Consider the following 57,671-nt stretch of genomic DNA (forward strand, 5'->3'; position numbering starts at 1 on the left):
GCGCTTGCACGAGAGCAGATCGGCGCCCGCATGCCCATGTCCCGGCTGGAGCCGCACGGCACCGCCACACGCGTGCTCCGGGCATTGGAAGAAGGGAAACGCGACCGAGCCATCCGGCCCCCGAGCCCAGTCCTCATTCTTTCCAGGGGCCCCGGGACGAAACGACCGGGGCACATCCTGGTTCTGCATGCCAAGAGTGAGCGTGGGCATGCCCTCCACCTCCGCCAATGCCGCCAGGTACCCCGCGAGCCGCTGAGCCTGGTTCGCTGCCAGACGGATGCGCGGGTACACGAGGACAGCCCGCGTGCCCGATACTCCGCGCATCTGGTCCACCGCGGCGCCCACCATGAGCGGCAGGACACCGGCCTCGGTCTTGCCCGTGCCCGTCTCTGCGGTGATGACGAAGGAGTCATCCTTCGAGAGCCCCAGCCATGCGGGTAGAATGGCCGCCAAGGCGCGCTCCTGGAAGCCGGACAGCCCCGGGTCCTCCGTCTTCCAGCGCTTGCGGAGCATCATGCCCATGCCCGCGAGGGCCCGCTCCGCCTCGGGGATGCCGCGCAGCCGCTCGAACAGCCCTGTTTCGATCTTGGACAGGAGGCGGTTGCGCTCCGGCTTCTCGCGATCCTTGACCTCCAGCTTCATGGCACGCACGAGGAATGGTCGTTTCGAGGCGTCGCCCTTCTGGAAGCGCTGCTTCACGTACCGTACCTGCCGCGCCAACTCCGCAGCACGGCTGCGGATCCGCCCGGACTCGCTGATCAACACCCAGCCGTTCTCCGCGAGCCGCAGCAACGACGCGCTGATGCGCGCCGCATCCCATCCCATGACCTGCATGAGTTCGCGCGGGGTGGTCCACTGCTCGAACACGCCGAAGTTGATCCTCCGGGTCTCCCGGCTCTCCAGCTGGTTGAGCAGCTCGTAGTCGAGATCCTCGAGAGGCTCGGCGGGGGGCATCGCCTCGGGCGCAGCGGGCTGGCTGTCCACATATTCCAGGGTGCGGCCGTGGCCTGTTTCTCCCCAGCGCACCACCCCTTCCCGAGCCAAGTCGTTCACCACGGGCTCGAGCACATCCTGCCCTTCCGGCCCTACCCACTCAAAGCGCTCGCGCACCGCCGTGTAGAAGGGAGGAAGACGTCCGGAGCGCGCCCCGATGATGACCTCGTCGATGCGCTCACGCACGGTGTCCGGGTCGACGGGGAACGGCAGGCGGGCCGGGTTGAGGGGACGAGCCGCCCAGAACTGCCCAAAGCGTCCGGTAAGTTGTAGCAGGGAGATCCGCCCCAGTCGGCAAAGGGCTCGCAGTTGCTCAAGGGAAGGCTCATGACCGAGGACCTTCTTGAGTTCGAAGTTGGGGGCGGTGCCGTACTCGCTCCGGAGCGCCACGGCCTGGATGGCATTGAGCAGCTCCTCCAGGGCGGGAGACGTCGAGGGAAGAGGCGCGGGGACCGGACGTGGGCTGGGCGGTGGCTCCAGCCTGGGCAGAGGCTCGGTGGCATCGAAGCGCCTGACCCGGATGGACACGAGCCAGGACGTTCCGTCCGAGCCAGGAACCCAGACCTGTCCCCGATCCTCGCTGGAGAAGACGAAGTCGCGCAGATCCTGGGCAGCGTCGAAGACGTCCGCATCCTCGGGCAGAGTCTCCAACAACCGTCGGCTGATGACGAGCACCAGCTTGGTGCGTGCACGGGTGATGGTGACGTTGAACCGTTCGGAGCTGAAGATGAACTCGGCTTCGGTCTTGGCAAACTCCGCATCCGCGACGGTGTACGAAGCCAGGATCGCGTCGCGCTCACGACCCTGTATCCGGTCCACCGTCTCCACAACACAACCCTCCCCCAACCCCCGGGCCCGGAGGGACTCGCGCAGGGCCACGTTCTGGGCGCGGTGGGGGGTGATGATGGCCAGCCGCTCGTTCCAGAAGTCTTCTGCGGACAGGGCCTTCCCCTGATCGAGCGGCAGCATGCGCTCGCGAAATAGCGTGGCCAAGCGGGTGACCACCGCAACCTCGAACGGGTTCTGGGTTCCCGCCGAAGGGCCCTCGTGCAGCAGGATGCAGACGGGGCGCGCGGGTTCCAGCGCCTCTCGCTCCCAGTCCGCCAGCCCCGCGTCCCATCCCTCGCGGAGCTCCAGCCTCCGCTCCCCGAAGACGGCGTGGTAACGCCCCTCGTAGAAGCGCTTCGCTGGGAAGTCCGCCAGGGGCGCATTGAGCCGGAACGTCTCTTCTAGGGGAAACTCCTGCACCCCCGCATCGGCGAGGAAGTCGTAGAGCGAGCCACCGATCCGGCGCTCGTCCACTGCGTGTTCATGGACCGTATGGACGGGTGGCAACTGGCGGTTGTCTCCCGCCACCAGCACGCGCCCGTCTTCTTTGAGACCCGCCAGACACATGAGGCCCTGGCTGACGACCATCTGCGAGGCCTCGTCGATGCAGACCAGATCGAACAATGCGACCGTCTCCCCGTCCGAGGAGGGCAGTTTGGACTGGGAGACCAGGCGGTACAGGCTCCACGAGGTGGAGCCCATGATGAGGTAGGGACGCTCAAGGACGGAGGCGCCCTCTTTGGCGGGCACCACCTCGATACCCTCGGGGAGTTCCTGATCGGGCTCGTTCCCCAGCCAGCAGAGGGAGAGTTCTCCCCCCTTGTGGTTCAGCGCTTGGCGGTGGATGGTCTCCAGGAGGTTCGCGATGGAGTTCCGGGTGAAGCCGGTCAGCAGAATCCGGCAGGGCAGCCCGCGATTCCTGCGCGCTTCCAGATACGCGAGGGCCATCCATGCGAGCACGAACGTCTTGCCCGTCCCGGGAGGCCCCAGCACGAGCGCCGCGCGATGCTCGGCGATCCCCCGCCATGCGCGGACCTGCGCCTCACGGAATCCACCCGAGGAGCCGGAGGAGACTCGCGGTAGCGCGATCTGCTCAAGCGCCGCCGTCCAGAGTTCGGCGGACTCGGAGGTTCGGCTCCCAGAGAAGCGGCGAGGGAAGCGGAAGAACTCGAGGATGTCCTGGCGAGGCATCAGCTCTTCACCTCCGCGAGCGAGCGCAGGAAGCGCACCACCCGCTCGGTGTTGAAATCCACGTGGATGGCATCCAGGAACCAGCCGTCTTCGGGAGTGGTGCGGCGCAGCCGCTCGAAGGTGGCAGATTCGTAGACCGGGCGGAAGACATCCACCTCCAGATGGTGGCTGCTCTCCAGATCCGATGAGATGTTGACCTTCACCTGCCCCCACATCTGGGGATTGAGGCGAAGATCCGGATCATCGTTGGTCAGAATCAGTCCGATGGTGCCTGAATAGAGTTCCGCCTGCCGGCTCTCAGGGGGCACGAAGAAGCGCATTCGCCAGGATTTTCCCACGGAGCGCGTTGCCTGGAGCTTCAGGCGGGCGAAGCATCGGAAGCGGTCCCGGCGCTCCTCCGCGGGGCGGGCCAGCTCGGTCAGCGTGGACATCAGGGCCGCGCGGTTCTCCAGGAGCTCGTGTGCCACAAGCACGTCCAGGTCAGTTGCATCCAGGGGATGGAACTGGGACTGGAAGCGGAAGGGCTTCTTGTTGAGCCGCAGGAAGGAGGGTGTGATCCGGGCATTGTCGGCCAGAATCCACCGCATGAGCCCGTCCATGGCGGCGAGCCGGGCCTCCACATCTCGGCGCGCCACTGCGGTATCCCCCTGGCCCGCGCGGAGGGCCCGCGACACATCGATGGACAGGCGGGACGAGAAGGGCCGCTTGAACTCGGGCGCGGGGACGTACGGGCGGAGAGCCGGCGGGTTCGCGGTCGCAAGTGCTCCCGTAACACCAGCCAAGTCATAGGCGACCTTCACCGGCAGGGCGTACAACTGGTCCACCACGCTCTTGAGCGCCGTGGCGGGCAGGTGGTGGATGCCTCGGTATTCGGGCTCCGCCGCGATCACTTCCTCGGGAGGAAACATCCGGATGAGGTGGAGGAGCCCGGCGCGGATCCCCGGATCCGTCAGGTGGCGGCCGAGCGCCTCCTGGAGATCGAAGGCTTCGGACGGTTCATACAGAAACACGTGTGCGAAGAGCCCTTTCGCCTCGTCGTGGCTGGCGTTCCACCGATCCACCTCGGAGAGGACCTCAACCACATGGCCCAGGATGTCTCGAAGCGCCTGCCGCTCCTCCTCGGCCCGCCGGATGATGGCCACGCTGAACTCTTCGCGGCCTCCGCGAGCCACCATGCATCCCAGCGTGACGAGGTTTCCGTCCACGGGATCGCGGTCCGCGACCAGATGGATGGCCACATCCACCCGCGGAGGCATCAACCAGGAGTGACGCTCGGGGACCCGCTGGGGCCCCCCTTTGGCCAGCGCACGGGCCCGAGCCACCACGAGTTCGCCCCGAGCCATCAAGGCCCAGGGAAGAGCGTGCCCCCGGGCCGCCAGCCCGGCTGCCTCGCTGAGATCTCTCACCGAGCGGACCCCCAGGTCTAGCAACGCGCGCTTGGACTCATGGGACAGGCCCGGCACGGCGGAGACGTCCCAGGACCGGGGGGGATTTTGATCGGAGATGCTCTTCTCGCAGTGCTTCAGGTACTTGCACTGCTCGCACTTGAAATAAATGTGGAAGAAGGTGTCATCCCGCTGGCGATTCACGTGGCGACTGATGAGCCGCTGCGCCTGACTGCGGAAGAAGTCCACCACGAAGGACTCGTAGCCGCGGAGGGGGAAAGTCTCCTCCTGCCATGCCGAGGCCTCTCCGGGCGCGGACAGGTGCCAGATAGCGCCCAGGGGCGCGATCTCGCCCGCGAGGTTCTGCTCCTTCAGGGCGCACCGTAGCATTAGTGCGTAGAGCGCCACTTGGGCTTTGTGGAAGACAGTGGCGACCTGCGTGGCCTTCACGTCGATGATGCGGAAGGCCGTTCTGCCGTCAACAGTGTCGGCCTGCAGGAGGTCCGGCTTGCCGGGCCGGATGGAGATCTCCGGTGGCAACTGGAGCAGGCGGCGCAGCGTGGGGGTCTCACGCAGGACCGTCTGGTGGGCGTATTGCTCGAGCCGTTGGCGCTTAAGGAAGGCCAGACTCATCACCTCGGAGAGCTGGTCCGAGCCCGGGGCTGGCGCGAGGAGCTGATCAGGGGATGTGCGGCGGAGTTCCTCCACCACCCGGTGCTCGAATTCGTTGCCGAACTCGGCCCAGGGCGAAGCCACCACAGCCTCCTCGATGGGCACGGTGCGTCGCTCATCGAGCGGCATCGAGTCGTACACGAGCTTGCGCTCACAGCGATACTGGAACCAGGACTTGACGGCTGTTGCAGTGATCTCAAGCTTCATCTGGTCACGGAAGGAACCCGATTCTCCGGGGTCCAAAAGGTGAAAACCCTGGGCCCTGCTGCGAACGCAGCAAGTGGATCTTCCGGCTTTACCAGAATTTATAATTTTCCTACAGTCGCTCGGGTTTCTTTGCTTGAGGCAGTCGGCTTGCCCTGAGTGTTGCCCAAGTCAGACGTGGAGATCTTTGCGAGTTCCTCGTGGTCGCAGGGGAACACGCGAGCGGGACAACAAGAGCGGCCACACGGACCACTCCCTGTCTACGTGCGTATTCCGGCCGGATCGATCACCCATTCCGGAGCTGCCCGATCACTCCTGGCCAATTCTCCTCCCTCACATTCCCTCGCCCCGCCGAGGTCCTGGGAAGGCCGCTCCCACCAGTCGTGGAGCGGATCGTGATCACCCGGTTCGCATCGTCGGAGTCCACTAACATCCAAACCAGGTCTTTCCGGCCATTGACCGTAATCCTCATTTGGAAGATCTGAATACGATCGCTCGGTTGAGAGATGCGATTCCCATTCTGGAGGATCTCCTTGGCGGCTTCTTGGAGTTGGGCGCGAGTCGTACCTGATGCGAAGAGGTCACCTGCGCCGACCGGATGATTGCCTGTGATGTGCCTGGCCTACCTCCGACAGAGTGAGGCGCACCTATGAGGCCCCCAGTGCCGCCGCCTCCGAAAAGCTGGGCAGCATCGACACCCGCGAGGCCAACCAGGCGGAACCCCCGGCCATGCCGCGGCTCACCACCACCGTCACAGCAAGGACGAAGACACGGGCCACCTCCAGGCCCACCCGGTTCGCCCAGCGCTGGCTGGCGTGCTCCAACTCCGCCCAGATCGTGGCCCGGTCGCTGGCCCACTTCAACTCCCGGCTCGCGTCCCTCCCTGCCCCGTGTCGAGGCGTACCACACGCTGGGTAGCGCACGCATTGAGCAGAGCCACCAGCACGACCGCAGCGGTCAGACGACGTGCCATGAGACGCCCTCCAGAGCGAGGAGGGTTCCAGTCTACGGGAACGTCACACCCGTGACGATGACGCTCCGGGTCCCATCCGCATCCCACACCTTGAGCATGAAGCTGCCCCGGGTCTCTGCCTCTGTCGCCTCCGCCTCGATCACCACGCGACGGTCCTTCGCTTCGTCTCGGAGGGGTTCACGCTGCCAGGGGGGATTCACCCGCAGAGCACGACGGCCTGGTCCCACCAGTTCCCCTCGCACCACCCGCCAGGGTTCCATGCCGGGGGTGGGATCGAGTTCCAGCACCACAGCCACCCTGCTCGTGGAGCGGTAGCTGAAGACCCGCACCAGGCGGATGGCATTCTCGGGGTGCTCGACGACGCTCTTGTAGAGGTTCTTGGGGGAGACACCCTTCTCATCCATGAGCCCTGTCGCAAGCAGCCCTGTAAGGCCTCCAGGGCTCTCCTTCTCTGCCAGCAGCCGCGTGTTGTCTTCCTGGCACTGGCGGATCTGGGAGTCCTTCTCCTGCACCTGCTGCTGGTAAGACTCCACTGTGCGTTTCTCTCGGTACACCTCCACCAGCGGCTCCACCTGCCCGGCGTACACCACCAACCAGAAAGCAGCGCTCGCCGGAGCTGCTCTATCCCTGAAGCGCACCGTCAGCCGGAGTCGCTCTCCTGGCACCACACGCTCCGAGGGCACTAGCCGGAGCACGGTGTTGCCCACCTCCACCAGCGTGAAGTGCTCCCGCCCGTCCACGGTTACGCCGCCGGGAAGGAGTTCCGCACCGTAGAGGAGGAGGGTGGTGGACAGCCCCGGGCTGATACACAGCTCGGGCACCTCATCGGAGGGCTCCGTCTTCAGCTCGATGCGCCGAGTTCCTGCTTCGCAGGGGATGGCTCGGGGCTGCGCGGTGGCAGTGGCACCCACGAGGAGCGCCAGGACCAGAAGAACGGCCGGGGACGAGGCGAGCACGGAATAGACCTCCTGAGTAGGGTGCAACGTATGCGCCCTGTGGTGTCGCCTCTATCACGCCTTCCGGTTCAAGAGTGCCAGTGCTCCCCAGGCTCGCGCGTCTGGCCGGTGCTTACTGGAAGCGGTCCACCGCCTTCACAACCACGGAGTTGAAGACCTCCGCGACCTCAGCCGTGGAGCCGGGCTCCAGGTCCAGGCCGCGCTCTTCCGAGGCATTGAGCAACTCCATGCAGATGGGCCACGTGCGGGAGCCCTCGGCTTCTTGTGCCTCGGTGAAGCGGCCATACACACGCTCCCCCCCAAAGAGGAGCCGCCCCTTCAGGATGGTTCCGTGGGGCAACCCCTCGAAGCGGCCTGAGAGCCGCGCACGTGTCCATCCCTCCCTCACGGAGATGTACCCTCTCAGCGGGCCAGAGAGAAAAACTGCCACGTTGCTCTCGCCAATGTCGATCCCCAGCTCGGCCATGGCCTGGATCGCGCCGGAAGGGCACGGCTCAGCGGGAGGCTCGGGGCGCACCTGCGGTCCGGTGCAGGCCACCCCGAAGCAGGCGACACCCGCAGTGATCACCTTGCCCAAGGAACTGAGGACGGGAACCTTCTGCTGCTTCTGCTGCGGACTATTCACGGAAGTCTCTCCCTGCTCGCGCAACCCGGAGGGAGCCCAGGGGACTGTCTCCCCCTCGGCGGCGAAGAAGTAGTGGCGGTCAGCTTCCGGTGGCTTCCACGGGGACGCTACTTTCCAGCCGACCTTCCAGGTAGTCCCCTGGGCTATCTCTGGGAGAACCACGAAGAGCCCAGCAGGCGCCTCCTCCTCCGCCCGGGCAGAGGCGGGAGGTGACGGGGTGAGACGAGCAGGAAGCAGGGCAACGGCCATGCCCAGGACCATCACGAAGCCCAGCACCAGCGCGGCCCACGGCAAGATGCGAGGGGCAACGCTCCAGGTTGGATGTGCCACGCCCCTCTCCGAGGCGAGGACAGGCCCCCTGGCCACGAGCTCGAGTGCTCCTGGTGGCCCGCTCTGGAGCTCGGATGCTGGAGACTCGCCCGGAGGAGATGCTCCGGCCGGCGGCGCAGGAGTTGGTGGAGCGGGCACAACCGCGAGCACAGGTGGCAGCGGCGGCTTCTCTTCCGGAGCAGCGGGAGCGGGACGCCTGCCCCTCCTGGGCCTCTCATGCGCGTGCCGTGCCTCCCGGAGCCAATGGTCCACACCGTCATCGCCATCCGCACGCGCCAGGTCGCCCACGGTGGTCACGTTGTCCGAGGCATGGGCGTCGCACAGGGGCACGCTCCAGGCCGCATCCACCCTCGCCAGCTCCGCCTCCAAGGCCAGCCCCAAGGCCCCCGCATCCGGGTGGCGGTTCTCGGGGTGCTTCTCCAGCAGCTTCATGCAGATGGCGCTGAGCGCCTCCGGCACCCGACGGTTGACGGCGTGAGGCGGCTCGGGGACCTGGTGGATGGTGACCTCAGCCTGCTCCACCTCGGTCAGCCCGACACACGGATACCTGCCCGTCAAAAGCCAGTAGAGGACCACGCCCAGGGCGTACAGATCATCAGCGGAGCCTGGCTGGTAGCGGGTGCCGAGCTGCCGGGCATTGTTACGGAGGAAGCGCCACGCCTCGGGAGAGCGGTACTCCAGCGTGCAGGGCGGGAGCACATCGCGCGTGGCCTGGACCGTGTTCGTGCCGCCCGCCACGCCGAAGTCCACCAGCACCGCCTCCCCATCCGAGGCGCGCACGATGATGTTGGCCTCCTTCAGGTCCCGGTGGATGACTCCGACCCGGTGGATCTCCGTCAGCGCCCGCACCATGCCCAGCACCTTCTGAACCACCTGCCGCGCATCAGGGTTCTCCTCCTCGGCCCACACGTCCAGCCGCCGCCCCTCCACGTAGTCCATGATGACCACGAGGTACTCGCGCGTGTCGTCCGGCCAGAAGCCACACCCCTCGAAGCGCACCACGTTGCGGTGCGGAACGCGCAGGAGGATCTCCACCTCCCGCCTGGCCCAGCCTCCCGCTTCCTTGCAGCGGAGGAACTTGAGCGCGTAGAGCCGCTCGCCACGCCGGGCCCGGAACACGGTGCCGAAACCACCGGCTCCCAGCTCCTGCTCGATCACGAAGCCGCGGACCTCTGTCCCCGGAGGAATGACGAGCCGAGCGCGCTCGCTCATGGCCCAGCTCCGAGAGCCAAGCCGTCCGGGTTCACCCGCGTGGGGACGGCTCCCTCATGCATGCCTTCATCCTCCGGGAGCACGCAACGCTACCAAACCTGGGAGCTGTTCGGGCCTCCCCTCCTCCAAGCATCACGCGCCATGCATCCAGAACGACTACCCGGCGCCTGTACTTGTCAGGTATATCGGCGGCCCTTTTGCACCTTACCCCGAGGACTTCCATGAGAGACGAGCTGGCCCCCACCATCCCTGGAGCAGGTGGCCCAGAGCATCGATCTCCCCCTACTGGCGTACGCCCGGATGGAGCGCGGCAAGCTCCTGCCCACGCCCTCGACCCTGGTGGTGAAGGCGTAACCCCAAATCGAGCAACACGGGAATAGCCGTGTCAGGTACTCTTCGGGTTCTCCATGAATGACGAAGGTGCAGCCTCCGAGCCCACCAAGGACTCTCGCCGCAAGCAGGACGAGTCCTCGCCGAGCTTGCGCCGGCTGCTCACGCTGGTGCTCCGAATGGATGAGACCCAGCTCCAGGCGCTCACCGGCATGGCAGGTGCCCTCCTCCGGTAGAGAAACACCCGCGAGTTCCCTATCCAGGCGGGAGTCCTCATGTGCGGGAGGACAGCTCGTGCTCCTCGAGGCCCTCCGGGAAGATGCCGTCCTGGGGGAGCTCCATCCGGTCCCGCTCGGCGCTGGCCTCGGAGATCAACCGCGCGATCTCTTCATGGGCCTCCATCCGCCCGTAGGGCTGCGGCAGCTGCGCGTGGGCAGCCCGGAATAGGTATACGCTCGCGTGCTCTCATCCTTCCTGGCGAACATGCGTCCCAGGCAGCACACCCAACCCGCGGGCCCACCGCCACCCGCTGTGTGCCCCCCGCGTGCCGTGGCGTGGACGCTGCGTGATCCACGCTGGTAGGGTCGAAAGTCCATCACGAGAGGGACTCATGCGTCGGTTCCAAGTGGCAATGGTCGTTCTATCCGTCACGACGATGACCGGCTGCCCCTCTGAATTCGGCAAGGACGGCCGGGTAAACAAGGCAGTCCAGCAGGATACGCAGGAACAACTCCTCTTCATCGCGGGATGCTCGAGAGCCCGGTTCGAGGAGGTCTGCGGACCCGGCAAGTGGGATTCCGACGAGTGCCTTCGGTGCAGACAGGGCGGAGTCCAGTAAGTGCAGAGCGGGGGGTGGCGCAAAGTCGTGGCGCTCTGGGCGGGCGTGCTGCTGACGCTGCCGCTCGTGCTGCTGCTGTGGGGGCTGCTGAGGCCGGAGGTCCCCGCGGGTGCGCCACCAGGGGTGCGCCTCAGCCCCATGCTCGACGACGAGCAACGCATGCGGTTGATGACGTATGGACGGGACTGCGGGCCGGGTGCGGAGTGTGAACCGCCGCTGGGCTGCTTGTTCGATGTCCGGTCCTTACGGGCGTACTGCACCGACAGCCGATGCGAGGCGGATGCGCAGTGTCCGGAAGGCCAGGCTTGTCAGCACCTTGCCACCTGGGGAGGTGGGCCGCTGGTGCGCTTCTGTGTCGCCATCGGTGTGCGCCAGCAGGGGGAAGGCTGCATCGAGGTTCCGCACGATCAGGAGCACGCCTGCGCCGCCGGATTGCTGTGCGGCGGCCAGGATGGTTGGTGCGCCCGGCCCTGCCGTCCGGGCACCGAGAATGGTTGCCCAGCGGGCTTCTTCTGCGCGGACACCCTTCCCCAGTCCTTATGCCTGCCGACCTGCGAGACTCAGGGATGTCCGGCGGGTCAGCAGTGCATCCCCTTCAAGGAAGGCTCTTCGAAGTGCGCACAGGTGTATGGGCCCAACTGCCGGCAGACGCCTTGCCCTGATGGCCACCAATGCGATGTCCAGTACGAGCCGCCACACCCTGCCAAGGTGTGGATGGCATGCGTCGCACGCTGTGGCGAAGGACACCCTCCTTGCGAGGCAGGGTGGGTCTGCGACGGCTGGAACTGCGTACAAGCCTGTGATCCGCAGGGACCCGAAGTGTGCGGCGAGGGCTACTTCTGTCACCAGCTGACGAAGCGCATGCCCTATGCGTGCCAGCCGGATTTCTGGCGCGACCAGATCCCTTGAGCAGACCGCTTGCTGCCAGTCCGCGGCGGAGGGCCAAAAGGTGAAGGCCCTGGAGTCACCGGCTTTCGCCAGAAACTCCAGGGCCTTCGATGGTCGGGGCGACAGGATTTGAACCTGCGACCACTTGCACCCCAAGCAAGTGCGCTACCAGGCTGCGCTACGCCCCGGCACTACCCGTCGGAAACGGGCCGCCCTTATGCCCCCACAGAACGCCAGCGTCAAGCAAGAGCCGCAGGCGGCCGTGAGAAAACCGGCGGAAGGGGGTTCTACTTCCCGTCCGCCTCGTCTCCGTACTCGTCCTCGGAGTCGAACTCGTCATTCTCGTCCGCCTCCTCCTCCCGCGCGTCGATCTCCGCGTGGTTCTCCGGCGGGGCCTCCCCGTTCAGGGCGCTCTTGAGCACCTGGCTCGGTCGGAAGGTCAGCACCCGACGGGCCGAGATCTCGATCTCCTTGCCCGTCTGCGGATTGCGGCCCACCCGCGCCTTCTTCTGCCTCACCTGGAAGTTGCCGAACCCGGAGATCTTGATCTTGTCCCCGCGCTCCAGCGTCTCCTTCAGGGTGTCGAAGACGAGTTCGACGATCTCGGCCGACTCCTTCTTGGAGAAGCCGACCTTCTCGTAGACGCCCTCGATGATGTCCGCCTTCGTCATACGCTCCCTCGGAAACCCCTTCAGCGCGATATTCTCAACCGATGCTGACAGCCTTCCCGAAGGGCTGTCAACCCTCTGACTTCATTCAGGAATTCAGGCACGCAGCGCGCCGCCCAGCCGCTGGTTCACCTCGGCGATGATGCGCTGGTGCGCCTCGCTGACCTCCGCGTCGGTGAGCGTGCGCTCGGGCGAGCGGTAGCGGATGGCGTACGCCAGGTTCTTCTTCCCCTCGGGGATGGGCTTGCCCGTGTACACGTCGAAGATGAGGGCGTCCTCCACCAGCGCACCTCCCACCTCCAGGATCACCTTGCGCACCTCGTCGTTGCGCAGCTCAACGGGGACGACCACCGCCAGGTCCCTCAGCACCGCCGGGAAGCGCGGCAGCGAGTGGTACTCGGGCACCAGCCGGGCCGCCGAGTACAGGGGCTCGGTGTCCAGCTCGAACGCGAACACCCCCTGCGGCAGCCCCAGGGCCTTGGTGATACGGGGGTGCAGCTCGCCCACGTAGCCCAGCGCCGTCCCGTCGCCCAGCACCACCTGGGCGCAGGCGCGCGGGTGCCAGGCCGGGGCCTCGGCGGCCACGAAGCGGACGCCCTCCGCGTGCAGGCTGTGGAACACCGCCTCCACCGCGCCCTTGGCATCGTAGAAGTCCATCTGGGCGTCCTTCTGCGTCCAGGTACGTCCGGAGCGCAGGCCCCACACGAGCCCCGCCACCCGGTGCACCTCGCGCGTCGCCGGACGCCGGCCCTGGCCGCCCTCCGGATCCCGGAAGTAGGCGCGGCCCGTCTCGTAGATGGCCACCCGCTCCACCTGGTGCCGCACGCTGCGAGACAGGTTCTCCAGCAGCCCCGGCAGCAGGCTGGTGCGCATCACCGACTGCTCCACGCTGAGCGGGTTGATGAGCGCCACGGGCGCCTCCTTCCCGCCCAGCACCTCCAGGCTCCGCGGCGCCACGAACGAGTAGTTCACCACCTCGTTCAGCCCGGCCCCCGAGAGCGCCTGGCGCAGCCGCCGCTCGGCCTCGGTGGTGAGCGGCTCGGGGGCCAGCTCCGCCACCCCCCGAGGCAGCTTCGCGGGGATGTTGTCGTACCCGTACACGCGGGCGATCTCCTCCAGGAGATCCTCCTCGCGCTCCACGTCCACGCGGGCCCGAGGCACCTCGAACGTCGTCTGCCCTGCCCCGTCCTCCACCGCCTTGAAGCCCAGGGCCCCCAGGATGCGGCGGCACTCGGCCTCCGCCACCGCCGTGCCCAGGAACTTCTCCACGCGCCCGTAGCGCAGGGCCACGCGGCGGGACGGCTTCGGGCTCGGGTACACATCCACGCGGCCGGGGGCCACCGTGCCTCCGGACAGCTCCGCGATGAGCTGCGCGGCCCGGTCGATGGCCGGCACCACGGCGTCGATGTCCGCCCCACGCTCGAAGCGGTGCGAGGCCTCCGTGTGCAGGCCGTGCCGCTTGGACGTGCGGCGCACGCTGGACGGCAGGAAGTGCGCGGACTCGAGGACGATGTGCTTCGTGCCCTCCCCCACCTCGCTGTCCCCGCCACCCATCACCCCGGCGATGGCCTGGGGCCGATCCCGGTCACAGATGGCCAGGTCATCCGCGTCGAGGGTGCGCTCCTTGTCGTCGAGCGTTCGGATCTTCTCGCCCTGCCTCGCGCAGCGCACGACGATCTCCTGCCCCGCCAGCTTCTCGAGATCGAAGGCGTGCAGCGGCTGGCCGTACTCGAGGTTGACGTAGTTGGTCACGTCCACCACGTTGTTGATGGCGCGCACGCCACAGGCCTTCAGCCGATCCTGCATCCACTGGGGCGACGGCTGGATCTTCACGTTCTCCACCACGCGCGCCACGTAGCGCGGGCAGCGCGTCCCGTCCTCGATCCGCACCTTCACCCTCTCGGCCGCGGAGTTCCCCTTCTCGGCGGGCTTGGGCTCCGGCGGGCGGAACGCCGCGCCCGTCACCACGCCCACCTCGCGCGCCACGCCCAGGTGCGAGAGCGCGTCGGGCCGGTTCGGGGTGACATTCACCTCCAGCACCACGTCATCCAGCCCCAGCGCCTCGGCGATCGGCATGCCCGCCTTGGCCTCCGGCGAGAGGATGAGCAGCCCGGAGGAATCCTCGGTCAGCCCCAGCTCCTTCGCCGAGCACAGCATGCCGGAGCTGTCCACGCCCCGGAGCGCCGCCTGCTTGATCTCCGCGCCGTTGGGCAGCTTCGTGCCCACGGTGGCCAGCGGCACCTTGTCGCCGACCTTGTAGTTCTTCGCGCCGCACACCACCTGCACCAGCGAGGGGCCGCCCGCGTCCACCTTCGTCACGGACAGCTTGTCCGCGTTGGGGTGCTGCACGGACTCCTTGATCTGCGCCACCACCACGCCGCGCAGCGCCTCGCCCGGCCGCTCCAGGCCCTCGATCTCCAGCCCCGCCGCGGTCAGCTTCCGCGCCAGCTCGTCCACCGACGCCGGCAGCGTCACGTACTCGCCGAGCCACTTCACCGAAATCTTCACAGGTCAGCCCTCTCCGGACTTCATCAACCCAATTGCATGGATGCTTCGGACGATGCCTCGAGCCGTCGCTCAGAACTGCTCGAGGAAGCGCGCGTCGTTCTCGAACATCATCCGCAGGTCATCGATGCGGTAGCGCAGCATGGCGATGCGCTCCACGCCCATGCCGAACGCGTAGCCCGTCACCTCCTTCGGGTCGTACCCCGCCGAGGTGAAGACGTTAGGGTGCACCATGCCGCTGCCCAGCACCTCCAACCACCCCGTCTGCTTGCACACGCGGCAACCCTTGCCGCTGCACGAGGTACAGGAGATGTCCACCTCCGCCGACGGCTCGGTGAAGGGGAAGAAGGACGGCCGGAAGCGCGTGCGCGTGTCCGAACCGAAGAACGCCTTCACGAACGCGTCCAGCGAGCCCTTCAGCTCCGCGAAGCTCACGTCCTTGTCCACCAGCAGCCCCTCCACCTGGTGGAACATGGGCGTGTGGGTGATGTCCGAGTCCCTCCGGTACACCCGGCCCGGCATCACCGCGCGGATCGGCGGCTTCCTGGCCAGCATGTGCCGCACCTGCACCGGCGAGGTGTGCGTGCGCAGCAGCACCGGGCTGTCCGCCTTCTTCGCGTGCCCGAGCGTCGCCTCGTCCACGTAGAAGGTGTCCTGCATGTCCCGCGCGGGGTGATCCTTGGGCAGGTTCAGCGCCTCGAAGTTGAAGTAGTCCAGCTCGATCTCCGGCCCCACCTCCACCTCGAAGCCGAGCCGCGCGAACGTCCGGACGATCTCCTCCATCGTCCGCGACACCGGGTGTCGGCTGCCCGGCGCAACACCCCGCCCCGGCAGCGTCACGTCCAGCTTCGGCCCCTTCAGCTCCGCCGCGAGCGCCGCCTCCTCGGCGCGCTGCAGCGCCTCGGCGAGCAGCTTCTCGATCTCCGCCTTGACCTGGTTGGCCACCTCGCCCAGCGCCTTGCGCTCCTCGGGAGGCAGCTTGCCCATGCCCCCGAGCACGCCGGACAGCTCGCCCTTCTTGCCCAGGTAGCGAACCCTCAACGACTCCACGGCCGTCACCTCGGAGGCGACGGTGATGTCCCGCCGCGCTGCTTCCGCGAGGGCCTGAAAGCGATCCCGCATGACTGCGCTCCCCTGCCCGCGCTCCCGTGGAGCCTGGGCAAAAAAAAGGGCCGCCCCTGGCGAGGGCAGCCCGTGTACTCATTCCAGCGCGGAAGGCCCCGCTAGGAGCCTCCCGAGCGCTCTATGCTCCGGCCTCGCGGGCCGGGCGTGGGTCAGGCCGCCTTCGCGATGTTGGCGACGGCCGCGAAGCCCGCGGGATCCGCAACGGCCATGTCGGCCAGCACCTTGCGGTCCAGGGAGATCTTCGCCTTGGCCAGCCCGGCGATCAGCTTCGAGTAGGACAGGCCCACGGTGCGGGCCGCCGCGTTGATGCGGACGATCCACAGCGAGCGGAAGATCCGCTTGTTCACCGCGCGGTCACGCGCGGCGTAGTCCAGCGCGCGCTCCACGGCCTGGTTGGCCCGCTTGTAGCAGTTCTTCCGACGGCCACGGTAACCCTTGGCCAGCTTCAAAATCCGATTACGACGGCGACGGGCCTTGAATCCCTTCTTGACGCGCATGACACACTCCTCGACTTCTCAGATGGGAGCCCTGTGGCGCAGGCCTCACGCCGCTCCGCCAGGACCCGGGGGTTGTTGAAAGCTAGTTGGCCCCGTAGGGGAACATTTCCTTGATGACCTTCTTCGCATCCATGTCGCGAAGGTGACCCGTGCCGCGGTTGCGCCGCTTCTGGGCCGGGGTCTTCGCGTGGGTGAAGAGGTGCTTGCCGTAGGCCTTCCCGTGCTTCACCTTGCCACTCTTCTTCACCTGCAACCGCTTCTTCGCAGCACTACGGGTCTTCAACTTCGGCATTGTCCCAGTCCTTCCTTCTCGGTTCGCCGTCGGCTCTCCAGCCTTCGGCCTCTGTTACAGGCCGACAGCCGAAGCCGACAGCCGAATCTTCCTACTTCGTCCCGCCCGTCGCGGCCGCTCCGGCCGCCGGCTCGCTCTGCGGAGGAGCCGCGGGGAGCGCCGCTTCCCCCCCAGCCGGCCGAGCCTCCTGCCGCTCGCCATCCGGCTTGCCGTCGGGCCTGCCGCCCACCGGCTTGTTGCCCTCCACCTTGTTGCCTTCTGGCTTCTTGCCCGCCGCCTCCGCCTTCGCCGCCGCCTCCGCCTGCTGCCGGGCCTGATCCCTGGCGCGCTGCGCCACCTTCGGGTTGGGCGCGAGAATCATGAACATCTGGCGCCCTTCCATCCGGGGCACCTGCTCCACCACGGCCACGTCCTTCAGGTCCTTGTTCACGTCGTCCAGGATCGCGCTGCCCAGCTCCTTGTGGGTGATCTCGCGACCGCGGAACACGATGGTGACCTTGGCCTTGTTGCCCTCTTCCAGGAACCGCTTGATGTTGCGAACCTTGAACTCGTAGTCGTGCTCCTCCGTCTTCGGGCGGAGCTTCACCTCCTTGAGGTGGACCACGACCTGCTTCTTCTTCGCTTCCGAGGCCTTCTTCTTCTCCTCGTACTTGAACTTGCCGTAGTCCATGATCTTGCAGACCGGCGGCTTGGCCATCGGGTTGACCTCGACGAGGTCCATCCCCTCGGCCTGGGCGCGCTCCAGGGCCTGCTCGATCGAAAGCACTCCGAGCTGCTCACCAGCAGGCCCTACGACGCGGACCTCTCGAGCACGGATACGACGGTTCGTTCTTTGATCGCGGACGATGTGAAGATCCTCCAAGAACGGGGGTTTGGACGTGCCTTCTCCCCTGGAAGAGGCGCAAGATACTTTTATGCCACTGGGAGTCAAGGGAGGTCAGCGACTTCCTGACCTCGGACGACACCCCTGCGTTACGGAACCCCGGCCTCCTTGGCCATGAGGGCCTCGAAGGCCTCCAGCTTCATGCTCTTGAGGTCCTCGCCGCCGTAGCGCCGGGGGGCCACGCCACCGGCCTCCACCTCGTTGTCGCCGATCACCAGGGTGTAGGGAACCTTCTGGATCTGCGCCTCGCGGATCTTCGCGTTCAGCGTCTGCCCGCGCTCGTCCAGGTCCACCCGGTAGCCCTTGGCGCGCAGCTGGTCCCTCACCTTCCGGGCGTACTCCAGCTGCCGGTCCGCCACCGTGACGATGACCGCCTGCACCGGCGCCAGCCATGTGGGGAAAGCACCTGCAAAGTGCTCCGTGAGGATGGCGATGAAGCGCTCGAAGGAGCCGAAGATGGCGCGGTGGAGGACCACCGGCTTGTGCTCGGCGTTGTCCTCGCCGACGTAGGACAGATCGAAGCGCTGGGCGGCCAGGTAGTCCAGCTGGATGGTGCCCAGCTGCCACTTGCGGCCGATGCTGTCGGACACGTCGAAGTCGATCTTCGGGCCGTAGAAGGCGCCCTCGCCGGGCTTCACCTCGTAGGGCACCCCGAGCGTCTTGAGCACGCCCTCGAGCGCCGTCTCCGCGTGATCCCACGTGGCGTCGTCACCGAGCCGCTGCTCGGGACGCGTGGAGAACTTGGCCGAGTACTTCAGGCCCACCGCGTTGTAGACGTGATCGAGGAACTGCACGAAGTGGCGGACCTCGTCGCCGATCTGGCTCTCCATGCAGTAGATGTGCGCGTCGTCCTGGGCGAACTGGCGCACGCGGGTGAGGCCGCCGAGCGAGCCGGCCGCCTCGTTGCGGTGGAGCACGTCCTGCGTGTGAAAGCGCAGCGGCAAGTCTCTGTAGCTGTGGCGCTTGAAGCCGAAGTACAGGTGGTGCGAGGGGCAGTTCATCGGCTTGAGGGAGAAGTCGTGCTCGCCGGACTCGTTGTCGAGCACCAGGAACATGTTCTCCTTGTACTTGCCCCAGTGGCCGCTGATCTCCCACAGGCCCTTGTTGAACATCAGCGGCGTCTTGATCTCCACGTAGCCGCGCTCGGCGGTGAGGCGGCGCATCCAGGTGGAGAGCGTCTGGTAGAGCGTGGTGCCCTTGGGCGTCCAGAAGGCCGAGCCCGGCGCGAACGGGTGGAAGTGGAACAGGTCCAGCTCCTTGCCCAGCTTGCGGTGGTCGCGCTTCTTGGCCTCCTCGATGCGCGTCAGGTACTCCTGCATCGCCTTCTTGTCGAAGAAGGCCGTGCCGTAGACGCGCTGGAGCATCGGGTTGCGGTGATCGCCGCGCCAGTACGCGCCGCTCGAGGACAGGATCTTGATGACGCCGATGCGGCCCGTGGTGGGGCCGTGGGGCCCGAGGCAGAAGTCCACCCAGTCCCCGTGCTTGTAGAGCGTCAGCGTCTTGGCGCCCTTGGCCGCGATGTCCTTGACGATCTCGACCTTGAACTTCTCGCCCTTCTCCTCGAAGAGGCGCACCGCGTCGTCCATGGAGACTTCCGTGCGGACGAAGGGCAGGTTCTGGGCGATCTCCTTGTTGGCCTCGGCCTCGATCTTCTCCAGGTCCTCGGGCGTGAAGGGCTTCTCGCGGAAGAAGTCGTAGTAGAAGCCCTCCTCCGTCGCCGGGCCGATCGTCACCTGGGTGCCCGGGAAGAGGCGCTGCACGGCGCTGGCCACCACGTGCGCGGCGTCATGGCGGATGAGCTCCAGCGCCTCGGGGCTCTTGGTGGTGAACACCTGCAGCTTCGCGTCCTCGGTGAGCGGCCGGGCCAGATCCACGTCCTGGCCGTTGACCCGCGCGAAGAGGGCCGCCTTGGCCAGGCCCGCCCCGATGCCGTCCCGCACGAAGTCCGCGATGGTGGTTCCCCGACTGGTCTGCTTCTGGCTGCCATCGGGGAGCGTCACCGTAATCATGTCGGACATGTCGAAACCTCGAAAACGCCACGGGCGGCAGGCTTGCTGGAAGCCGTGCCGCCCGCTGTGAGACTTCCGTTGTGGATGGGTCGTAGTGGGATCGAACCACTGACCCCTACCGTGTCAAGGTAGTGCTCTACCGCTGAGCTAACGACCCGTGCCTGAAAAGCGCGGCGGGAATAGCAGTGGGCTCCCGCAGCTGTCAAGGAAACACCGACGACCGCTGATCCTCTTCCTGACCGGCGTGCGCTCATGGCCTCGGGGTATCCAACAATCGCCGCACCCGGGACATGACTTCATCGAACATGGCCGGGGTCAGCCGCCCCGTCTGCGTGTTCTGCTGGCTGACGTGGTAGCAGCCCACGAGGGTCCGCCCGCCTGCCAGGGGCACCTCCGCCCCGTGCCCGAACGCCGGCCGAGGCGTGGGCAGCTCCACCCCCGAGCGGGCCAGGGCCAGCAGCGCCGCGTTCCACCCGATGGCCCCCAGCGCCAGGAACACCCGGGCCGGCAGCAGCGCCAGCTCCCGGTCGAGGAACGGGGCGCAGCGGGCCAGCTCCTCCGGGAGCGGCTTGTTCTCCGGGGGGGCGCAGCGGGCCGAACAGGTGATGTAGGCGTCGCTGAGCAGGAGCCCGTCGTCCCGGTGCTCGCTCCGGGGCTGGTTGGCAAACCCCGCTCGGTGCAGCCCCGCGTAGAGGAAGTCTCCGGAGCGATCGCCCGTGAAGATGCGGCCCGTCCGGTTCGCTCCATGGGCCGCCGGGGCCAGCCCCACGATGACCAGCCGGGCCCTGGGATCCCCGAAGCCCGGCACCGGCCGGCCCCAGTAGGTCCACTCCCGGTACGCGCGGCGCTTCACCCGCGCTACTTCCTCCCGCCACTCCACCAGCCGGGGACAGGCCCGGCAGCGGGTGATCTCCGCGTGGAGTTTCTCGAGCTTCGTCACCTGCTTCGACCTCGCACCGCTGCCTCCAGCCGCTGGACCCAGGCCCGGGCTCGCTCCACCTCCCGGGGGCTGGTTCCTACCTCGAGCTCCAGCTCCGTGGGGCGCTCCTGGCCCAGCAGCGCCACCAGCGCCGCTTCCTCGGGGAACCCTTTCATGACGACCCGCTGGCCCAGCCCGCAAGTCTCGCCCCCTGTCCCCTGCTCCACCCGGAGGGAGACCGTGGAGAGGGCCGCGCGCCAGGGCAGCTCGGGGCACGGAGGACCGAGCGCTCCGGCGAGCGCCAGCAGCTTGCTCCCAGGCAGCTGGGCGAAGGCCCCCCAGGCCTCCAGGCTCACCTCCGAGGCGCCGGGCAGCCAGAGGATCCGCGAGGGGCGCAGGGCGCCCACCCTCCGGGCGAGCTCCGCGTCGAGCCCTCCTCGGATCTCCACCGCCGCCCGTCTCGACCCCAGCCAGTGCAGCCCCGGGCCCGACAGGGCCTGGGCCTCGAGCCAGGCTCCCACGCGTGGCGCGCCGCGAAGCTGCCGGACGTGGGCCTCCTTCAAGGGAGGCCGCAGCTGGACGTAGGCCTCGGGGAAGCGGGCCAGCGCCTCGATCGTGGACTCCCGGAGCGTGTTTGACTTCGTGCGCAGCCAGAGCACCGTCCCGCTGCCGGCGAGCGCGCGCAGGGCGTCCGCCTCCACGGACTCGTCCACCACCAGGTGCAGCCGGTAGCCGGGGAGGACGAGCGGATCCGAGACAGGTGCCTGCGCCAGCACCGTCACCAGCAGGACGGCCGCCACGCTCACGGCTTGGAGGCCTCGCCGGTGTACAGCGGCGTCCGCTGGTAGCGCAGCACCACCACGCGCAGCACCACCTTGAGGATCGCGCCCACGGGCACCGCGAGCAGGATGCCCACGAAGCCGAACAGCTCTCCGAAGGCCAGGATCGCGATGATGACCGTCACCGGCGTCAGCCCCACCTTCTCGCCCACGATGCGCGGGGTGATGACGAGGCCCTCGGACATCTGCGCCACCAGGAAGGTCCCTCCAATCACCGCGAGCTGCCAGGGGCCCTGCCAGGACAGCATCAGGCCCAGCATCGCCAGCACCATCCCCACCGCCGTTCCCAGGTAGGGCACCATGTTCCCGAAGCCCGCGATGACTCCGATGACGATCGCCATGTCGATCCGGGCGATGGACAGCCCCGTGGCGTAGATGACCGAGAGGATCGAGCCCACCGTGAGCTGACTGCGCACGAAGGCCGAGAGCACGTCATCCACCTCGCTGAAGCGCTGGCTCACCAGCCCCACCGCGCGCCGAGGGATGAGCTCCCGCACCAGCCGCACCAGCCGCGGGTAGTCCTTCAGGAAGAAGAACCCCAGCACCGGCACCACCGCCAACCCGAGCAGCGTCGCCACGAACCGCGCCGTGTTGCCCGCGAAGCGCGCGGCCAGCTTCGCCGCGGTGGGCCCGGCGCTCTGGAGCAGCTCGGAGGCCTTCGCTCCCAGCTCCGCGGTCCGCTGGTTCACGAACTCCGGCAGCGACAGCCCCAGCAGCCCTTCCACATGGGGGATGACCTGCGTGCTCGCCCGGCGGAAGAAGTCCGGCAGCTTGGCCGCCTCCTCCTGGAACACCGGGATCAGGTAGAGCACCGCCCCCGCCATCGCCAGCGTGCAGCCCGCGAACACGATCGTCGTGCCCCACGTCCGGTCCACCTTGTGCCGCTCGAGCAGGCTCACCACCGGGTTGAAGACGTAGGCGCCCGACAGGCCCAGCAGCACCGGCACCGCCACCCCTCCGAACACCGCGAGCAGCGCGAACACCAGGCCCAGCGCCGTCACCATCACCGCCGACCAGGTGAGGTCGATCCTCCGCGCCTCCTCCTCGGACAGCTCCGAGGACGGCTCGGAACGCACGACATGCAGCGGGGGCTCCGCGACCTCGGGAGCCACTGGAGGAGGAGCAGCTACCGCACGCTTCTCCTCGGGAACCTTCACCGCGCGGACACTGCTTTTCTTGCGACGTCCGATGACACGACTCCTCGTCGGAAAACCTACTGGTTCCTATCCACGAAACGGCCAAACGCGTCCTTCATTGCGTTCGTGTCCAGCGCCTTCGCCTCCAGCTTGTCGCCCACCTCCCACTGCTGCCGGGCCTGGAGCTCGATGAACTTCTCCTCCCACTCCTCCTGGGTGATCTCCTGGGGCCCGGGCACCTGCTTCCGCTCGCCCTTCGGCGCCCCGCTGGTCGACGGCACCTGCCCCGGCACCACCTGCCTGGGAAGCCGGGCCGCCACCACCACGCGCCCCTCCACCACTCGCACCACCATGCGCAGCTTGTTGGCCGGCATCAGCGCCTTCGCCGCACGGGTCCCGTAGTCCACCCGGAAGATCGTGCCGCGCACCCCCGCCACCGCTCGCTCCGTCTTCACCTCGAACTTCGACTCCGAGCCCGCCACCGCCTTCTTCACCCTCGCCCAGACCTTCCCCAGCCCGAGCCTCGCCACGAAGCCCTTGCGCTCCTGTCCCTCGAAGGTGGCCTCGTCGATCGTGAGCTGGCTGTCCTCCGAGAGCATCACCACGCTCTCGTCGTTCAGCGTGAGCTTCAGGTTGGAGGCCTTGCCCACCTCGATGGTGTCGTTGAGCTCGATCTCCGAGCCCACCTTCAGCGCCTCCGACTCCTCGCCGTTCGTCCGCTTCGCCGTGCCCTCCAGCACCGAGACCTTCCCGATGCTCGCCAGCGCCAGCCCTGGCACCAGCAGCGTGGCCATCAGCAGCCCCCGCGCCGCCACCGTCGATCCAAGCCATGCCTTCACGGAGTACTCCCCTCCGGCGTCTTCTCGGTCCCCATCGGCCGCAGCTGCACGTTCAGCACGGCTCGCGCCTTATGGGGCTCGATATAGGTGGTGTACGGCCAGTAGCCTTCCTTCTTCACCTCGATCTGGTGCAGCCCCTCGCCCACCCTCAGCCCCCGGGGCGCTCCCCGGAAGTCGCTGCACAGCCCCTGGGCCACTCCGTCCAGGAAGACCACCCCGTCCGGAGGATCGCACCGCAGCACCACGTCTCCGCTCGGTGACTCGGCGTTGCGCAGCAACTCCCGCGCCTGGGCCATCGTCGCCGGCTCGTCCGAGCGCCCGGCGCAGCCCAGCACCCCACACACCATCGTGGCCCAGCCCCAGCCGCGCATCACTTCGCCAGGGTGATTTCGACCGTGTTGCCCGTCACACCCGTCACGCTCACCTTCTTGCCCTTGTAGGTCTTCTTGCTCAGGGCCTCGGCGAAGTCATCCGTGGTGCCCACGAAGAACGCGTCGAAGGTGGCCTTGCCCTTGACGAAGTCCCCCTGCTTCACGTCCCTCAAGCCGGTCACCGCCTGCGCGAGCAGCTTCTTGAACTCGCCCACCGAGGCGTAGTCCGCCAGCCCCAGCACCGTCACCACCACGGCCTTGCCGTTCTGCTCCGAGCTCGAGAGATGATTCACGACCGCCTTGCGCACCTCGTCGACGATCTTCTGGCCCCGCGTCTTCGCGATGCTGTGCGCCGTCCGCTCGTAGGACACGCTCACCGACACGCCCTGGCTGTTGAAGCCGTCGCTCAGGTGCGCGATCTGCGTCCCTGAGTCCGTGGCGAACACCTTCAGCTCGAACTCACCCGTCACCGGGTAGTACCCGGAGAGCGGAAACGCGGCGTTCGGCGGCTCGTGACGCATCGTCACCGTACCCGTGATGATGTAGTCCGCGCTCCGCAGATCCTGGATGACCTTCTTCTCCGGAGTGAGCAGCGAGACTCCCGAGGACACCTCGAGCTTCCCAGCCGCGAATGCCGGGTCGATGATGCGCCACCCATCCTTCTGGAAGGTCTCCGCCAGGATCTGCGACAGGACGTTGGTCTGGGTAATCACCTTGTCGGGGCCCGCCGACTGCTCCTGCAGCACGATGAGCAGACGCCCACCCGCCAGCCGATCGATGAGCGCCCTGACCGCCTGCAGATCCCTGTCGAGCTGGGCGGTCCCCACCTGCGCGCGGACCTTGACCCTCACCACGCCCTTGTCCTCCTGCTTCTCCAGGACGTCGTACTTGCGCACGTAGCCGTCGCTCCGAGAGAGGATCCTGTCGCTGATGAGCTGGTTGTTCGCCGTCAGCGTCGTCGAGGAGACCAGCACCCCCACCACCTGCTCCACCGCCTCCCGCAGCGCCGCGTTCTTCGCGTCCTGGAAGGCCTTGTCGCGGTTGTTGTCCACGATGGCCGCCTCGCCCGTGGCCTCCTGGGTCACCAGCTCCGGCTGCTTGTCCCCCGCCAGCGCCACCGTGGCCGCCAGGTAGCAGAGTACCGTCAGCTTCAACGCGTTCATGTCCGCCCCCCTGGCGCTACTGCGTGACGATGGCCACCCGGCCCTCGGCCAGGAACGACGCGTTCGCTTCCGCCAGCTTCTTCAGCGCATCCTCGGCCAGCACCAGATCCGTACCCTGCAGCTGCGCCGCCTTCACCACCAGGGGCTTCTCGCCCACCAGCGCGCTCTTCTGCGCGTCCTCCAGGCTCTTGTACCAGGCCGCCACCGCCGCCGACTTCCGCGCCTCCGCCGAGAGGGCCTCCGCGCCGTAGATGGCCTTGCCCGCCGAGTCCAGCAGCCTCGGCGCCAGCACCGGCTTCGCGCCCAGCCCGCGCGCGTCCACCACCAGCCCCGTGTACTTCTTCGCGCCCTGCGTGTTCACCGCGATCGCCGCGTCCGGCGCCGACGGCAGCGCGGACATGAGCGCCGACAGCGGCACCTCCACGTCCAGCTCCACGCCGCTGTCCGAGTAGTAGCGCTTGTTGACCACCTTGAAGCCGCGGATGACTCCCTCGACGCGGCCCCGGATCTCCTCGCTGCCCATCGCATCACCCACCGTGCGGCCCGCGCTGATCTGCACGCCTCGGGCCTGCTCCAGCAGGTTGCGGAACGCGTCCATCTTCGCCGCGCGCTCGGCGCCCAGCCGCGCCTGGGCCGGGTTGGAGGCCTTCATGTCGGGCGCCCCCGCCCCCGTGGCCCGGAGGATCTGCCCCTCCCAGTTCACCCCTGCCTCGGGCTTCGCCGCGGCGGCCGCGGGGGCAGTGGGCTTCGCATCCTTGCCCTGGGCGACGGCCGCGAACGGCACGACCAGGGCCAGCATCCACAACGAGCACTTCACGGGGGCCTCCGTCCTCGCCAACGCGGCGAGTCGACGCGACTGAGTGGCGAGGCCATTCAATCGACCGGCTTCCAGCCAAGTCAAGGCGCGCTCCCGTGGGAACACGCCTGCTTGCCGCTGGTTGCGCCCCCTGACTCCAGCGCCACGACGCGGCGCGTCAGTTGCCGCTAGCGGACTTGCTGACGTACGCGTCGATCATCCGGCGGTGCCGCTCGGTGAGCAGCGTGAAGCGCACACCGGAGCGCTCGTGGCGAGCACGATCCAGCTCGGCCCACTCGCGCACCACCTCGCCCTCCGCGTAGATGACCTCTTCCGAGCCCGGGAGCTGGAACTGCAGGCCCACCCGCCGCGCGTTGTGCTGCGGCTCGATGAGCTGCGCGAGGCTGAGGCCCTCCTGGCTGATGTCGGAGGCGCGGGTCAGATAGGGCACTCCGCCCATGTACTTGTTCAGATAGATGTCGATGGGTGCCCGCTTCGCCTTGCGCTGCTCGCTCATCACTTCCCTCCCGTGTTGCAACAACCTGCTCTCGGTGTGAAGCAGGCTGTTGCGCAGGGTAGAGGCAATCGGAGATCTGGCAAGAAAACGGCCGGACGCCACGCGCGGTCACCTCTCGGGAGGCGGGGCGGGCAGGAGCTGGATTCCCCAGTGAAATCGCGCGCGATGGCTCATCGGGGGTCCTATAGTTTCGCGGCTCTTTTGAGGAGGAAGCATGCGAAAGACGTTGTTGTCGGCGTTGGTGATCGGCCTCATGGCCTCCACGGCGAATGCCCAGGGCAAGGCCAAGACTCCGCCCCCCGCGGCGCCGCCCCCCGCGTCGGCTCCCGTCCAGCTCCAGTCGGATGACGAGAAGACCATCTACGCGCTCGGCTACTCGTTCGGAAAGAGCCTCTCTCCCTTCAGCCTGAGCCCCGCCGAGCTGGAGATCCTCAAGAAGGGCCTCTCGGACTCCGTCGTCGGCACGGCCGCCGCCGTGGACGTCGACCAGTATTCCCAGCGCATGCAGGGGCTGGCCCGCGGACGGCAGGCCAAGGCCAACGAGGCCTACCTGGAGAAGGCGGCCCAGGAGAAAGGCGCCGAGCGGCTCCCCTCGGGCATCATCTACAAGGAGCTCAAGGCCGGCTCCGGCCCCAACCCCAAGCCCAAGGACACCGTGGGCGTCCACTACCGCGGCACCCTCATCACCGGTGAGGAGTTCGACAGCTCCTTCCGCCGCAACCAGGTCGCCGAGTTCCCCCTCAACGGCGTCATCTCCTGCTGGACCGACGGCGTCCAGAAGATGAAGGTCGGCGGCAAGGCGAAGCTCGTGTGCCCCGCCAGGACGGCCTACGGCGAGCGCCCGCCCCCGGGCTCGAAGATCCCACCCAACGCCGTGCTGGAGTTCGAGGTGGAGCTGGTGAGCATCCCCGGCGACACCTCCAAGCGGTAGCCCGGAGCGGCTCGGGGGCTTCTTCCAGCCCTGCCCTGCTGCTGCACCTCGCCGCCCCCTTCGAGAGGGCGGCGAGGCCCTGCGTCACTGCGTCGCTTCCGCCGCCGGCTACGGGCCGATGACGGTGAGGCGACCGATGCCGAAGCCGTTACGGCTCACCACATCCACGCCCGCGCGGGTGCGCAGCACGCCGTTGAACTGCGGGATGGCCGCCTCGAGGCCGTCGAAGACGGTCCCCGGCGTCGCCCCAGGCGCCAGCTCCAGCTTCAGCGTGTACAGCACGCTGCCCGCCGCGATCGTCGAGTCGATCGGCATCGAGCCCGCCCCGTCCGCCTTCTGGCTCTGGGCGGTGACCAGCACGCCCTGCATGGGCCCGCTGGCCGGCAGCACGGCCTTGGCAGCCATCGGGTTGCGCCCCGGAGGCAGCGCCGCGCCCGGCACGAACCCATCCGCCGCCAGACGCGCGCGAGTCACGTCCACCGGCAGGTTGAAGCCCACGCCGAAGCCCGTCAGCTCCCGCGCCGCCACCAGATCCAGCACCAGCTGGGTGTGGGTGGAGGCCGCGTTGCGCACCAGGCGGAGATCGCCCTGCGTGGGGTCCGTGTAGACGAACGCCGTGATGGCCGCGCCGACGTCGAAGCTGGCGCTGTCCTCCGTCACCTCGTCCAGCGTGGCGCGCAGGGTGTAGCCCGCGCCCTCCTTGCTCACCTGGAGGTCCGAGAAGGCCGCCCGACCGTTCGCCGCCGCCGCCGTGAGCGTGCCCGTCAGCTCGGCGCCGCTGGGGTTGTTGCCCAGCGCGATCGAGACGGTGCCCGAGGCCGTGGACGCCACGTTGCCGAAGGCATCGGCGATCTCGACCACCGGGCTCCGGTCCAGCTTCAGGTTCGACGGCCCGCCCAGGGGCTGGGTGACGAACGTCAGCTGCGCCGGCGCCGCGTGAACCACCGTGAAGGCGTTACCCGTCGCGTTGTCACCCCCGACGACCACGGAGCGCAGCGCGTAGTCGCCCGCCTTCTCCAGGCTCAGCTCGCTGAAGGTGGCCGTGCCGTTGGTGGTCGCCAGCTCCGTGGCGCCGCGCAGCGTCGCACCGGCGGGCGCGTTGGCCAGCTCGATGCGGACGGTGCCGGAGGCCAGGTTGCCGAACGCATCCTCCGTCACGACGGTCACCGCGGGAGACAGCGCCTCGCCCGCCACCGCGCCGGTGGGGCCGGCCGTGAGCGTCACGGTCTTCGCGGCGGCCGCGGACACATCCAGGGTGCCGCTCGTCGCGCTGGGGCCGCTGGCGCCCACCGTGGCCTGCAGGGTGTAGCTGCCCGCCTTGCGCAGGCTGAGGCCCGCGAAGGAGACCTGGCCCTCCGTGGTCGCCGCCTGGGTCGTGCCCAGGAGCACCGCCGTCGCCGGCGAGGTGGCCAGCGCGATCGTCACGGTGCCGCTGGCCGGGTTGCCGAAGGCGTCCGTCACGCGCACGCCGACCGCGGGCTCGAAGTCCTGGCCCGCCACCGCCGTGGTCGGCGCGGAGGTGAACTCCACCGAGGCGGCCGGAGCCGCCGCCACCGTGAAGGTCCCGCTCGTCGCGCTGGGGCCGCTGGCGCCCAGCGTGGCCCGCAGGGTGTAGGTGCCCACCTTCTGGACAGTCACGTCGCTGAAGGAGGCATCGCCCGCCGTGGTGCTCGCCTGCGTGGTGCCCACCAGCGTCACGCCCGTCGGCGGAGACACGAGCTCGAGGGTCACCGTGCCGTTGGTGGCGTTGCCGTACGCATCCTCCACGTGCACGGCAGGCGCCGGGGAGAAGCCCGTGCCCGCCGTGGCGCTGGAGGGCGCCGAGGTGAACGTCACCTTCGCCGCCGCGCCCGCCGCGATGTCGAACTCCTTGCTCGTCGCCGGGACGCGCTGCGCCGAGTTCGCCTCGAGGGTGTACGCGCTGCCGGCCTTCACCACCTCGAGGTCCGCGAAGGTCGCCACGCCCTTGACGAACGCCGTGCGCGCCGTGCCGGACAGGCTGGCGCCGCTGGCGTTGCCCAGCCGCAGCTGCACCTCGCCCGACGCGTCGTCGTCCAGGTTGCCGTGCAGATCGCGCGCCTCCACCTTCACCGTGCCCAGCGACTCACCCGCGGTGGCGCTGGACGGCTCGCCCGTGAAGGCCAACCACATGCCCTTGCCGGGCTTGACCTTGAAGGAGGTGCTCTCGGCCGCCGTGAGGCTGGCGCCGCTGAAGCGCAGGGTGAAGTCACCCGTCTTGTCGACCGTCAGGTTGGAGAAGCTGGCCAGGCCCTTGGACACCGTCGCGGTGCGCGTGCCGAGGATCTGCGCGCCGGTGCTCGCCGGATCCACCAGCGTGGCCGTCAGCTCGCCCGTGGCGCCCGTGGCCAGGTTGCCGCGGGCATCCACCACCCGCACCTGCACGGTCGGCGCGATGGGCTGCCCCACCGTCGCCTCGCTGGGGCCCGTGACGACCTGGAGGGCGCTGGCGGCGCCATGCACCACCGCGAAGGGGGCGCTCACCGCCTCCTTGCCCTCATGGGTGGCCTTCAGGACGTAGCCAGCGCCCGACTTCGGCACGGACACGTCCGTGAACGTCGCCTGGCCATTGGACAGCGGCTGGCGGAGCGTCCCCTCCAGCGTCGTGCCCTCGGGCCCGACGTAGAGCGACAGCTCCACCTCGCCCTTGGCGTCGGTGACGGCCTGGTTATCCCCGTTGCGCAGGGTGACCTGGATGCTGCCCAGGGCCTGGCCCGCGGTGCCATCCGCCGGCTGGGTGGTGAAGGACAGCGTCCGCTTGGACTCGTCCTCGCCGCACCCGACCAGCACCGCCAGCCCGACGAAGAGCGCGGGTAAGAGGTTCTTGAAGCGCAAGGTGGTCTGCTCCCGAATCATGGAATGGCTGTTCACGGCCGACCTCCGAAGCGCTGCAGCACCGCCGCGAGATCGGCGTCATCGATACCGTTCACCTGCCCCGTCAGGTCCTGGTTCCACTCGTAGAACGGAACCTCGGTGGTGGCGGGCGAGCTCCCCAGGCGGCTGGAGGTCGCCAGGATGTCCTGGAAGTCGATCTGGAGGTTGCGGTCCCAGTCGCCGTTGCCGTTCACGCCCTTGTCGGCCGTGGCGGACGGGTAGATCTCCCACAGGCCGCGGCCGAAGGTGGCCGCGCGGACGAAGGCGCCCGTCCGGCTGACGAACAGGTCCCTCACCCACACCATCGGCATGCCCGCGCCGAAGCGGTGCCACGTCTGGCCACCGTCCGTGGTGCGGTACACGCCGATGTAGTTACCCACGTAGATCGTCTGGTTCGTCGTGTCGCTCGGATCGTAGCGGATGACGTCCACGGGCAGGTTCGGCAGATCGCTGGTGCCGTTGCCCTTGAGCGGCTGCCACGTCTGGCCGCGGTCCTGGGTGATGAACACGTGGCCCATCGCGTCCGGAACCGGCGTGCCGGCGTTGGTGATCTCCGCCACGCTCGCCACGACGTAGACATCCCCCAGCGGCTTGCCGGTGGCGCCCGGCGGGAAGTCGATGCTGGAGGTGCTGAGGATGATCTCCTCGTTGGTGATCGAGCCGCTGTTGTCCAGGTCGACCGAGAGCAGGTTGCTGCGCGTCCAGGTGCACTCGTTGCTGGGCGTCGTCAGCGTGCAGTTGCTCGTCACGCGGAAGCGGCCGCCGCTGGTGGCCACGCCGATCAGGCCGTCCCACACGGTGGACGGGTACATGTTGCGGTGGGTGCCAGAGGAGCACGCGCCGCTGTCCAGCGGCCCCGACGGGTTGCCGAGCAGCTCCCACGAGTTGGTGGAGTAGAACGGGTCCGTCACGTAGCGCCACACGCCCTTGTCGGTGACGGTGAGGACCGCGGGACCGGTGGCCGCCGTCGCGGTGCGAATCGGCTGCACGCGCGTGTAGAACTGACCCGCCGTGCTGTCGCCCGAGCAGGGCAGCGTCGGGTAGTCGTTCGTGGGGCCGTAGACGAACCAGCTCTCGCCGCGGTTGCAGTCGTACGCGTCGGGGTCGCACACGCGGATCGACACGTTGTAGACCGAGCCCCAGTACACGCGATCGCCCGGAACCTCGGAGGCCGCGGAGCCGAAGCCGTCACCGCCGATGATCTGGTTGAACGAGGTGGGGAACTGCGGGCTGTCACGGAAGCGCGTGCCGTTGTCCTGCAGGCCGCCGTAGACCAGGAACGGGCTGCCCGTGTGCTCGTCGCCCGAGGCGATGTTGTAGAACAGGTGCGAGACGATGCCGCGGTTGGGGTAGTCCCAGCGGATGTTGCGGTCGATCACCGCCGCCGTCGTGAAGACGTTGCGCGACACGAAGAGGCCGCCGTCCGTGCCCGCGATGGCCATGTAGCTGCTGGGCGACAGGCGCACGATCTTCATCTCGTGGTAGTCGGCGTGCACGTACGGCAGGCGCCCATCCGCCGTCTGGCCGTTGTTGCCGGAGGGCAGCCAGTGCGCCACCAGCTCCCACACGGGGGTGGCCGCCGTGCCGTTCACCGTGCGGATCGCGCACAGCGAGCCGCCGATGAGGACGTTGTTGTTGTTGCCCGGATCCACGCCGACCGTCTGGTCGTACCAGGCCTGGCCGGTCTGCACGTTCTGGCTGCGGCAGTTGGTGCTGAGCGTGGGGTTGCGCAGCGTGCCCGTGACGTTCACGAACGTGGCGCCCGAGTCCGTGGAGCGCCAGATGCCCGCGCCGCTCGAGCCGTCGGCGGCGGCCACCTGGGCGTAGATGACGGTGGTGCCGTCCGCGGCGGGGGTGCCGCCGCCCATGTCGATGCGCGTCACGTTGGTGGCGGGCAGCGCGCCAGCCGCCGCGCGCGACTCCCAGGTGACGCCCGCGTCGCTGGAGGTCCAGATGTCGCCCGCGCCGGACTCACCGCTGGCCACCCAGCGGCTCACGCCGTTGATGGTGCCGGCGTGGACGATCGTCCAGACGCTCTCCTGCCCCTGGGAACCGGCGTTGGCCATGTCCACCAGCGTCCACGTCTTGCCGCCGTCCACCGAGCGGAACATGCCCCAGTCCGAGCCGGCCAGGACGATGTCGGAGTTGGCGGGATCCACCGCGATGGCCCGCACGCTCGTGGCCTTGCCCTCGCTGCCGCCGCTGGTCTCGGGGTAGACACCTTCCAGCCGCACCGGCTCCGACCAGGTGACGCCCCCGTTGGTGCTCTTGATCATGTGCCCGCTGGGCGAGTCGGTGAAGTCTCCCAGGCCGGCGTAGATCGTCTCCGGGTCGTTCGGGTCCATGGCGATGGCGCCGATGGCCAGGTTCCCGATCGTCTCGGTGATGGGGTACCAGACGGGGTTCTTCTCCTGGAAGGTGAACGTCTTCCAGATGCCGCCGCCGGACGTGGAGGTGTAGGCGATGTTCGCGTTGCCCGGGTGCACCAGGATGCCCGTGGTGCGGCCCGAGTCCACCTGCAGGTACTCGGTGCCGTTGAACTGGAAGCGCGCGTCGGTGGGGCCCAGGTTGACCCACTGCTTGCCCGGCGTCTGCAGCACGGAGAGCGGCGCGGCGTCCTTCGCCCGCGGATCGATGGCCTGGTTCTTCGGCATCAGGTCCGACCAGCGCTGCGCCTCACGCCGCGCGATGCGCGCCAGCTGATCCGCGGAGTCCGGCGACTTCTCGCCGTAATAGTTGCGGTTGGCCATCTTGCGCAGCAGCGCGTCGTCCGAGACTTCCTCCTCGGCGCCCTCGGCCTCGTTCTCCACCAGCGCCGCGGAAGCGCGAGGAGTGAGCACATAGGGGCTCTCCTTGTCGCCCGTCTGGACGAAGTCGGAGAGCTGCATGCGGTGGGTGGCGTCACGCCACCGCCGGTAGGCACTCACGCCCGTGGGAAGCAGGGCTGCGGAGATGCCAATACCAGCGATGGCTCCTACGAGGATTCGTTTATGCACGGGCAAGCCGAATCTCCTTGGGAGACCCAATGGGGGATGAGGGCTCGCAGCGTAATGAAAATGTCAGCTGGAAGGCAAAGCCAAGCCTTGCCTCCGACTTGCCCGTGAATCGCGACTACCGAGCGAGAGCAGCTTCCGTGGCGCGCAGCAGCGGGTCGGCGCTGACGGGCGAGCCGGTGGCATTCACCATCCACTGATCCGGCGTCACCGCGCCGTAGCGGGCCATGCGCTCGAACTCCGCGCCCAGCGGGCCCTTCTTCTTCATCTGCTCCTCGATCTGGAACGCGATGAGGTGCCCCAGCGGGTAGTCGGGCAGGTACATGGGGTAGGCGATCATGTGGCTGTAGATGCCCAGCAGCGGCGTGCCCTGCCCTCCCAGCACCGGCGCGTAGTAGCGATCCCACGTGTCCTTCGCGATCGCCACCGTCGCGTCCCGCAGCTGCGCGGGCGTGGCGTCCGGGTGCTCGTACAGCCAGTGCCAGACGGCAACGTCCACCAGTGCGACTCCGGCGATCTCCCACGTGGCCCAGAAGTCGTTGAGCACCCGCTCCTTCTCGGCGGCGGCGTCCGGCCTGCCCAGCCCCAGCAGCTCCTGATCGCGCGCCTGGAAGACGAAGGCGAGCGCCTCCGTGAAGGCGTTGTTGGGCACGCCCTGCAGCAGCGTGTGGTCCACGTCATAGAGCGAGAACACCTGCTCCACGTTGTGCCCCAGCTCGTGCACGGCGATGTTGTAGCCCTTGTAGTTCATCCCGCCCTTCTCCACCCGGGTGCGCAGGCGGGGGAAGTCTCCGCGCCGCGTGGCCGGCATGGCGTGGCCCGCCCCGCGCGAAGGGTCCACGCGGATGCGCTCGGACAGGTACGTGGCGCGCTCCTTGGTGAAGCCCAGCCCCTGGAGGATGCGGGGGATGTCCTTGGCGAACGCCTCCGGCGTCGGGTAGCGCTGGCGCGTCATCTTGTCGAGCTCCGCCTCCGAGCGCGAGGAGCCCGGCCGGAACCCGTTGAACCACAAGTCCTGCGGCTCCAGCTTGCGCCCCAGCCGCTGCTCGATGAGCTGCGCCACCCGGGGCACCAGCGGCGAGGTGAGCACCTGCGTCAGCAGCGCCTTCACCCGCTCCTCGGGCAGCTCGCGCTGGAACTCGAAGGTGCGGGCGATCTGCGTGGGCGCCACCGGCACGAAGGGGTCCACCTTGCGCGCGGCGTGGAAGTGGGCGAGCAGCCGGGCGTAGCGCGTGTCCGGCTCGGGCGCCGTGGCCACCTGGGCCGGGCGCGCGGGGGCATCCGCCTCCACCGTGTCCGCGGGCGCCACCGTGACGGCGTTGGTGAACGGATCCCAGTCCACCCGCGGGTTGTCGATCACGGCCGCCGGGATCGACTGCGTGACGATGCGCTCCATCACCTTGACGATCAGCCGCTGCCTGGCCTGCCCCTGCGCCTTGTCCGCGTAGTTGGCCTTCAACTCGTCTCGCAGGTTCCAGTGGCTGATGAGGCGCAGCCCCTTGGGGAACAGCCGCTTGCCGTCCTTGCCGTCCACCACGTGGTGCATCCACACGTTGTACTCGGCGATGTACAGGTCCGCCTCCGCGCCCGCGCGGGAGACCTGCTGCTGCACCTCGGCGGGCACGCGCTTGTAGAAGCGCCCGGCCAGCCGCGCCTCGGCCCACTGCCGGCGCGTGTAGTCCTTGGCGTGCGCGGTGCGCTCGGCCAGCGTGGTGAGCGGGAAGTTCAACAGCACCACGAAGCCGATCTTCGACTTGAAGAGATCCTCGGTGACGTTCGCGCTGGGATCGTACGCGGCCAGCAGCGGATCCACCGGCAGCAGCGGCCCCACGTCGATGTCCGTGGCCCAGCGCAGCTCGCGGCCCACCTCGTTGAAGTGGCCATCCAGCTGCTCGAAGATGTGCTCGAGCCGCGCGAAGGTGGCGTCCAGCTTCTTCGGATCGGCCAGGAAGTGCTCGCGGACGAAGGCCGCCATGTCCCCGTCCTCCGGGCGCCACTGCGCGGCCACCTGCTCCACGCCGCGCTCGATGCGCGCGCGCTGGGCCTCGCCGTGCTGCTTGACCAGCTCCGCCTTCAGGGCGGTGGTGTCCGGCTTCTTCGTGGGCGTGGCGGCGGACGCGCCGGAGGGAGAGGTCATGGGTGAGGCCTCCGAGGCGGCGGGGGCTGGAGCGCTCGTGGGCTCAGCGGCGCCCGAGGCGGCGCCCGGTGGAGTGGACGCACAGCCAAGCATCGTGAGCAGGGGGAGCAGGCGGGCGCAGCGGGGCAGAAACGATCGCAAGCAGGGCCTCCAGAAAACGACGAGGGCCCGACCCTCTCGGATCGGACCCTCATGCGCAACGAAGAACGAGAGCCAGAACTACGCGGCGCGCACGTTCTGGGCCTGCAGGCCCTTGGGGCCGCGGGTCACCTCGAAGGACACCTTCTGCCCCTCCTGCAGGGTGCGGAAGCCATCCATGTTGATGGCGGTGTGGTGGCAGAACACGTCCTCGCCACCCCCGTCCTGCGTGATGAAGCCAAAGCCCTTCGCATCGTTGAACCACTTCACGGTACCAGTAGCCATTGCCGTCTTCTCTTCTTCTTTCTTCACGGACGCGGAAATCGCCGTCCGGTCCCTACGAGCAAATCCCGATAGAGCAAGGAGAATGTAAGCTGGCCTTCCACTCGTGTCTACACGGGAAAGCTACCAACCACACGTCTGTCCCTTGTTCTGCTCCTGCAGCCACTGGCGGAGCGGGGCGAAATACTCGATGAGCGGGGTGGCATCCATCTGGCGCTGGCCCGTCATGGCGGCCATGGCGTCCTGCCAGGGCTTGCTGGCCCCCATCTCCAGCATGGCCTGGAGCCGCTTGCCCGCCTCCTTGTTCCCATACACGGAGCACTCGTGGAGCGGGCCCTTGAAGCCGGCCGCCTCGCACATGGACTTGTGGAACTGGAACTGGAGGACGCGCGCCAGGAAGTAGCGCGTGTACGGGACGTTGGCCGGCACGTGGTACTTGGCGCCCGCGTCGAAGCTCTCCTCGGTGCGGCTCACCGGCGCGGTGATGCCCTGGTACTTCTCGCGCAGCGCCCACCAGGACTTGTTGTAGTCGGCCGGCGACGTCTTGCCCGCGAAGATGTCCCAGCGCCACTGATCGATGACCAGGCCGAAGGGCAGGAAGGCCACCTTCTCCAGCGCGTCCTTCAGCTGGAGGTTGATGAGGTTCTTCTCGTTCTTCGGCACGTCCTTCAGCAGGCCGATCTGCTTGAGATAGCCCGGGGTGATGGACAGGGTGATGGCGTCGCCGATGGCCTCGTGGAAGCCGTCATTGGCGCCCGACTGAAAGAGCACCGGGAGCGTGTAGTAGTAGGTGAAGTAGTAGTTGTGCCCCAGCTCGTGGTGGATGGTGACGAGATCCTCCTCGGTGGGCTTGATGCACATCTTGATGCGCAGATCGTTGTTGAACGTCACGTCCCACGCGCTGGCGTGGCAGACCACGTCCCGGTCGCGCGGCTTGGTGAACATGGAGTTCTTCCAGAAGCTCTCCGGCAGCGGCTTGAGCCCCAGCGAGGTGAAGAAGCCCTCGCCCGTCTTCACCAGCTTGATGGGATCGTAGGCCTGCTTCTTGATGGAGGCCGTCACGTCCAGGCTGGCCTGGCCGGGGTACGGCTCCACGAGCGGATAGATGTTGTTCCACTCCTGGGCCCACATGTTGCCCAGCAGGTGCGCCGGGATGGGCTTGCCGGCAGGCACCTTGTCCGCGCCGTACTTCTTGGAGAGCCGGCCGCGCACGTAGCAGTGGAGATCGTCGTACAGCGGCTTGACCTGGCCCCACAGCCGCTGGACTTCCTTCTCGAAGGCGTCGGGCGGCATGTCATAGGCAGACTTCCAGAGGTCACCCGAGTTGGCGAAGCCGATCTCCTTGGCGCCCTCGTTGCCCAGCGCCACGAAGCGCTCGTAGAGCGGGCGCATGGGCGGGGAGATGCTGTGCCAGCCGGACCACGCGTCGAGCAGCTCGTCGTAGTTGCGGCTGGTGGACATCACGTCCTCGAGCTCGCCCAGATCGCGGCAGGACTCCTTTCCGGCCTTGTCCTTCTTGCAGTACTTGCCCTTGCCGTAGGCGCCCTCGAGCTTGGCGGCGAGGCCCGTCAGCTCGGCGCGCTTCTGCGGATCCGAGGGCGCGGCCAGCGGGGCGTTGACGCGCAGCAGGTGCAGGGTACGCGCGGTGGCCGGGTCCAGCTTCAGGCCGTCGAAGCGGCGGGAGTCCTTGATGGCCTGGTTCATGTAGCCGAGGACTTCCTCGTTGATCCACGCCGCGTTCTGCTCGGTGTCGTCGGTGATGTACGTGGACTTGATCCACTCGGCGGTGGCCTGCCTCACCAGGAGCCGCTTGAGGTCCGCGTTGACGCGCTCCGCGAACTTCCGGGCCTCCTCGGCGGTGGCCTTGCCCTGGTTGGAGGGGATCGCGGGGCCTTGCCCCTGAGCCGCCGCAGGCAGAGCGGACAGCAAGGCGGCCGCGCAGGCCGCACGCAGTGTGGACAGCAGGGAGTGGTGTCGAATCATGGCGGGCGACCCTAGAGGAACCGCCGCCTGAAGGCATCCTGAAACGTCGGGTCCAGCACGGGGTGTCGACAAGGCCTACGACTGCGGGAGTACAGGCAGGGCCCCCTCACTGGCCGTAGGTAAGCCGTTGGGGACATGGCTTTCCAACCAGGCACACGCTTCGATCGATATGAGCTCGTCTCGCGACTCGGCCACGGAGGAATGGCCGAGGCATGGAGGGCTCGCCTGCTGGGAGAAGCCGGCGTCACCAAGCCCGTGCTCATCAAGAAGGTCCTGTCCGAGTACACGACGGACGAGGCCTTCATCGCCATGTTCATCAGCGAGGCGCGCATCTCCGCCACGCTCTCCCACGGCAACATCGCGCAGGTCTACGACTTCGGACGTACGGACGGGGACTACTTCCTGGCCATGGAGTACGTGGACGGGCAGCCGCTCAACCGCATCATCAAGTGCGCGCAGCGCCTCGGGTTGTCCGCCATCCCCGTGCCGTTGGCCTGCTTCATCGTCGCGGAGATCTGCCGGGGGCTTCACTATGCCCATACGCGCAAGGATGGCAGCGGCAACCCGCTGGGGATCGTCCATCGGGACATCTCTCCCGACAACGTGCTCGTCAGCTATGAGGGCCAGGTCAAGATCGTCGACTTCGGCATCGCCAAGGCTCGCGAGATGCGCGAGTTCAAGACCGAGCCAGGGATCGTCAAGGGCAAGTTCCTCTTCTTCTCACCCGAGCAGGCCATGGGAGAGGAAGTCGATGCCCGTACGGACGTCTGGGCAACCGGGGTCGTGCTGTACCAGCTGCTCTGTGGGACGCTTCCCATCGAGGGGCCGCAGCACCTGGCGTTGACCCGGCTCATCCGCGGTGAGTTCCCGCCTCCTCGCGAGCTGAATCCGGCGCTCCCCCCGGAGCTGAGCGACATCGTCATGCGGGCCCTGTGTGTAGAGCGCGAGCAACGGTTCGAGTCCTGCGATGCGTTCGAGGACGCCCTGGTCGGCTTCCTCAACACCCTCTCGTCCCGCGTCTCCTCCACCTCCCTGTCCCACTTCGTCCAGGAGATGTTCCGTGAGGATCTGACCCGCGAGGGCAAGGTGGTCCAGGTTCCCGCTTCGTTCCTGGAGCAGCTCGCCCGGTGGAAAGGGAGTGCGGCGCTTACGATCAGCATGCGGTCGCCCGTCTCGCTGATGACAACGCCGGTGAAGCCGACCGTCCGCTCGTCGCCTCTGACTCTCGTCCCTTCCTCCCTTCCGGCTACCGTCCCTTCCTCGGTTACCACCGCCGCTTCCGCTCCATCCTTCTCCAAGCGCTCGGCACTGATCTGGGGCGTAGGCGCGGGTGTGGTGGTTTCAGGTCTGTTCCTGGCCATTGCGTTGATGGTGCTGGGGAAGCCGAGAACTCCCCTGGACACTCAGCCGCCGCAGAGCCCTCCCGCGAGCCAGAAACCGTCCCCTCCTCCACCGAGCACTCCGGCTCAGACAGTTCCCTCGCAGCCCTCAACCGCGGTCGTGCAGGCCCCGCCTGACAAGACCGAGCAGCCATCGGAGCCAGCCGCTCCCGCTGCCAACGTGGCTGCAGCCTCCCCGAGCCAGGAGGAACTCAAGACTCAGCATCCGGCGCCGTCCGCAAAGCCCTCCACCGCCCCGAGCCGGGCTTCGAAGGCCGAAGCGCTGAGGGAGGAGGCAGACAAGGCCATCGATGAGAAGAACTTCCTCGCGGCCGCGAACCTCAGCGAGAAGTGCATCCAGTTCGCCCCGATGAACCCCGAGTGTCATCTGCTGTCGGGGGCCGCGCACGCCGGCCTGGGTCAGGCAGGCAAAGCCGTCGAGCGGTACCGCTCATTCCTCAAATTGGCTCCGAAGCACAAGCTCGCGGCAGAGGTCACCGAGAACCTGAAGCTCTTGGAGGCCCGCCTCGCAAAAGATGCGCGCCAGTTGTACAAAGATGCGCGCCAGCTCTACAACGAGAAGAAGTATCCGGAAGCTCTGAGCCTGGCGGAACGATGCCTCTCACTCGAGAGCAAAAACGCCGACTGTCACATGGTCGCGGGAGCGGCCTATTCCTTTCTGGGGCAACTCGACAAAACAGTCCGTCACTACCAGACCTTCTTGAGCCTGGCCCCGAACCACAAGCTGGCACCAGCCATCCGGGAGAAGCTGGAGCAACAAGCGAGCAAGAAGGGCTCGGACACACCGCAGCCATGAGACTCCTGCCTCCCCCTGCCTGCTCCCAGTCCTAGCGGGCGTCCCGCAGCCGACCTCGCGCTGGACTGCTCGGCGTTACAGCTTGAAGTCATGCTGCTGGGACTGACGGGAGATCCTCACTGGCCCGCCTCCGCCGAGGCTCTCGCGGACGCGCGTCGTTTCCTGGAGCGCCAGAAGGACCGACACGTCCTCGTGGCTCCTTATCCAGATGTGGATGGGCTCGCCTCCGGAGTGCTTGCCCTGAGAGCGCTCCGGACGCTGGGGGCTCGCACCACCTCCCGTCTCCCAGGCAAGGGAGAGGATGCCCACTCCCCTCCCTTCCGGGGACGCATGAGTCTCGTCGGTGCCGAGGCGCTGGTGGTGCTCGCCATGGGCAACCGAGCCGCGCCCATCCTCCCGGACCTGCCCACGCTCATCGTCGATCACCACCCGACAACCGAGTTCCCCGAAGGCGCTCAGGTCCTCTCCAGCCATGGCCATGAGCCCGTCGTCCCCAGCAGCCTGCTCACCTATGCCCTCGTCTCTCCTTTGATCATCCCGGGCCCCCTGGAGTGGCTGGCCGTCCTGGGCACCGTGGCGGAGCTCGGCCCCGACGCTCCCCTGCCCTCGCTCAAGGACGCGCTGCGTCGTGCCGGCCGCAAGGCCGTGACCGAGGCCGTCGCCCTGCTCAACGCGGCGCGGCGCTCCACCCACTTCGCCGCGTCCCTGGCGCTCGAGGTGCTCATGCGCGCCGGCAGCGCCTCCGACATCGATGAGGGCCGAGTCCCCGGCGTCGATGCGCTCCGCGACTGCCGCCTCGAGGTCCAGCGCGAGGTGGCCCGCTGCTCCAAGACACCTCCCCGCATCGCGGGCAACGTGGCGCTCCTCCTGTTCAGCTCCGGTGCCCAGGTCCATCCCCTGGTGGCGATCCGCTGGGCCCAGCGCCTCCCCGAGCACATCGTCATCGCCGCCAACGCGGGCTACCTCCCCGGCCGCGTCGACTTCGCCCTGCGCAGCCGCGAGCCTCGCGACCTCATCGCCTTCCTGCGCGGGCTCGACCTGGCCCCCGTCGAGGGCGACTTCGCCCACGGCCATCCCCATGCCACCGGAGGCAGCCTCTCCTCCCGGGACTTCCTCCGCCTCACCGAGGCGCTCGGTTTCCGAGGACTCCAGGCCCACGACGTGGAGCGGCGAGGCGTCGCGCCAGGCTGAGCCGCGAGGAACTCTCGCCCATATATAAGGAGGGGGATGCCCCAACCCTCCTTCGTCCTCCCACTCCTCCTGGTCTCCTCACTCCTGGCCTGCTCCAGCGACTCCGACGAGTGCGACCCGTTCACCTTCGAGCAGGCTCCCGAGGCCTCCACCACGCACGTGCTGTGCTCCAGCACCACCTGCGGCAACGGCCTGAATCCGCCCACCGCCGGCCCTCACTGCTCCGCCACCCTCTCCTGCCAGACCTACACCGCCGAGCAGAACCCCTGCATCTGGCTGCACAACCTGGAGCACGGCCACGCCGTCTTCCTCTATGACTGCCCCGACGGCTGCCCCGACGAGGTCGCCAGGCTCGAGCAGGCCCGGAACGAGGCCAAGGTCGGCTCCAATGGTGTCCGCCGGGCGCTGATCACCCCCGCCTCCGGCCTGCCCCACCGCATCGCCGCCATCCTGTGGCGCCGCGCCTATCTGGCCGACAGCGCCGACCCCGCCGCCCTCCGGTGCCTCCTCCGATTCCAGGATCAGGACGCCCCGGAACCCGGGCTTGCCTGTTCTCCCTGACCTTATTTCCTGAGAGATTCCGAGGTCTTGACCCCACACCCCACCACAGGTGGGGCCGGGTGATCCTTTGTGATTATCGAGAATGAAGAAACAATTCCCCCGTCCTCCCGATGATTCAGGGAATTCCCTAATCCTGAGAGCGTGAAATTCATGGTTGCTCCGGTTCAAAGCAGTGGCAGCAGTACATCAAGCTCGTCAGCGGGAGACTCCGCGGCAGCCGCAGCCGCAGCCGCAGCCGAGGCTGCCCGTCGCGCCGAGGCCGCCCGGAAGGCCGCTGAAGCGGCTCGCAAGGCAGCAGAGGCCGCCGCAGCCGCGGCCAAGGCCGCCAAGGCCGCCGCCGAGGCCCAGCAGCAGGCAGCGGCGAAGGCCGCCCAGGCCGCCAAGAAGCCCAACCAGACCCCCGCCGAGGCCAAGAAGTCGGCGGATGCGTCCAAGGCCGCCGAGAAGTCCGCGCAGCAGAGCGCCACCAAGGCCACCAAGGCGGAGCAGGCCTCCCAGGCCGCCGCCAAGAAGCTGCAGTCGGCCGAGGAGAAGGTGGCCACCTCCGCCAAGCAGGCCGAGAACCTCATGACGCGGGCCAACAAGCTCGCGACCAAGGAGAAGGTCCAGGGCCCCGCGCCGTTCTCCGAGAAGCAGATCAACGACATCAAGGCCAAGCCGAACGAGATCGCCTCGGCCTTCGAGGGCGCCTCTTCCGCCAAGAAGAGCGAGATGCAGAAGCTCCTCGGCACCGAGGCCTCGCCCTCCCAGGCCGAGACGCAGAAGAAGATCAACGCCGACAAGCAGTACGAGCTGCTCTCCAGCAAGCCGGAGAACCGCGAGACGCTCGACAAGCTGGGCATCAAGAGCGGCAATGATCTGTCCAAGTTCGGCGACCAGCTCGAGGTCCAGGCCAAGTCGGGCGGCGCCGCCGATCCGAAGCTGGCCGAGGTGAAGGACAAGGAGGCGCTCACCCGCGTCATCCAGGCCGCCGGCGAGACGCGCACCGACGAGGCGTCGAAGAAGACGTTCAAGGATCCGGTGTTCGCCCAGACGGTCGCCGAGGGCCAGACGCCCCAGGAGGCCAGGGAGGTCTCCGAGGGCGCCCAGAAGCTGGGGCTCACCGAGCGCGAGGCCACCAACCTGGTGCGCTACCAGGGCGCCCGCAACGCCGTGCGCACCCTGTTCAAGGAGCCGCCCGCCTCGCCCGCGCAGAAGACGTCGGCGCTGCTCGCCCTTGGCCAGCAGGCCGGCAACATCTTCCCGCCCGAGACGCTCCGCACGAAGCTGGGCGACATCGGCAACCGCGTCTACGGCAACGCCCTGCCGGGCGCCAAGGCGCTGGCGGACTCGATCGCCGCCTTCAGCGATCCGAACGCCAGCGGCCAGGCCAAGGCCAAGGCGGCTCTGAGCCTGGCCACCGCGGCCAAGAACACGCTGGGCGCCGAGGTCTTCAAGGACCTGGCTCCCGAGCTGCGCAAGGCGGACGGCCCGCTGCGCGCGGCGGGCGCGGCGCTCACCCTGTTCGACCCGAAGGCCAAGCCGGAGGACCGGGTCATCGCGGGGCTGCAGCTGGCCGCCGAGCTCCCGGGCGTCGGGCGCGACCTCAAGCAGCTCAAGGATCTGCTCACCGAGGCGCGCGTGCCGAACCCGGAGGCCATCATCCAGGGCGGCGCGGACCTGCAGGACTCCACGCTGCGCAACCTCCCGCCCGAGGTGCAGTCGCGCCTCAACCCGGGCCAGGTGGCGGACATCGCCCAGGCGGCCGACAAGGTCGACGCGGGCGAGCTGGGCAAGGCCCTCCAGAACGTCTCCGATCCGGCGGCGCTCGATGAGGTGCTCAAGCAGGTGAAGAACGCCCCGGACGGGGATGCGGCCACCAAGTTCCTGAAGACCGCCGCCGCGCTCGATCCGAAGCTGGCCAACGAGGCGCTCAAGAACCCCCAGATGGCCGAGAAGCTGGCCAGGCTGGGCACCACGCTCATCGACGATCTGAACAGCCCCATCAACCAGCTCGGCGACGTGCTCAAGGCGGTGAAGACGCCCGAGGCGCTCGGCAACCTCACCGACAAGCTCGCCGCCATGAATCCGCCCGGCGACGCCAACAAGCTGGGCAAGGTCCTCAAGGGCCTGGACAAGGACGAGCTCGACAAGGTCCTGAAGAACTCGGACTCGCTCGACAACGTCGCCAAGATGGTCAAGGGGCTGGACGACGGCGCCGTCGACTCGCTGGCCCGGACCATGAAGAACATGGACGCCGGCGCGGTGGACGCGCTGTCCAAGCTCGGCTCCAAGGTCCCGCCGGAGCTGCTCAGCAAGACGATGGGCCTGCTCAAGCCGGTGCTCGAGAAGGTGGACAGCCGCCTCATCGGCGAGGGCTTCAAGCTGCTCGACAAGATCGTCGGCAAGATGGGCGTGCCGCTCACCGCGGACGTCGCCGGCAAGGTCTTCAAGAACATCGCGAAGATCGTCCCGGCCGTGGGCGCCATCCCGGGCCTCGTGGATGCCGTGAAGCTCGGCAAGGAGTCGATTGAGCTTCGCGACAAGAACAAGGACCTGGGCTACCTGGCCCTGGTCGGCTCCAAGCTGAACGCGGTGGACTCGGTGGCGGGCCTGGTGCTCGACGCGACGGGTGTCGGCGCGGCGGTGGACCTGGCCGCTGGCGCGGTGTTCGGCATCGCCGAGCTGGCGCTGGACATCGGCCTGTCCTCCGAGAAGGCCAAGATGGAGGCGGCCCAGGCGGAGGGCAAGGAGTACGAGGCTCCGGACTGGGTGAAGGGCGTCAACCTGGTGGGCGCGGCCGCGCAGGGTCCGGCGGGCGCGTTGGACCTGGTGGCCTACTACGGCCCGAAGGAGGCCTTCGAGCTGGCCAAGTGGGGCCTGGAGAAGGGCGGCGAGCTGGCCAAGAAGGGCCTGGAGCTGATCGAGAAGGTCGGCGGCCCGTTCGTGGAGTTCGCCGCGGACGCGGTCGGCGCGCTCAAGAACGCGGGCGAGGCCGGCGTCGAGGCCCTGGAGACGCTGGCCAAGGGCGGCTCCGAGTTCGCCAAGAAGGCCGCCGAGGAGGCCGGCGAGGCGCTGTACGACATGGCCAAGACGTCCGGTGAGGCGGCGAAGAAGGCCGCCGAGGCGATTGGCCGCGGCGTCGAGGCTGGCGCCGACTGGGCCAAGGAGGCGGCCACCGAGCTGCTCAAGGACGGCGTGGGCGCGATGAAGGATGTCGCCAAGGCCTGGGCCGACAACCTCACCGACGGGGCCAAGGCCGTCATCGACGGGCTCGAGAAGCTGGACGACCTCGGCGTGGAGGCCCTGAAGGATCTGTCGTCCGCGGGCGGCGAGCTGGCGGACTACAGCGTCGGCAAGCTGAAGGACCTGGCCGAGTCCGGCGTGGACGCCGCCAAGGACGCGCTCAACGGGCTCAAGGACCTGGGTGGCAAGGTCGGCGATCTCGCGGGCAGCGCGCTCGACGGCCTGGGCGACCTCGTCAGCTCGATCAACCCCCTCGACTGATCCTCGAGGGTGAAGCACCGGCGTGGGGGAGCGAAATCCCGTCGCTCCCCCACCCCGAGAAAAAATTCAAACGCCGCGTAGACCGAATGAAGCGCCCACGCGTTCGAGTCACATCTCTTCGAACGCGGAGCCTCATTCCATGTCCCAGTCCACGCTGCGCCGTCTGTCCCGCTGGGGAAGCACCCTCCTGACCCTGAGCCTGGTCCCCGGCTGCGTCTCCCGGAGCGCCCCGGAGGCGGCCGTGGCCCAGACCGAGTCCCTGGCTCCTCACGCCGACCGGATGAAGCAGTCCGAGTTCGCCGCGCGGGAGAAGAGCGAGGCCCCCGCGCCGAGCACCCCGGCCGAGGCCAGGCCCATGGCGGTGGCCGCGCCAGCCCCCATGGCCGAGCCGGCCCAGCCCCTGATGGCCCCTCCGCCCCCGCCTCCGCCCGCGCTCTTCCGGGCCGAGCCGGCGAAGCGGGCGCTGGGTGCGGCCTCCGGGAAGAAGCACATGTCGCGGGAGTTCGCGACGGGAGAGGCCCATGCCCTGGACGACATGGATGGAGTGAGCGCCCCGGAGGGAGGCAACACCTTCGAGGCGCACGCGCCCAACCCCTTCACCGACGCTCGCGAGGACGCGCTCTCCACCTTCGCGGTGGACGTGGACACCGCCTCGTATTCGCTGGCGCGGCGCTACCTGACGCAGGGCAGCCTGCCCCCGGCCGAGTCCGTGCGCGTGGAGGAGTTCGTCAACTACTTCAAGTACCGCTACGCCCCGCCGCGGAAGGGGGCCTTCACCGTGCACCTGGAGGGCGCGCCCTCCCCGTTCGGCGGCGGCCGTCACTTCCTGCGCGTGGGCGTGCAGGGCAAGGTCGTCTCGCGCTCGGAGCGCAAGCCGGCGCACCTGGTCTTCCTGGTGGACACCAGCGGCTCCATGCAGCCGCAGGACCGGCTGCCGCTGGCCAGGGAGGCGATGAAGATCGCCGTGAAGAACCTCAACGAGCACGACACGGTGGCCATCGTCACCTACGCCGGCTCCACGCGGGACGTGCTGCCGCCCACGCCGGCCACGGACCATGAGCGCATCTACGCGGCCATCGACTCGCTGCAGTCCGGCGGCGGCACGGCCATGGGCTCGGGCATGGAGATGGCGTACCGCCACGCGGTGAAGAAGGCCTCCGGCAACACGGTGTCCCGCGTCATCGTCCTCTCGGATGGGGACGCCAACATCGGCCGCAACGTCACGCCGGGCGCCATCCTGGAGAGCATCCGCAACTACGTGGCCGAGGGCGTGACGCTGTCCGCGATCGGCTTCGGCATGGGCAACTACCGCGACAACATGATGGAGAAGCTGGCGGACCAGGGCAACGGCAACTGCTTCTACGTGGACAGCTACCAGGAGGCCAGGAAGGTCTTCGAGACGCAGCTGACCGGCACGCTCGAGGTGATCGCCAAGGACGTGAAGGTGCAGGTGGAGTTCAACCCGGCGGCGGTGCGGCGCTACCGGCTGGTGGGCTACGAGAACCGGAACGTGGCGGACCGGGACTTCCGCAACGACAAGGTGGATGCCGGCGAGATCGGCGCGGGCCACAACGTCACCGCGCTGTACGAGGTGGAGCTGACCGGCGAGCAGGAGCCGCTGGCCACGGTGCGCATCCGCGCCAAGGAGCCCAACGGCACCGAGGCCGCCGAGCAGCTCTTCCCGTTCGAGCGGAGCCAGCTGCGCTCCTCGGTGCAGGCCGCGTCGTCGGACTTCCGCTTCGCGCTGGCGGTGGCGTCCACGGCGGACATCCTGCGCCACAGCCCCTCCGCGGAGGGCTGGAGCCTCGTCACGGCTCGCAAGCTCGCGGAGGGTGCCACCGAGGGCCAGGCCGAGCGCGCCGAGTTCGTGAAGCTCGTCACCCAGGCCCAGGCGCTCATGGGCGCCTCCGCCGCGCGGTGAGCCGCCCAGGGTAGTGGGGTGAATACCCGCCTGCCGCTCTCCATCCTGGAAGGGGCCCTCCGTCGGCTCAGCCCGGTTCGCCCGCCTCGGGAGCAGCGGCGGGCGCGGCGGCGGGCGCGGCGGTGGCCAGCTGCGCCTCCTTCTTGCCCTCCGGCACCTTGAAGCCGACATACGTCCCGGAGCTGATGCCCATCAGGCCCAACAGCGTCGAGCTGAACTCCGGCATCGCGAGCCCCTTGTAGACCGAGGTGCAGAAGATGATGCCGAGCACCAGCGTCCAGACGAAGAGCTGGAAGCGGTAGAGGCTGAGGTTGCCGGTCTCATCCGTGAGCACGTCGTTCAGGAAGCCCCGGGTCTCCAGCGGCTTGCCGGCCTCGGCGGGCACGGCGCTGGAGCCCTGCAGGGCCAGGGGCTGCTTGCTCTTGTCGATCAGCGACGAGGCCAGCGCCGTCCCCGTCCCGATGCCCAGCAGCGCCAGCACCGAGTCCGTGATCGTGTCCAGCTCCCCGTTGATCATCCAGATGAAGACGTAGGCCACGACCACGAGGAAGAACCAGAAGGCCATCTGGAACAGCGCGAGGTTGTAGGGCCTCCTCGTGACGGGCACCGTCGGCGAGCCGCTGCGGATCAGCCCGCCCTTCCGGCAGAGATGGAAGAAGATCAGCCCCGCGGCGAGCAGCACTCCACTGAAGAGGAACAGCATCGGCCGAGGGATGATCTCGAGCTGGAAGTTCGTCACGCTGCTCGAGATGGAGAACTGATCGGTCGAGCCCACGCTGATGCTGACCGGGCGCAGGTAGCGGGACGGACTGCCGAGCAGCACGTGCCAGGTGTCATCCGACTGGGGCGTGCGCAGCAGCCGGTAGCGCACGTGCCCGCTCCCCACGTCGCAGGAGATGGGCTGCAGGCCCTTGATGGCCATGCCATCGATGAAGAGGATGAGCCCGTTGCAGTTGTTGCTCGTCTGCTGCAGCAGGCTCGCGAAGTTCTGCACGTGGATGGAGATCTGGTCGTTGAGGTTGGCGATGTTCCACTCGCCCTCGGTGTACGAGTGCGCGTAGTAGACGCGCGGAACACCTCCGTCATCCGCGACCTTCGGCGCATCCGGCGGTTCGATCTGCGCGAGCACCGGAATCGAGAAGAGCAGGCTCGCGAGCAACACCCACAGTTGGCGCATGATCCCTCCCACGCTCAGTGTAGACGACCGAGCGTGGGAAGCGCAGGATCCGGCCTCAGCGCGCCACGCGGCGCAGCACCCGGGCGGTGCCCTCGACCTCCGTCACCATGGCGTCATGGCTGGCGTCGAGCTCCTCGTAGCCCCAGTTGCGCTCCAGCGCCTTGGCCCGGAACGACAGGAACGTGTCCCGCGAGAACCACGGCCTCTTGCAGTGGATGTACACCTTCTGGATGCGGGAGAGCGCGCCCCAGCTGAACGTGAGCGGCTCCTCGAAGGTGGCCATCGGCTGGGAGCGCAGGCGCGGGGCGACATAGGCGATGTGCTCCGGCTCCGTGAGCCCGAACGCCTCCGGCGGGAAGGACGGCATCATCGTCATGTCCTCGGCCGGCGGCGTGAAGGCGATGGCCTGGAAGAACGACTGCCCGGGCTCGGGGATCACCGCGTCGAAGTAGACCAGCTTCTTGATGCGCCCCGGAACGGCGGCGGCCACCCCGGTGATCACCATGCCGGAGTAGCTGTGCCCCACCAGGATGACGTCTCGCAGATCCTCCATCTCGATCATCGAGACGATGTCCTGCACGTGCGTGGAGAGCCCCACGTCCGGCCGCGCCAGGTGCGCCCTGTCCCCCAGCCCTGTCAGCGTCGGCGTGTAGACCCGGGCGTTGTGGGCCCGCAGCCGGGCCGACAGGGCCTGCCAGGACCAGCCGCCGTGGAAGGCCCCGTGGACCAGGACATAGGTGGGATGGTGATCGCTGCTTGCCAAGGCCGTGCCGGATGATAGCAGGAGCGCCATCGCCGCCATTACCGCCAGAGTGGAACGCATTTCTCTCTCCTTTGCGAACTTTACTGATTTCCAGGATAATAATGACGAATGGAGATGCAATTTTCCACTGTAGCGACAATTAATTGCAGGAAAGCGCCACAGGCGTGGGGGTGGCAGAACAGGCGCGGCGCTCGTGTGAGGGCTCGAAACCCAGGTGCGCTCCCCCCTGGCGCCCCCTTCCATACACCCTCCGAGGAGCCACGGCCGTGACGATGCACTCACCCAAGCGACAGCCCCTCCCCTTTGGGGACTACCTCCTGCTGGACCGTGTCGGGGTTGGCGGGATGGCGGAGATCTGGCGGGCGAAGATGTTCGGCGCGGAGGGGCTCGGGAGGCTGGTGGCGCTCAAGCGGATCCTTCCACACTTCGCGGACGACGAGGAGTTCATCTCGATGTTCCTCGACGAGGGGCGGATCGGCCTGCAGCTGCTGCACTCGAACCTGGCGCAGGCCTTCGAGCTGGGACAGATCGGCCCCTACCCCTTCCTCTCGCAGGAGTACGTGCCCGGCAAGTCGCTGGGAGAGCTGTTCGAGCACTTCCAGCAGGCCTCCCGGCCGATGCCGCTGCCCATGGCGTGCTACTGCATCTCGCGGATGTGCTCGGGGCTGGACTACGCCCACCGCAAGACGGACGGGCACGGGCGGGAGCTGAACATCGTCCACCGGGGGCTGTCGCTGGATGACGTGCTCATCTCGTTCGATGGCGAGGTGAAGGTGATCGACTTCGGCATCGCCAAGGCGGCCGGGCGGGTGACGCAGACGCAGCCGGGCATCCTCAAGGGGAAGATCGGCTACATGAGCCCGGAGCAGATCGACGGGCTGGCGCTGGATCGGCGCTCGGACGTGTTCGCCATCGGGGTGTGCCTGTACGAGCTGCTGTCAGGGCAGCGGCCCTTCGTGGGAGACAGCGACCTGGCCACGATGGAGCTGACGCGCAAGGCGCAGGCGACGCCGCCGTCGGTGCACAACCCCTACATTCCCCGAGCGCTGGATTCCATCGTTCTCAAGGCGCTCACCCGGGAGGTGAAGGGGCGCTACGCGTACGCGAGCGAGCTGGAGGAGGAGCTCCAGCGCTTCCTCATCCACCGCGACGCGGACTTCGACCAGGAGGATCTGGCGCGGTACATGCGCTCCACGTTCGCCGAGGATCTCCAGCGCGAGGCCCAGCGGCAGCGGGAGTACGCGCGGATCCAGCCGCCGAACGACTTCGACATCCACTGAGCGGCGGCGCGCCTGGCGCTTTCAGGGGGCGCCGCATTCCTGCGAGACTCGGGAGGTTCCCTCTCTCGGAGCGTCCCCATGCGTCAGCCTGCCCTGCTCTTGCTGCTGCTCAGCCTCACGGGCGCCGCCCACGCCGCCAATGACAAGGCGCTGTGGAAGGCGGTCTTCCAGCTCGAGGATCCGGAGCGAGCGCAGAGCGCGGCCTCGCTGCTGCGCTCGGGCGGTGCGGCCGGCTACGACGTGCTGTCGAAGGTGGCGCGCGCGGGGGGCGAGCGCGCGGCCCTGGGCGTCGCGGGGTATCAGCTCAAGTGCCACATGTTCGGGCCGATGTTCTTCATGGCCCACCGGGGCGGAGAGGCTCGGCTGCCCGCGAGCGCGGCGAAGCTGGCGACGGAGATGCTCCTGGAGAACAAGCCGCTCCGGGAGAAGCTGCTCGGCTCGGAGGAGCCGTTCGATCGGGCGCTGGCGCTGCTGGTCTCGGCGGGGGTGCCCGGGGCGCTGCCCGCGGCGCTGAAGCGGCTGCATGACGAGAAGGAGCCCCGAGTGCTGGAGACGGTGGAGGCCGCCTCGAGCTGCGCGAGGATGCGCACGGGCGAGAAGGTGGACGAGCGGGCGGAGCAGCTCTCCCGGAGGCTGGAGAAGACGGACCAGCAGCCTCGCTGCGAGGAGGACGAGGCCGGGGTGGAGAAGCTCGTCGAGGGGCTGCTCAAGGGGACCGCCTCCATCTCCGGCTGGTCACGGAGCGGTGACGAGTTCACCGTCACGATGAATCGAGGGCCGGACAAGAGCTCGAACCTGAAACCGCCGTGCGCCCTGGCGCTGTACGACGCGCTGACGAAGCGAGGCAGGTACGAGCCTGGGCTGGTCCTCCCGATCGTCGAGCAGCGCATGCTGGCGCGGAGCGTCCGGGACGCGGTGGGGCGCCGGGCGGTGAGGGATCTGGCGAACTACCCGGAGGCGGAACGGAACAGGATGGCCGCGCAGCTGGTCGTCGCTGGCTACGAGGTGCCCGTGAAGGTGACGTACAAGGCGGACGACACGTTCGGACAGGCGCTCGAGCTGGAAGCCGCCGCGCGTCAGGGCAGCAAGCAGGCGCTGGCGGACATCGAGCGGTTCGTCTTCTGCCGGGGCACCTTCGGGAGTGAGGGCCTGGCGCTGCTGGGGTACCTCAAGACGCCAGACGCGGCGGCGACGGCGTACCAGCTGGCGGAGCGGTGCCCCCACGCGATCGCGGCGGGGACGGCGGCGCTGGTGCGGATGAAGGATGAGCGAGGGCTCCAGCTGCTCGGGAAGGCGCTGAAGGGGCTGAGCTTCGGCCAGGAGGACCTGTACCGCGCGGCGATCGACGCCTACACCCCCGCCCTGGGGCAGGAGCTGCGCAAGCTGGCGGCGAGCGACGAGGGCACCAGCGCGAAGGATCTGCTCAAGAGCCTGAAGCTCGCGGGAGTCACGAGCGACTGAGCTACGCCTCGAGGAAGCGGCGAGCGTCGGGGGGAAGCTGGGTGAAGCGCACGCCCATGCGGTGGGAGGCCTCGGGCTCGCTGGCGGGGTGGGCCCAGACGACCTCGCCGCGGAAGGGCAGCTCGCGGCCGGCGACCTCGACGGTACCGTGGAGCTGGGCGCCCGGCATGAAGACGAAGGGCGCCTCGAGGCTGAAGCCGCCCGCGGAGACATCCGCGGTCCGCGCGGGCAGACGGTTTCCGAGCATCAGGGAGAGGCTACGGGCGTGACGGAAGGAGCGGGTGTCGAACATGCACACATGGTGATACAGGCCCGTAGCCGCGCAAGTTTCCCGCCCCGCGTGCGGGAGTGGCTCACGCCAGGCGCACCTTGAGTCGAGCCGCGTACCGGCGGCTCATGGGGAGCGGGTTGCCGGCGCCGCGCACGTGGACGTGGAAGCCTTCGTCGGATTGCACCTCGACGCGCTCCACGCACTCCAGGTTGACGATGGTGCCGCGGTGGATGCGAACGAACTGGCGCTCCGGCAGACGCTCCTCCCACTCGGCGAGCGGACGGGTCATCAGGTAGCGCTGCCCGTCCCGGGTGACGAGCTCCGAGTAGTCACCCGCGCTGCACAGACACGCGATGTCGCTCACGCGCACGAAGCGAGCGCGCCGGTCCGCCGAGAGGAACAGGTGGTCCTCGGCCGTCAGCGGCCGCCCCGCCTCGGGAGTCGGAGCGGGAGTCGTGTGCTTCAGCAGCCGCTCGACGGTGGCGCGCAGCCGCTGGGGGTGGACCGGCTTGAGGAGATAGTCCAGCGCGTTGACCTCGAAGGCCCGCATGGCATGCGCGTCGTAGGCGGTGACGAACACCACCTGGGCGCGGAGCTCCACACGCGAGAGCAGATCGAAGCCCGACGCGCCCGGCATCTGCACATCGAGGAAGATGACGTCCGGATCCAGCTCGGCGATGCGCTGGATGGCCTCGTCGACGTCCGCCGCTTCGCCCAGCACCTCCACCTCGGGATGAGCGCGGAGCAGCGTGCGTAGCTCGCCTCGAGCGAGCCGCTCGTCATCCACCAGCAGGGCGCCCAGCCGGGTCTTCATGCCGCCTGCCTTCGGGCCAGCTCCACGGACAGCGTGGCGCGGACCCAGCCACCGTCCTCGCGCAGCTCGAAGCGGTGGCGGCCCGGAAAGGCGTGGGCCAGACGCTCGCGAATGTTGGTCAGGCCGGTGCCTGTGCCCTCCACCCTGCCCTTCACCTCCGTCGAGTCACGGGGCGAGGGGCGCAGGCTTCCGGTGTTGGACACCTCCACCTCCAGGCCATTGCCCACCCGCGCGGCGCGGATGCGCAGCTCGAGGGGCCCCTTGCGTGCGTCCAGTCCATGCTTCACGGCGTTCTCCACCAGCGGATGAATGAGGAAGCCTGGCAGGCGGACCTCCTCGGCGTGAGGCTCGACGTCGAAGGTGACGCTCAGCCGCTCCTCGAAGCGGATGCGCTGGATGGCCAGGTAGCTGCGGACGGCGCGCAGCTCATCTCCCAGCGGCACGTCGCGGGCCTGGGTCTCCAGCAGCGAGTAGCGGAAGAACTCCGCCAGCTCGGTGATCATGTTGCGGGCGCGGCCTGGATCCTCGTCCACGAGGGCGCGGATGGAGTTGAGCGCGTTGAAGAGGAAGTGCGGGTTGACCTGGTAGCGCAGCATCTGCCAGCGAGACTCGGAAGCCAGTGAGAGGGCTCTCAGTGCCCGCTCCCGCTCGGCCTCGAGATCGAGCCGATAGGCGTAGCTGAGGAATAGGCCGATCCAGGCGAGCAGGACGATGTCGTAGTTGAGCAGATCGTGCGCGAAGTCCGGGTGGATGACGGGTTGGCTCCCGGTGGCCGAGCGCAGGACGACGAGCCACACCGCCGCCAGGGGCACCGAGCTCACAAGGCCCGCCAGGGCCAGCACCCACGCGCGAGGCTTTCGGTCCCAGAGCCACGAGAAGAGGAAGGCCAGGCCCGCGCTGATGGCGAGTCCGATGAGGGACCGATAGCCCTTGAACTGGATGACGGCGAGGTGCCGCACGAAGCCGCCGCTGATCAGTCCTGGAAGGGACAGCACGTAGCAAGCGATGGCATAGGCCAGCCACCCGAGGAACTGCACCTTCCAGAACCGCGCGCCGAGCCGCATACGCGTGTTCTACCTCGCCCGGCGGTGGAACACCTTGTTGATGACCTTCCAGGAGCCATCCACCTTGATGACGGTGAGATAGTCGGTGAGGAAGGCGTCCGGATAGTCGAGCTCCACCTTGGCCACGCCAACCTCGCCCGTGACGTCCAGGCTGACGATGCGGCGCTTGCGGCGGGCCTCATCCGCGGCGGGCTTGCCACTGACGCCCGAGATGTACTCGGCGGCGGTGCGCTGGTTGAGGGCGCCCTCGCGGATGAAGAACATCTTCATGTCCGGGTGGAACGCCGCGCGGAAGTGCTCGGGGTTGCCGGTGGCGTGGCCCTGGAGGTACAGCTCGACGGCCTTGCGCGCGCCGGCCTCGTCCTCCGAGGATGCCGGGGTGCCACGGGCCTCACTCGTGATGAGGACGCTGCCCAGGACGACCAGAGCGACGGCGATGGTGCTGCCAATGTAGAGCTTCATGGTGTGTATCTCCTCTCCTGCTGTTGTGAAGGCGTGTTGACTGCCGTGAAGGTGTGAGATCGGCCGTGGGGGGGAGGACCGCGCTGGCTCAGAGCTCCGCACGGGCGGCCTGGAGGGCGCGGCGGACGCTCGGAGAGGGCCCGTAAGGGTTCTCGTTCGCGCTGAGGCGAATGAGCGACGAGAAGGGAGGGCTGGCGCGAGGAGAGACCGATGTGGGAGCGCGAGCCAGGGACTCGGCGGCCAGACCCGCCATGGCGAGGCCGCCGCCCACGAGAAGCTGTCGTCGGTGGAAGTGCATGCGCCAGGAAGTAGCGAAGGCACGGCTCGACGAGGAGGGGGCGTTCTTCGAGCGGCGAAAAGACCCGGTGAGCGGCGCCCCGCCCCGACGAGCGGCACCACGCGGCACGCCAGCAATCGGGGAACTGGGGGTCGGTGGAACTCTCTACCCGTTCAGGCTGACAAGGAACCCTGTCGCCCCTGTCGGCTGAGCGTCCGACCAACTGGTCCTACAAGCAGACCAGTTCGCGCCCAAAGTGCAGCCGGAGGGGGGGCAGTGAACCGGTGTACCCAGGAAACCGTGTGCCATGGGAGAGCGGGACGGCCGGCGCGGGAGGACCCGTCAGCTGACGGGGGGACCCGCGCCGAGACGAGGGACCCGCGACCTGCGGACCCGACTCCGCGGACCCGTGCCCTGCAGGCCCGCGTCACTCGGGTTGCATCCACCCAGGCGGTTCAGCGCAGCTGGATCATGGCCTGAACGAGCGCCAGGGCCTCCGTCACCGTCTGCCAGACCTGCATGGCACTGAGTTCCTCCTCGCCGGCCTGGAGGCTGCGCTTCGCCGCCTTCTCCAGAGGCTCGAGAGCCGCCTGGATGAGCGCGACCTGCCTGGGCAGATCCACGGGCATCGGCGCGGAGGCCGCTCGAGCGAGCGCAGGAGCTACCTGCACGGGCCGCTCGGCCATGGTCGCGACCGCCTTGGTGAGCTGCTCCATGAACGGCGCCAGGTCCGTGGCGGGCGCCGCGGCCGAGGGCGCCGCCGCCGGTGCCTGCAGCGAGCGCTCCGCCAGCGCCTTCAGCACCTTCGCCAGGTGCTGGAGGTACGGCGAGAGGTCCGGCGCGGGAGGCACGTTCACCACGGGCGCCGGAGCCTGAGGAAGCGGTCGCTCCTTCACCTCGCGAGCCACCTGAGCCACCTCCAGCACGGCCTCGCGCAGCGCCTCCAGCTTCGGAGTCACCGCCGCCACCGGATCCTGCCCGGGCTTCCTGTCCTGCTGGCCCTTGCGCACCGTCTCCGCGGCCTGGCTCACCGCCTGGCTCACCGCGCCGAGCTGCTCCTCGATGGCGCTGAGCTGACCGGTGACGCGTGCCACCGGATCGTCCTCCTTGCCGCCCATGCGCTTGACCCGCGCGAAGCCCTGCTTGATCTCCTCCCAGCGCTTCGCCTTCTCCGGGGTGAGCCGCCCGCGCATCTCCGCCAGCTTGAGCAGGTTCTGCTCCGCCGCGGTGGTCAGCGTCTGGGACTCTCCCTGGTAGTGGTCATCGATGAGCCGCTCGAGCTCCTCGTCGGTCATCGCCGCAACCACCTTCTCGGAGAGCTTGTTCATGTTGCGGTAGCTGCCCTGCAACTTGAACGCGGGCTCGGTCCGGAAGCGCTCGTCCTGCGCCGCCGAGGCGATGTACTGCAGGTTCACCTTCAGCAGCACCTTCTGCACGCTGAAGAGCCGCTGCAGCACCGCGGTGATCTCCTGGATCTCCGCCGCCGCGTAGGCGTACGAGAACTCGCCCGTGTTCACCTCTTCGCCGCGCGCCATCCGGATGAACTTGTGGATGTCCCCCGGATCGCGCGTGGCCAGCGGCGCCAGCGCCGGGTTCGACGTCAGCGAGTTCTCGATGTAGCTGAGCGCGAACAGATCCTCCTTGCCATCCAGGATGTCGCCCAGGTTGTACGTGTCGGCGCGGTTCGCGAGCATGTCCGGGATGCGGAAGCGCTCGCCCGTCTCCGTGTACGGGTTGCCCGCCATCACCACGCAGAACTTCTTGCCCCGCAAGTCATACGTGCGCGTCCGCCCGTTCCACACGCCCTCGATGCGGCGCTGGCCGTCGCACAGCGAGATGAACTTCTGCAGCAGCTCCGGATCCGTGTGCTGGATGTCGTCGAGGTAGAGCATCACGTTGTTGCCCATCTCGAACGACAGGTTGATGCGCTCCACCTCCTGCCGGGAGGTGGCGTTGGGCGCCTCCGCCGGATCCAGCGACTTCACCGAGTGCCCCAGCGCCGGGCCGTTCACCTTCACGAACGTCAACCCCAGCCGGCTCGCCACGTACTCCATCAGCGTCGTCTTGCCGTAGCCGGGCGGAGACATGAGCAGCAGCATGCCCATGCGATCCGTGCGCTTGTTCTCCCCCGCCGCCCCGAGCTGCTTGGCCAGGTTGGCGCCAATCAGCGGCAGGTACACCCCGTCAATCAGCTGGTTGCGGACGAAGGACGAGAGCACCTTGGGGCTCATCTCCTCCAGCCGCAGCTTCCTGCGCTCGCGCTCCAGCTGATCGCGCAGCACGCCGCGGTAGGCGTGGTAGGCGGGCACGCGCAGCTGCCGGAACTCGCCCAGCCGCGCCAGGAACTCGTCCAGCCGCAGCGTCATCTTTCGGTCCGTGATGCGCGGGTGCTGGCCCAGCAGCCCCGTCACCTCCAGCGCCGTCAGTGCCCCCGCCTCCTGGCGATCCAGCTTGCGCTCGGTGAGCAGCAGCACCGCGGCCTCCACCGCCACGTGCGCCGCGGCCCCCGGGCCTCCCTCGCGCTGGGCCAGGTACGCGTCCAGCCACGCCCGGGCGATGCGCAGGCGCTCGGGGAGGTTCTTCTCCAGGCCTCGCAGATCGTCCTCGAACGCCGGCCGAGTCCCCTGCCGATCGAGCTGGCTGATGAAGGACTCTCGCAGCGCCACCGCCTCGGAGCTGGTGGTGAAGCGCGGCCGATCCTCCGCCAGCTCCTCCACCAGGTAGCGCCCGGCCTGCCGGGCCTCCGCGGGTGAGTGAGCGATCTTGTGGGCGCTGAGGAAGGCCCCCACGCGCTCGCCCAGCTCATCCCCGAGCACCGTCAGCTCCGCCACGCTGGAGAACACCTTGCGCAGGCGCGCCAGGCTGCGCGCCCGGCGGTGGAACACGGCGCGGCTCGCCTCCTCCGTGTCGAAGGCCCAGAACAGGGCGGCCCAGGCACGCGGCGTCGGAGCGAAGCGCAGCAGCCCCGCGCCCTGGTGCAGCGTGAGCAGCTTCTCGAGGATGCTCACCGCGTCCGCGTCGTGGATGCCGCGCTCATAGCCCTCGTCGAAACGCTCGGCCGAGTACGCACGCACGCGCTCCAGCAGCGTGCCCGCCGTCACGGCCTCGTGCAGGGCCGTCAGGCTCACGCTCCCCTTCCCCTCCTCCGCGTCCGCGAGGATGCACGCGGCCAGGTACTCCGACCGGTACACCTCGCGCGTCTCGGAGACGAGGTGCTGGTCCCACAGCTCCCGGTACTTCTCCAGCTCCGGGTCCTCCAGCTTCTGGGCGTAGTCCGTGCCCGTCAGCTGCATGTAGAGCGCGCCGTCGCGCGGCACCAACGTCAGCTCCAGCGGCTGGGTGTTGACGTTGAAGCGGTACTTCCCGAACTTGATGACGGCCTGGCCGTCCTCGAACAGATCCTGCCG

At 68.3% G+C, this 57,671-nt stretch carries 41 protein-coding genes, 2 tRNA genes and 1 pseudogene (2 of these 44 cut by a window edge); 9 read left to right on the forward strand and 35 right to left on the reverse strand.

The features are described 5' to 3' along the window. From KY572_RS28015 to KY572_RS28035, 5 genes and pseudogenes are all read right to left on the reverse strand, one after another. Nucleotides 1–3,012, reverse strand: the start of a protein-coding gene (locus KY572_RS28015) for an AAA domain-containing protein (protein ID WP_224246053.1). The gene continues 3,414 nt to the left of window position 1, outside the view; 3,012 of the gene's 6,426 nt are visible here — the first part of the coding sequence; its start codon is at nucleotides 3,010–3,012; the stop codon falls past the left edge of the window. After that, on the reverse strand, nucleotides 3,012–5,276 hold the full coding sequence (locus KY572_RS28020; RefSeq protein ID WP_224246054.1) for a PD-(D/E)XK nuclease family protein: 2,265 nt from the start codon (nucleotides 5,274–5,276) through the stop codon (nucleotides 3,012–3,014). The genes KY572_RS28015 and KY572_RS28020 overlap by 1 nt, the downstream gene beginning before the upstream one ends. Nucleotides 5,277–5,923: 647 nt before the next feature. Next, nucleotides 5,924–6,151 (reverse strand): annotated as a pseudogene (locus tag KY572_RS28025) (AHH domain-containing protein); the annotation flags it as partial. 127 nt (nucleotides 6,152–6,278) lie between these two features. Continuing rightward, complete coding sequence (locus KY572_RS28030) at nucleotides 6,279–7,202, reverse strand: DUF2381 family protein (RefSeq protein WP_224246055.1); 924 nt, start codon at nucleotides 7,200–7,202, stop codon at nucleotides 6,279–6,281. Nucleotides 7,203–7,314: 112 nt separating this feature from the next. Beyond that, entirely contained in the window at nucleotides 7,315–9,369 is a 2,055-nt protein-coding gene (locus KY572_RS28035) for a serine/threonine protein kinase (protein WP_224246056.1), read from the reverse strand. 407 nt (nucleotides 9,370–9,776) lie between these two features. On the opposite strand from KY572_RS28035, the gene KY572_RS28040 reads away from it, so the two are divergent. Beyond that, nucleotides 9,777–9,935, forward strand: coding sequence for a hypothetical protein (locus KY572_RS28040; RefSeq protein ID WP_224246057.1), 159 nt, complete (start codon nucleotides 9,777–9,779; stop codon nucleotides 9,933–9,935). Nucleotides 9,936–9,972: 37 nt separating this feature from the next. On the opposite strand, the gene KY572_RS47415 is transcribed toward KY572_RS28040, so the two are convergent. From KY572_RS47415 to KY572_RS28125, 18 genes are all read right to left on the reverse strand, one after another. Beyond that, nucleotides 9,973–10,101, reverse strand: a complete 129-nt coding sequence (locus KY572_RS47415) for a hypothetical protein (RefSeq protein WP_263452069.1) — start codon at nucleotides 10,099–10,101, stop codon at nucleotides 9,973–9,975. A gap of 1,435 nt (nucleotides 10,102–11,536) precedes the next feature. Continuing rightward, nucleotides 11,537–11,613, reverse strand: a tRNA-Pro gene (locus KY572_RS28045). 99 nt (nucleotides 11,614–11,712) lie between these two features. Continuing rightward, nucleotides 11,713–12,096 carry an integration host factor subunit alpha gene (locus tag KY572_RS28050; protein ID WP_224246058.1) on the reverse strand — a complete coding sequence of 128 codons (384 nt, stop codon included), beginning with the start codon at nucleotides 12,094–12,096 and terminating at the stop codon, nucleotides 11,713–11,715. 93 nt (nucleotides 12,097–12,189) lie between these two features. Beyond that, nucleotides 12,190–14,601: a phenylalanine--tRNA ligase subunit beta gene (gene pheT, locus KY572_RS28055; protein ID WP_224246059.1), complete on the reverse strand. Its 2,412-nt coding sequence runs from the start codon at nucleotides 14,599–14,601 to the stop codon at nucleotides 12,190–12,192. A 69-nt stretch (nucleotides 14,602–14,670) separates the two neighbouring features. Then, nucleotides 14,671–15,720, reverse strand: a complete 1,050-nt coding sequence (pheS, locus tag KY572_RS28060) for a phenylalanine--tRNA ligase subunit alpha (protein WP_224246060.1) — start codon at nucleotides 15,718–15,720, stop codon at nucleotides 14,671–14,673. A 152-nt stretch (nucleotides 15,721–15,872) separates the two neighbouring features. Continuing rightward, nucleotides 15,873–16,220: a 50S ribosomal protein L20 gene (gene rplT / locus KY572_RS28065; protein ID WP_224246061.1), complete on the reverse strand. Its 348-nt coding sequence runs from the start codon at nucleotides 16,218–16,220 to the stop codon at nucleotides 15,873–15,875. 82 nt (nucleotides 16,221–16,302) lie between these two features. Then, the gene (rpmI, locus tag KY572_RS28070) at nucleotides 16,303–16,512 is read right to left on the reverse strand and encodes a 50S ribosomal protein L35 (protein WP_224246062.1); all 210 of its coding nucleotides are present in this window, start codon (nucleotides 16,510–16,512) and stop codon (nucleotides 16,303–16,305) included. Nucleotides 16,513–16,603: 91 nt separating this feature from the next. Next, complete coding sequence (gene infC / locus KY572_RS28075) at nucleotides 16,604–17,374, reverse strand: translation initiation factor IF-3 (RefSeq protein WP_224246063.1); 771 nt, start codon at nucleotides 17,372–17,374, stop codon at nucleotides 16,604–16,606. A 110-nt stretch (nucleotides 17,375–17,484) separates the two neighbouring features. After that, nucleotides 17,485–19,413, reverse strand: a complete 1,929-nt coding sequence (thrS, locus tag KY572_RS28080; protein ID WP_224246064.1) for a threonine--tRNA ligase — start codon at nucleotides 19,411–19,413, stop codon at nucleotides 17,485–17,487. Nucleotides 19,414–19,489: 76 nt separating this feature from the next. Further along, nucleotides 19,490–19,561: transfer RNA gene (locus KY572_RS28085), tRNA-Val, on the reverse strand. 93 nt (nucleotides 19,562–19,654) lie between these two features. Next, nucleotides 19,655–20,344, reverse strand: a complete 690-nt coding sequence (locus KY572_RS28090; RefSeq protein ID WP_224246065.1) for a uracil-DNA glycosylase — start codon at nucleotides 20,342–20,344, stop codon at nucleotides 19,655–19,657. Further along, the gene (locus KY572_RS28095; protein WP_224246066.1) at nucleotides 20,341–21,129 is read right to left on the reverse strand and encodes a hypothetical protein; all 789 of its coding nucleotides are present in this window, start codon (nucleotides 21,127–21,129) and stop codon (nucleotides 20,341–20,343) included. The genes KY572_RS28090 and KY572_RS28095 overlap by 4 nt, the downstream gene beginning before the upstream one ends. Further along, nucleotides 21,126–22,247, reverse strand: a complete 1,122-nt coding sequence (locus KY572_RS28100; protein WP_263452073.1) for an AI-2E family transporter — start codon at nucleotides 22,245–22,247, stop codon at nucleotides 21,126–21,128. Before KY572_RS28100 ends, KY572_RS28095 begins: the two co-directional genes overlap by 4 nt. Nucleotides 22,248–22,375: 128 nt before the next feature. Continuing rightward, nucleotides 22,376–23,137, reverse strand: coding sequence for a FecR family protein (locus KY572_RS28105; RefSeq protein WP_224246067.1), 762 nt, complete (start codon nucleotides 23,135–23,137; stop codon nucleotides 22,376–22,378). After that, nucleotides 23,134–23,508 (reverse strand): PEGA domain-containing protein, encoded by a 375-nt coding sequence (locus KY572_RS28110; protein WP_224246068.1) that lies wholly within the window; start codon nucleotides 23,506–23,508, stop codon nucleotides 23,134–23,136. Before KY572_RS28110 ends, KY572_RS28105 begins: the two co-directional genes overlap by 4 nt. Continuing rightward, the gene (locus KY572_RS28115; protein WP_224246069.1) at nucleotides 23,508–24,671 is read right to left on the reverse strand and encodes a flagellar assembly protein T N-terminal domain-containing protein; all 1,164 of its coding nucleotides are present in this window, start codon (nucleotides 24,669–24,671) and stop codon (nucleotides 23,508–23,510) included. The genes KY572_RS28110 and KY572_RS28115 overlap by 1 nt, the downstream gene beginning before the upstream one ends. Nucleotides 24,672–24,687: 16 nt before the next feature. Then, entirely contained in the window at nucleotides 24,688–25,488 is an 801-nt protein-coding gene (locus tag KY572_RS28120; protein WP_224246070.1) for an LPP20 family lipoprotein, read from the reverse strand. 157 nt (nucleotides 25,489–25,645) lie between these two features. Further along, nucleotides 25,646–25,984: a PilZ domain-containing protein gene (locus tag KY572_RS28125; protein ID WP_224246071.1), complete on the reverse strand. Its 339-nt coding sequence runs from the start codon at nucleotides 25,982–25,984 to the stop codon at nucleotides 25,646–25,648. A 214-nt stretch (nucleotides 25,985–26,198) separates the two neighbouring features. Here KY572_RS28125 and KY572_RS28130 point away from each other — a divergent pair, with 214 nt between their 5' ends. Next, on the forward strand, nucleotides 26,199–26,915 hold the full coding sequence (locus KY572_RS28130; RefSeq protein ID WP_224246072.1) for an FKBP-type peptidyl-prolyl cis-trans isomerase: 717 nt from the start codon (nucleotides 26,199–26,201) through the stop codon (nucleotides 26,913–26,915). A gap of 108 nt (nucleotides 26,916–27,023) precedes the next feature. Here KY572_RS28130 and KY572_RS28135 read toward each other — a convergent pair whose 3' ends face one another. The 5 genes from KY572_RS28135 to KY572_RS28155 all read right to left on the reverse strand — a co-directional run bounded on the left by KY572_RS28135 (nucleotide 27,024) and on the right by KY572_RS28155 (nucleotide 37,340). Continuing rightward, nucleotides 27,024–29,804: a hypothetical protein gene (locus tag KY572_RS28135; RefSeq protein ID WP_224246073.1), complete on the reverse strand. Its 2,781-nt coding sequence runs from the start codon at nucleotides 29,802–29,804 to the stop codon at nucleotides 27,024–27,026. Then, on the reverse strand, nucleotides 29,801–32,803 hold the full coding sequence (locus KY572_RS28140; protein ID WP_224246074.1) for a WD40/YVTN/BNR-like repeat-containing protein: 3,003 nt from the start codon (nucleotides 32,801–32,803) through the stop codon (nucleotides 29,801–29,803). Before KY572_RS28140 ends, KY572_RS28135 begins: the two co-directional genes overlap by 4 nt. A gap of 115 nt (nucleotides 32,804–32,918) precedes the next feature. Beyond that, the gene (locus tag KY572_RS28145; protein WP_407660007.1) at nucleotides 32,919–34,937 is read right to left on the reverse strand and encodes a hypothetical protein; all 2,019 of its coding nucleotides are present in this window, start codon (nucleotides 34,935–34,937) and stop codon (nucleotides 32,919–32,921) included. A gap of 219 nt (nucleotides 34,938–35,156) precedes the next feature. Next, nucleotides 35,157–35,360: a cold-shock protein gene (locus KY572_RS28150; RefSeq protein ID WP_224246075.1), complete on the reverse strand. Its 204-nt coding sequence runs from the start codon at nucleotides 35,358–35,360 to the stop codon at nucleotides 35,157–35,159. A gap of 120 nt (nucleotides 35,361–35,480) precedes the next feature. Beyond that, nucleotides 35,481–37,340, reverse strand: coding sequence for a M2 family metallopeptidase (locus KY572_RS28155; RefSeq protein WP_224246076.1), 1,860 nt, complete (start codon nucleotides 37,338–37,340; stop codon nucleotides 35,481–35,483). A gap of 135 nt (nucleotides 37,341–37,475) precedes the next feature. Between KY572_RS28155 and KY572_RS28160 the strand changes: the two genes are divergently transcribed. The 5 genes from KY572_RS28160 to KY572_RS28180 all read left to right on the forward strand — a co-directional run bounded on the left by KY572_RS28160 (nucleotide 37,476) and on the right by KY572_RS28180 (nucleotide 46,695). Continuing rightward, entirely contained in the window at nucleotides 37,476–39,536 is a 2,061-nt protein-coding gene (locus KY572_RS28160; protein WP_224246077.1) for a serine/threonine-protein kinase, read from the forward strand. Between the two features lie 330 nt (nucleotides 39,537–39,866). Next, the gene (locus KY572_RS28165) at nucleotides 39,867–40,727 is read left to right on the forward strand and encodes a hypothetical protein (protein WP_224246078.1); all 861 of its coding nucleotides are present in this window, start codon (nucleotides 39,867–39,869) and stop codon (nucleotides 40,725–40,727) included. A gap of 36 nt (nucleotides 40,728–40,763) precedes the next feature. Further along, nucleotides 40,764–41,288, forward strand: coding sequence for a DUF3105 domain-containing protein (locus tag KY572_RS28170; RefSeq protein ID WP_224246079.1), 525 nt, complete (start codon nucleotides 40,764–40,766; stop codon nucleotides 41,286–41,288). Between the two features lie 141 nt (nucleotides 41,289–41,429). Further along, nucleotides 41,430–44,774 (forward strand): hypothetical protein, encoded by a 3,345-nt coding sequence (locus KY572_RS28175; protein WP_224246080.1) that lies wholly within the window; start codon nucleotides 41,430–41,432, stop codon nucleotides 44,772–44,774. 139 nt (nucleotides 44,775–44,913) lie between these two features. Continuing rightward, the gene (locus tag KY572_RS28180) at nucleotides 44,914–46,695 is read left to right on the forward strand and encodes a vWA domain-containing protein (protein ID WP_224246081.1); all 1,782 of its coding nucleotides are present in this window, start codon (nucleotides 44,914–44,916) and stop codon (nucleotides 46,693–46,695) included. Between the two features lie 67 nt (nucleotides 46,696–46,762). Here KY572_RS28180 and KY572_RS28185 read toward each other — a convergent pair whose 3' ends face one another. Then, on the reverse strand, nucleotides 46,763–47,872 hold the full coding sequence (locus KY572_RS28185) for a hypothetical protein (RefSeq protein ID WP_224246082.1): 1,110 nt from the start codon (nucleotides 47,870–47,872) through the stop codon (nucleotides 46,763–46,765). 55 nt (nucleotides 47,873–47,927) lie between these two features. Next, nucleotides 47,928–48,695: an alpha/beta hydrolase gene (locus KY572_RS28190; RefSeq protein ID WP_224246083.1), complete on the reverse strand. Its 768-nt coding sequence runs from the start codon at nucleotides 48,693–48,695 to the stop codon at nucleotides 47,928–47,930. A 212-nt stretch (nucleotides 48,696–48,907) separates the two neighbouring features. Between KY572_RS28190 and KY572_RS28195 the strand changes: the two genes are divergently transcribed. Together KY572_RS28195 and KY572_RS28200 are read left to right on the forward strand one after the other, a co-directional pair. Beyond that, nucleotides 48,908–49,915, forward strand: a complete 1,008-nt coding sequence (locus KY572_RS28195) for a serine/threonine protein kinase (protein ID WP_263452076.1) — start codon at nucleotides 48,908–48,910, stop codon at nucleotides 49,913–49,915. Nucleotides 49,916–49,993: 78 nt separating this feature from the next. After that, nucleotides 49,994–51,376 carry a hypothetical protein gene (locus KY572_RS28200; RefSeq protein ID WP_224246084.1) on the forward strand — a complete coding sequence of 461 codons (1,383 nt, stop codon included), beginning with the start codon at nucleotides 49,994–49,996 and terminating at the stop codon, nucleotides 51,374–51,376. 1 nt (nucleotide 51,377) lies between these two features. Here KY572_RS28200 and KY572_RS28205 read toward each other — a convergent pair whose 3' ends face one another. The 5 genes from KY572_RS28205 to KY572_RS28225 all read right to left on the reverse strand — a co-directional run. After that, the gene (locus KY572_RS28205) at nucleotides 51,378–51,668 is read right to left on the reverse strand and encodes a PilZ domain-containing protein (protein WP_224246085.1); all 291 of its coding nucleotides are present in this window, start codon (nucleotides 51,666–51,668) and stop codon (nucleotides 51,378–51,380) included. Nucleotides 51,669–51,729: 61 nt separating this feature from the next. Then, nucleotides 51,730–52,461 carry a LytR/AlgR family response regulator transcription factor gene (locus tag KY572_RS28210; protein WP_224246086.1) on the reverse strand — a complete coding sequence of 244 codons (732 nt, stop codon included), beginning with the start codon at nucleotides 52,459–52,461 and terminating at the stop codon, nucleotides 51,730–51,732. After that, on the reverse strand, nucleotides 52,458–53,525 hold the full coding sequence (locus KY572_RS28215; protein ID WP_224246087.1) for a sensor histidine kinase: 1,068 nt from the start codon (nucleotides 53,523–53,525) through the stop codon (nucleotides 52,458–52,460). Before KY572_RS28215 ends, KY572_RS28210 begins: the two co-directional genes overlap by 4 nt. 9 nt (nucleotides 53,526–53,534) lie before the next feature. Beyond that, a complete protein-coding gene (locus KY572_RS28220) occupies nucleotides 53,535–53,987 on the reverse strand; it encodes a nuclear transport factor 2 family protein (RefSeq protein WP_224246088.1) in 453 nt (150 codons plus the stop codon). A 732-nt stretch (nucleotides 53,988–54,719) separates the two neighbouring features. Then, nucleotides 54,720–57,671: the 3' portion of a DNA repair ATPase gene (locus KY572_RS28225; protein WP_224246089.1), read on the reverse strand. 2,562 nt of this gene lie beyond the right edge of the window; the window shows 2,952 of its 5,514 coding nt (coding positions 2,563–5,514); the start codon falls outside the window, past its right edge; the stop codon is at nucleotides 54,720–54,722.

It is taken from the genome of Hyalangium gracile (genome assembly GCF_020103725.1).
GTDB lineage: Bacteria > Myxococcota > Myxococcia > Myxococcales > Myxococcaceae > Hyalangium > Hyalangium gracile.

Excerpts from the sequence above, each read along its gene's own strand:
- KY572_RS28020 (WP_224246054.1), bottom strand. The coding sequence starts at position 5,276 with ATGAAGCTTGAGATCACTGCAACAGCCGTCAAGTCCTGGTTCCAGTAT.
- KY572_RS28195 (WP_263452076.1), top strand. The coding sequence starts at position 48,908 with ATGCACTCACCCAAGCGACAGCCCCTCCCCTTTGGGGACTACCTCCTG.
- thrS (WP_224246064.1), bottom strand. The coding sequence starts at position 19,413 with ATGTCCGACATGATTACGGTGACGCTCCCCGATGGCAGCCAGAAGCAG.
- KY572_RS28130 (WP_224246072.1), top strand. The coding sequence starts at position 26,199 with ATGCGAAAGACGTTGTTGTCGGCGTTGGTGATCGGCCTCATGGCCTCC.
- KY572_RS28170 (WP_224246079.1), top strand. The coding sequence starts at position 40,764 with ATGCCCCAACCCTCCTTCGTCCTCCCACTCCTCCTGGTCTCCTCACTC.
- KY572_RS28160 (WP_224246077.1), top strand. The coding sequence starts at position 37,476 with ATGGCTTTCCAACCAGGCACACGCTTCGATCGATATGAGCTCGTCTCG.
- KY572_RS47415 (WP_263452069.1), bottom strand. The coding sequence starts at position 10,101 with ATGGAGGCCCATGAAGAGATCGCGCGGTTGATCTCCGAGGCCAGCGCC.
- KY572_RS28155 (WP_224246076.1), bottom strand. The coding sequence starts at position 37,340 with ATGATTCGACACCACTCCCTGCTGTCCACACTGCGTGCGGCCTGCGCG.
- rplT (WP_224246061.1), bottom strand. The coding sequence starts at position 16,220 with ATGCGCGTCAAGAAGGGATTCAAGGCCCGTCGCCGTCGTAATCGGATT.
- KY572_RS28180 (WP_224246081.1), top strand. The coding sequence starts at position 44,914 with ATGTCCCAGTCCACGCTGCGCCGTCTGTCCCGCTGGGGAAGCACCCTC.
- KY572_RS28185 (WP_224246082.1), bottom strand. The coding sequence starts at position 47,872 with ATGCGCCAACTGTGGGTGTTGCTCGCGAGCCTGCTCTTCTCGATTCCG.
- KY572_RS28190 (WP_224246083.1), bottom strand. The coding sequence starts at position 48,695 with ATGCGTTCCACTCTGGCGGTAATGGCGGCGATGGCGCTCCTGCTATCA.
- KY572_RS28210 (WP_224246086.1), bottom strand. The coding sequence starts at position 52,461 with ATGAAGACCCGGCTGGGCGCCCTGCTGGTGGATGACGAGCGGCTCGCT.
- rpmI (WP_224246062.1), bottom strand. The coding sequence starts at position 16,512 with ATGCCGAAGTTGAAGACCCGTAGTGCTGCGAAGAAGCGGTTGCAGGTG.
- KY572_RS28205 (WP_224246085.1), bottom strand. The coding sequence starts at position 51,668 with ATGTTCGACACCCGCTCCTTCCGTCACGCCCGTAGCCTCTCCCTGATG.
- KY572_RS28150 (WP_224246075.1), bottom strand. The coding sequence starts at position 35,360 with ATGGCTACTGGTACCGTGAAGTGGTTCAACGATGCGAAGGGCTTTGGC.
- KY572_RS28110 (WP_224246068.1), bottom strand. The coding sequence starts at position 23,508 with ATGCGCGGCTGGGGCTGGGCCACGATGGTGTGTGGGGTGCTGGGCTGC.
- KY572_RS28125 (WP_224246071.1), bottom strand. The coding sequence starts at position 25,984 with ATGAGCGAGCAGCGCAAGGCGAAGCGGGCACCCATCGACATCTATCTG.
- pheS (WP_224246060.1), bottom strand. The coding sequence starts at position 15,720 with ATGCGGGATCGCTTTCAGGCCCTCGCGGAAGCAGCGCGGCGGGACATC.
- KY572_RS28215 (WP_224246087.1), bottom strand. The coding sequence starts at position 53,525 with ATGCGGCTCGGCGCGCGGTTCTGGAAGGTGCAGTTCCTCGGGTGGCTG.
- KY572_RS28145 (WP_407660007.1), bottom strand. The coding sequence starts at position 34,937 with ATGACCTCTCCCTCCGGCGCGTCCGCCGCCACGCCCACGAAGAAGCCG.
- KY572_RS28035 (WP_224246056.1), bottom strand. The coding sequence starts at position 9,369 with ATGAGCGAGCGCGCTCGGCTCGTCATTCCTCCGGGGACAGAGGTCCGC.
- KY572_RS28165 (WP_224246078.1), top strand. The coding sequence starts at position 39,867 with ATGAGTCTCGTCGGTGCCGAGGCGCTGGTGGTGCTCGCCATGGGCAAC.
- KY572_RS28050 (WP_224246058.1), bottom strand. The coding sequence starts at position 12,096 with ATGACGAAGGCGGACATCATCGAGGGCGTCTACGAGAAGGTCGGCTTC.
- KY572_RS28040 (WP_224246057.1), top strand. The coding sequence starts at position 9,777 with ATGAATGACGAAGGTGCAGCCTCCGAGCCCACCAAGGACTCTCGCCGC.
- KY572_RS28200 (WP_224246084.1), top strand. The coding sequence starts at position 49,994 with ATGCGTCAGCCTGCCCTGCTCTTGCTGCTGCTCAGCCTCACGGGCGCC.
- KY572_RS28115 (WP_224246069.1), bottom strand. The coding sequence starts at position 24,671 with ATGAACGCGTTGAAGCTGACGGTACTCTGCTACCTGGCGGCCACGGTG.
- KY572_RS28220 (WP_224246088.1), bottom strand. The coding sequence starts at position 53,987 with ATGAAGCTCTACATTGGCAGCACCATCGCCGTCGCTCTGGTCGTCCTG.